The organism is Streptomyces longispororuber (genome assembly GCF_024448165.1).
Classification (GTDB): domain Bacteria; phylum Actinomycetota; class Actinomycetes; order Streptomycetales; family Streptomycetaceae; genus Streptomyces; species Streptomyces longispororuber_A.
The window spans coordinates 1-57,671 of sequence record NZ_JAMOLN010000013.1 but is presented as its reverse complement, the minus strand read 5'-3'; the positions used below and the strand labels follow the sequence as shown (position 1 = coordinate 57,671).

38 protein-coding genes (1 of these 38 running past the window's edge) are annotated in these 57,671 nt (G+C 73.5%); 14 read left to right on the top strand and 24 right to left on the bottom strand.

Annotation, left to right across the window (positions count from 1 at the left end; all coding sequences use genetic code 11):
- The 5 genes from M4J07_RS05995 to M4J07_RS05975 all read right to left on the bottom strand — a co-directional run.
- On the bottom strand, nucleotides 1-217 hold the 5' end (the start) of the coding sequence (locus tag M4J07_RS05995; RefSeq protein ID WP_255968011.1) for a 2OG-Fe dioxygenase family protein. The gene continues 521 nt to the left of window position 1, outside the view; the window shows 217 of its 738 coding nt (coding positions 1-217); it begins with the start codon at nucleotides 215-217; its stop codon lies off the left edge, out of view.
- 116 nt (nucleotides 218-333) lie between these two features.
- Complete coding sequence (locus M4J07_RS05990) at nucleotides 334-3,480, bottom strand: non-ribosomal peptide synthetase (protein ID WP_255968009.1); 3,147 nt, start codon at nucleotides 3,478-3,480, stop codon at nucleotides 334-336.
- Nucleotides 3,477-8,015: a non-ribosomal peptide synthetase gene (locus M4J07_RS05985; protein WP_255968007.1), complete on the bottom strand. Its 4,539-nt coding sequence runs from the start codon at nucleotides 8,013-8,015 to the stop codon at nucleotides 3,477-3,479. The genes M4J07_RS05990 and M4J07_RS05985 overlap by 4 nt, the downstream gene beginning before the upstream one ends.
- On the bottom strand, nucleotides 8,012-11,452 hold the full coding sequence (locus M4J07_RS05980) for a non-ribosomal peptide synthetase (RefSeq protein WP_255968005.1): 3,441 nt from the start codon (nucleotides 11,450-11,452) through the stop codon (nucleotides 8,012-8,014). The genes M4J07_RS05985 and M4J07_RS05980 overlap by 4 nt, the downstream gene beginning before the upstream one ends.
- A gap of 74 nt (nucleotides 11,453-11,526) precedes the next feature.
- Entirely contained in the window at nucleotides 11,527-12,288 is a 762-nt protein-coding gene (locus M4J07_RS05975; protein ID WP_255968003.1) for a thioesterase II family protein, read from the bottom strand.
- Between the two features lie 191 nt (nucleotides 12,289-12,479).
- Here M4J07_RS05975 and M4J07_RS05970 point away from each other — a divergent pair, with 191 nt between their 5' ends.
- Nucleotides 12,480-13,235 (top strand): sulfotransferase-like domain-containing protein, encoded by a 756-nt coding sequence (locus tag M4J07_RS05970; RefSeq protein ID WP_255968001.1) that lies wholly within the window; start codon nucleotides 12,480-12,482, stop codon nucleotides 13,233-13,235.
- On the opposite strand, the gene M4J07_RS05965 is transcribed toward M4J07_RS05970, so the two are convergent.
- Together M4J07_RS05965 and M4J07_RS05960 are read right to left on the bottom strand one after the other, a co-directional pair.
- Nucleotides 13,212-14,660, bottom strand: coding sequence for an AMP-binding protein (locus M4J07_RS05965; protein ID WP_255967999.1), 1,449 nt, complete (start codon nucleotides 14,658-14,660; stop codon nucleotides 13,212-13,214). The two genes, M4J07_RS05970 and M4J07_RS05965, sit on opposite strands and share 24 nt — an antisense overlap.
- Nucleotides 14,657-15,949, bottom strand: coding sequence for an MFS transporter (locus M4J07_RS05960; RefSeq protein ID WP_255967991.1), 1,293 nt, complete (start codon nucleotides 15,947-15,949; stop codon nucleotides 14,657-14,659). The genes M4J07_RS05965 and M4J07_RS05960 overlap by 4 nt, the downstream gene beginning before the upstream one ends.
- Before the next feature lie 252 nt (nucleotides 15,950-16,201).
- On the opposite strand from M4J07_RS05960, the gene M4J07_RS05955 reads away from it, so the two are divergent.
- The 7 genes from M4J07_RS05955 to M4J07_RS05925 all read left to right on the top strand — a co-directional run bounded on the left by M4J07_RS05955 (nucleotide 16,202) and on the right by M4J07_RS05925 (nucleotide 28,244).
- Nucleotides 16,202-19,504, top strand: a complete 3,303-nt coding sequence (locus M4J07_RS05955) for an amino acid adenylation domain-containing protein (protein WP_255967989.1) — start codon at nucleotides 16,202-16,204, stop codon at nucleotides 19,502-19,504.
- Entirely contained in the window at nucleotides 19,504-22,083 is a 2,580-nt protein-coding gene (locus tag M4J07_RS05950; protein WP_255967987.1) for a condensation domain-containing protein, read from the top strand. Before M4J07_RS05955 ends, M4J07_RS05950 begins: the two co-directional genes overlap by 1 nt.
- A gap of 2 nt (nucleotides 22,084-22,085) precedes the next feature.
- The gene (locus tag M4J07_RS05945) at nucleotides 22,086-23,243 is read left to right on the top strand and encodes an acyl-CoA dehydrogenase family protein (RefSeq protein WP_255967985.1); all 1,158 of its coding nucleotides are present in this window, start codon (nucleotides 22,086-22,088) and stop codon (nucleotides 23,241-23,243) included.
- On the top strand, nucleotides 23,240-24,136 hold the full coding sequence (locus M4J07_RS48195) for an acyl-CoA dehydrogenase family protein (protein ID WP_255967983.1): 897 nt from the start codon (nucleotides 23,240-23,242) through the stop codon (nucleotides 24,134-24,136). The genes M4J07_RS05945 and M4J07_RS48195 overlap by 4 nt, the downstream gene beginning before the upstream one ends.
- Nucleotides 24,133-24,918: a thioesterase II family protein gene (locus M4J07_RS05935; protein WP_255967981.1), complete on the top strand. Its 786-nt coding sequence runs from the start codon at nucleotides 24,133-24,135 to the stop codon at nucleotides 24,916-24,918. Before M4J07_RS48195 ends, M4J07_RS05935 begins: the two co-directional genes overlap by 4 nt.
- Before the next feature lie 232 nt (nucleotides 24,919-25,150).
- A complete protein-coding gene (locus M4J07_RS05930; protein WP_308284732.1) occupies nucleotides 25,151-25,414 on the top strand; it encodes an MbtH family NRPS accessory protein in 264 nt (87 codons plus the stop codon).
- Nucleotides 25,404-28,244: an AAA family ATPase gene (locus M4J07_RS05925; protein WP_255967979.1), complete on the top strand. Its 2,841-nt coding sequence runs from the start codon at nucleotides 25,404-25,406 to the stop codon at nucleotides 28,242-28,244. Before M4J07_RS05930 ends, M4J07_RS05925 begins: the two co-directional genes overlap by 11 nt.
- Here M4J07_RS05925 and M4J07_RS48190 read toward each other — a convergent pair.
- From M4J07_RS48190 to M4J07_RS05905, 4 genes are read right to left on the bottom strand one after another with little or no spacing between them, the layout of a single operon-like run.
- Nucleotides 28,227-29,354: an acyl-CoA dehydrogenase family protein gene (locus M4J07_RS48190; protein ID WP_255967978.1), complete on the bottom strand. Its 1,128-nt coding sequence runs from the start codon at nucleotides 29,352-29,354 to the stop codon at nucleotides 28,227-28,229. The two genes, M4J07_RS05925 and M4J07_RS48190, sit on opposite strands and share 18 nt — an antisense overlap.
- The gene (locus M4J07_RS05915) at nucleotides 29,351-30,925 is read right to left on the bottom strand and encodes an amino acid adenylation domain-containing protein (protein WP_255967977.1); all 1,575 of its coding nucleotides are present in this window, start codon (nucleotides 30,923-30,925) and stop codon (nucleotides 29,351-29,353) included. The genes M4J07_RS48190 and M4J07_RS05915 overlap by 4 nt, the downstream gene beginning before the upstream one ends.
- 12 nt (nucleotides 30,926-30,937) lie before the next feature.
- A complete protein-coding gene (locus M4J07_RS05910; protein WP_255967976.1) occupies nucleotides 30,938-31,189 on the bottom strand; it encodes a phosphopantetheine-binding protein in 252 nt (83 codons plus the stop codon).
- A 12-nt stretch (nucleotides 31,190-31,201) separates the two neighbouring features.
- Entirely contained in the window at nucleotides 31,202-32,149 is a 948-nt protein-coding gene (locus M4J07_RS05905; RefSeq protein WP_255967975.1) for a chlorinating enzyme, read from the bottom strand.
- A 152-nt stretch (nucleotides 32,150-32,301) separates the two neighbouring features.
- Between M4J07_RS05905 and M4J07_RS05900 the strand changes: the two genes are divergently transcribed.
- The 4 genes from M4J07_RS05900 to M4J07_RS05885 are packed head-to-tail and all read left to right on the top strand — an operon-like array spanning nucleotide 32,302 to nucleotide 35,790.
- Nucleotides 32,302-32,895: a helix-turn-helix domain-containing protein gene (locus M4J07_RS05900; RefSeq protein ID WP_255967974.1), complete on the top strand. Its 594-nt coding sequence runs from the start codon at nucleotides 32,302-32,304 to the stop codon at nucleotides 32,893-32,895.
- The gene (gene cysC / locus M4J07_RS05895; RefSeq protein ID WP_255967973.1) at nucleotides 32,892-33,524 is read left to right on the top strand and encodes an adenylyl-sulfate kinase; all 633 of its coding nucleotides are present in this window, start codon (nucleotides 32,892-32,894) and stop codon (nucleotides 33,522-33,524) included. The genes M4J07_RS05900 and cysC overlap by 4 nt, the downstream gene beginning before the upstream one ends.
- The gene (gene cysD / locus M4J07_RS05890; protein ID WP_255967972.1) at nucleotides 33,521-34,504 is read left to right on the top strand and encodes a sulfate adenylyltransferase subunit CysD; all 984 of its coding nucleotides are present in this window, start codon (nucleotides 33,521-33,523) and stop codon (nucleotides 34,502-34,504) included. The genes cysC and cysD overlap by 4 nt, the downstream gene beginning before the upstream one ends.
- A 2-nt stretch (nucleotides 34,505-34,506) precedes the next feature.
- The gene (locus M4J07_RS05885; RefSeq protein WP_255967965.1) at nucleotides 34,507-35,790 is read left to right on the top strand and encodes a sulfate adenylyltransferase subunit 1; all 1,284 of its coding nucleotides are present in this window, start codon (nucleotides 34,507-34,509) and stop codon (nucleotides 35,788-35,790) included.
- A gap of 15 nt (nucleotides 35,791-35,805) precedes the next feature.
- Here the strand turns inward: M4J07_RS05885 and M4J07_RS05880 are convergent, their stop codons facing one another.
- From M4J07_RS05880 to pqqA, 9 genes are all read right to left on the bottom strand, one after another.
- On the bottom strand, nucleotides 35,806-37,437 hold the full coding sequence (locus M4J07_RS05880) for an amino acid ABC transporter substrate-binding protein (RefSeq protein ID WP_255967963.1): 1,632 nt from the start codon (nucleotides 37,435-37,437) through the stop codon (nucleotides 35,806-35,808).
- Nucleotides 37,434-39,599 carry a hypothetical protein gene (locus M4J07_RS05875; protein ID WP_255967961.1) on the bottom strand — a complete coding sequence of 722 codons (2,166 nt, stop codon included), beginning with the start codon at nucleotides 39,597-39,599 and terminating at the stop codon, nucleotides 37,434-37,436. Before M4J07_RS05875 ends, M4J07_RS05880 begins: the two co-directional genes overlap by 4 nt.
- Nucleotides 39,600-39,764: 165 nt before the next feature.
- Nucleotides 39,765-41,051: an SGNH/GDSL hydrolase family protein gene (locus M4J07_RS05870; protein WP_255967959.1), complete on the bottom strand. Its 1,287-nt coding sequence runs from the start codon at nucleotides 41,049-41,051 to the stop codon at nucleotides 39,765-39,767.
- 103 nt (nucleotides 41,052-41,154) lie between these two features.
- Complete coding sequence (locus M4J07_RS05865) at nucleotides 41,155-42,222, bottom strand: ParB/RepB/Spo0J family partition protein (RefSeq protein ID WP_255967956.1); 1,068 nt, start codon at nucleotides 42,220-42,222, stop codon at nucleotides 41,155-41,157.
- 186 nt (nucleotides 42,223-42,408) lie between these two features.
- Nucleotides 42,409-43,314 (bottom strand): pyrroloquinoline quinone biosynthesis protein PqqB, encoded by a 906-nt coding sequence (gene pqqB / locus M4J07_RS05860; protein ID WP_255967954.1) that lies wholly within the window; start codon nucleotides 43,312-43,314, stop codon nucleotides 42,409-42,411.
- On the bottom strand, nucleotides 43,311-44,405 hold the full coding sequence (gene pqqE, locus M4J07_RS05855) for a pyrroloquinoline quinone biosynthesis protein PqqE (RefSeq protein WP_255967952.1): 1,095 nt from the start codon (nucleotides 44,403-44,405) through the stop codon (nucleotides 43,311-43,313). The genes pqqB and pqqE overlap by 4 nt, the downstream gene beginning before the upstream one ends.
- Nucleotides 44,398-44,670: a pyrroloquinoline quinone biosynthesis peptide chaperone PqqD gene (pqqD, locus tag M4J07_RS05850; protein ID WP_255967950.1), complete on the bottom strand. Its 273-nt coding sequence runs from the start codon at nucleotides 44,668-44,670 to the stop codon at nucleotides 44,398-44,400. Before pqqD ends, pqqE begins: the two co-directional genes overlap by 8 nt.
- A complete protein-coding gene (gene pqqC, locus M4J07_RS05845) occupies nucleotides 44,667-45,395 on the bottom strand; it encodes a pyrroloquinoline-quinone synthase PqqC (RefSeq protein ID WP_255967948.1) in 729 nt (242 codons plus the stop codon). The genes pqqD and pqqC overlap by 4 nt, the downstream gene beginning before the upstream one ends.
- Before the next feature lie 26 nt (nucleotides 45,396-45,421).
- Nucleotides 45,422-45,532 (bottom strand): pyrroloquinoline quinone precursor peptide PqqA, encoded by a 111-nt coding sequence (gene pqqA / locus M4J07_RS05840; RefSeq protein WP_255967946.1) that lies wholly within the window; start codon nucleotides 45,530-45,532, stop codon nucleotides 45,422-45,424.
- A gap of 359 nt (nucleotides 45,533-45,891) precedes the next feature.
- Here pqqA and abc-f point away from each other — a divergent pair, with 359 nt between their 5' ends.
- Both abc-f and M4J07_RS05830 read left to right on the top strand, forming a co-directional pair.
- Complete coding sequence (gene abc-f / locus M4J07_RS05835; RefSeq protein WP_255967944.1) at nucleotides 45,892-47,529, top strand: ribosomal protection-like ABC-F family protein; 1,638 nt, start codon at nucleotides 45,892-45,894, stop codon at nucleotides 47,527-47,529.
- Nucleotides 47,522-49,273 carry an ABC-F family ATP-binding cassette domain-containing protein gene (locus M4J07_RS05830; RefSeq protein ID WP_255967942.1) on the top strand — a complete coding sequence of 584 codons (1,752 nt, stop codon included), beginning with the start codon at nucleotides 47,522-47,524 and terminating at the stop codon, nucleotides 49,271-49,273. Before abc-f ends, M4J07_RS05830 begins: the two co-directional genes overlap by 8 nt.
- Here M4J07_RS05830 and M4J07_RS05825 read toward each other — a convergent pair.
- The 4 genes from M4J07_RS05825 to M4J07_RS05810 all read right to left on the bottom strand — a co-directional run.
- Nucleotides 49,270-49,824 carry a hydrolase gene (locus M4J07_RS05825; protein ID WP_255967940.1) on the bottom strand — a complete coding sequence of 185 codons (555 nt, stop codon included), beginning with the start codon at nucleotides 49,822-49,824 and terminating at the stop codon, nucleotides 49,270-49,272. The two genes, M4J07_RS05830 and M4J07_RS05825, sit on opposite strands and share 4 nt — an antisense overlap.
- A gap of 73 nt (nucleotides 49,825-49,897) precedes the next feature.
- On the bottom strand, nucleotides 49,898-52,729 hold the full coding sequence (locus M4J07_RS05820) for an alpha/beta fold hydrolase (RefSeq protein WP_255967938.1): 2,832 nt from the start codon (nucleotides 52,727-52,729) through the stop codon (nucleotides 49,898-49,900).
- Between the two features lie 30 nt (nucleotides 52,730-52,759).
- Nucleotides 52,760-55,789 (bottom strand): SDR family NAD(P)-dependent oxidoreductase, encoded by a 3,030-nt coding sequence (locus tag M4J07_RS05815; protein WP_255968067.1) that lies wholly within the window; start codon nucleotides 55,787-55,789, stop codon nucleotides 52,760-52,762.
- Nucleotides 55,790-55,944: 155 nt separating this feature from the next.
- The coding region (locus tag M4J07_RS05810; RefSeq protein WP_255967936.1) for a beta-ketoacyl synthase N-terminal-like domain-containing protein at nucleotides 55,945-57,671 on the bottom strand (1,727 nt) is incomplete at its 5' end.

The window sequence follows — 57,671 nt, the reverse complement described above, 5'->3', positions numbered from 1 at the left end:
GGCGCCCGTACCGCCGCTCGCGGACGACGCCGCCGGTGACCAGTTCGTCGCGGTGCAGGTGGTCCCAGGTGGCGAAGAAGCGGGCGCGGTCCGCCGGTGTGAACCAGCCGGCCAGCTCGCTGCCCGGGAGCGCGACGAAGTCGTCGCCCGCCAGGGCCTCCCCCCATTTCCCGAGTGCTTCCGCCCGACGTGTCAGGGCCAGGGTTGCAACCGACATCCTTCCCACTTTCTCCGTGCGCTGTTGGTCTGTGTGCTGCTGGTCTGGGTGCTGCTGGTCCGTGTCCTGCTGGTACGTGTGCTGATGGTCCGTGGGCCGCTGGTACGAGGCGGCCCTCACTGGAGCTGGCCGATGTCGTGCAGGGCCTCGCCGGAGCCGGTGCCGAGTCCGGCCGCGAGCTGTTCGATGGTGTGGTCGCCGAGCATGGGCTCCAGGGCCGTCACGAGCCCCTCGTCCTGGGTGCGCTGGAAGACCCGGACGGCGCGCAGCGAATTGCCGCCGAGCTCGTAGAAGTTGTCCTGGACGCCGACCTCGGGGAGTTCGAGCACGTCCGCCCAGATCTCCGAGAGCAGCCGCTCGGCCGGTGTGCGCGGCGCGACGGCCGCCACCGTGCGCCGTACGGCGAGGTCCGCCTCGGGCAGCGCGGAGCGGTCGATCTTGCCGTTGACGCTCACCGGCAGCGCGGGCAGCACGACGAACGTGCTCGGCACCAGCGCCGGGGGCAGCGTGCGCAGCAGGAAGCCGCGCAGGTCCTCGCCGGTCGGCTGGTGCTCGGGGCAGCCGACGTAGGCGACCGGCCGGATGTCGGCGCCGGTGCCGCGCACCTCGACGACGACCTGGCGGACGTCCGGGTGGCGGCCGAGCGCCGCCTCGATCTCCCCCAGTTCCACGCGGATGCCCCGCAGCTTCACCTGGTGGTCGTAGCGGCCGAGGAACTCCAGTGCCCCGTCGGGCAGTCGGCGCACCCGGTCGCCGGTGCGGTACAGGCGTGCGCCGGGGGTGAAGGGGTTGGGGACGAACCGTTCCGCGGTGAGCGCGGGCGATCCGAGGTAGCCGCGGCCCACCGACACCCCGCCGACGTGCAGTTCGCCGGGCACGCCCGGGGGTACCGGCTCGCCCCGTCGGTCGAGGACGTGCAGTCGCGTGCCGCGCATCTGGTGGCCGATGGGCACCCGCTGCCGGTCGAGGTCCGCGGCACCGACCGGGTGGACGCTGACGAAGACGGCGGTCTCGGCCGGCCCGTAGAGGTTCCACAGCTCGGTGTCCGGCAGGACCTCGCTGAAGCGCCCGGCGGTGGCGATCGGCAGCGCCTCGCCGCCGACGTGCACGAGCCGCAGCGTCCCGGCGCACCGGGCGGCGGCGGGCTCGGCGAGGAACGCCTGGAGCATCGACGGCACGAAGTGGGCGAACGTCACCGACTGTTCGGCGATGAGGCCCGCGAGGTAGCGGGGGTCGCGGTGGCCGCCGGGTTCGGCGACGACGAGCCGGGCCCCCGCGCTGAGCGGCGCCATCCACTCGACGGTGGAGACGTCGAAGCTCCACGGGGTCTTGACCAGTACGGCGTCGGCGGGCGTGAGCGAGAACTGCCGCTGGGTCCAGCGCATCACGTTGACCACCCCCCGGTGGGTGTTCATGGCGCCCTTGGGGGTGCCGGTGGAGCCGGAGGTGTGGATGACGTAGGCGAGGGACTCCGGGTGCTGGTCCCGGGTGTCGGGGGCCGGGCCATCGTGACGGTCGGCGAGAACGCTGTCGGCGAGCAGGATCCGGACCCCGGCGCCGTCGTCGAAGAGGCCGGCCGTGGCCTCGTCGGCCACGACGACGGGAGTGCCGGCGTTCGCGATCAGCCGTTCCAGGCGCTCCTTGGGGTGGCCGGGGTCCAGGGGCATGTAGCCGGCGCCGCTCTTGAGGATGCCGAGGGCCGCGACGATCTGGGCGCAGGAACGCTGCATGCAGAGGGCGACCAGCCGGTCGGGTCCGACGCCGTACGAGCGCAGCAGCCGCGCCCAGTCGTCCGACCGCTCGTCCAGTTCGCGGTAGGTGATCTCGTCGTCGGGAGCGGTGATCGCGATCCGGTCGGGGTGTTTCCGGGCGGCCTCGGTGATCCACTGGTGCACCAGGCCGTCGCCGTAGGGGGGTTCGGCGTCCTCGGCGCCGTCGCCGCGCACGCCGAGGGAGAGCAGTCCGACCGGCTTGGCCGGGTCGGCCACCGCGTCGGTGAGCAGGGCGAGCCAGCCCTGGGCCAGCCGCTGTACGTCGGCGGGGTCCCACTGCTCGTCGTGCACGATCCGGCCGGCCAGGCCCGCGTCCGCCGTCCCGGACAGGTAGAGGTTGAGGCTGAACTGGGCGGGCAGGTCCGCGAGGTCGACCTGCTCGGCCGTGATGCCGGGCAGGTCCCACTGCGGGGCGGGCGTGTTCTGCAGGGCGAGGATCGCGTTGACCAGCGGGGTCCGGCCCTGGACGCGCTCGGCTCCGGAGACCTCGACGATCCGCTCGAACGGCAGGTCCTGGTGCTCGAAGGCGCCCAGGCAGGTCTCGCGGACCGCGGCGAGCAGCGCGCGGAAGGACGATCCGCCGTCCACGCGGGTGCGCAGGGGCAGCGTGTTGACGAAGAAGCCGATGAGGTGGTGGAGCTCGGGCCGGGGCCGGCCCGCGACCGGGATGCCGATCACGATGTCGTCGCGTTCGGTCCAGCGGGCGAGGACCGCCATGTAGGCGGCGGTCAGCACCATGAAGGGGGTCGCCGACTCCTGCTTCGCCAGCCGGTCGACCGCCTCCACCAGCGCCGCGGGCAGCGCCACCGGCACGTTGGAGGAGACGCCGGGCCCGGTGACGGGCACGGCGGGCTCCAGCGGCGCGGCACCCGCCATGCGCTCGCGCCAGTAGTCGGTGAACTCCGACCCGGCCTCGCCCACGGTGTCGCGCTGCCATGCGGCGAAGTCGCCGTACTGGATGGGCAGTTCGGGCAGGTCTGCCGCCTGCGCCCCGATCTCTTCGCGGTAGAACGCGGCGAGTTCGGTGTGGAAGACGCCGATCGACCAGCCGTCGGACACGATGTGGTGCATCACGACGCCGAACAGCCAGGACGTCTCGCCGAACCGGACGAGCGCGGTGCGCAGCAGCGGTCCTGCGGCGAGGTCGAAGGGGGCGTCGACGTACTCGGCCAGGGTGCGGCGGGCGGCGTCGAGCGTGGGCTCGGGCGCCTCAAGACGGGCCGTGGCGGACCGGACGTCCGGATGGACGAGCTGCACCAACTGGCCGTCGGTGGAGAGCTCCAGGGTGGTGCGCAGGATCTCGTGCCGTTCGACGAGCCGCGTGACGGCGCGGGCCAGGGCGTCCGGGTCGAGCGGGCCGTCCAGCCGGATGGCGCCGCCGAGGTGGTAGGCGCTGCCGGCGGCGAGCCGGTCGAGCAGCCACAGCCGCTCCTGCCCGAACGAGGCGGGCAGCTCGAACGGTTCGTCGTCGGCCAAGGCCTGTTCGCTCATGATCGGGCTCCTTGCTCGGCGGGGGACGCGGTGGCGGCACGGGGCGCGGCGGCTGGGCGCTGGCGGCGGGCGGTGCGCGTGATGGGCGCGATCCGCGGCGTCGGCTCGGCCGCGGCCTGGGTGATCCACTCGCCGACGGCGGCGATCGTCGGGGCGCGCAGCAGTACGCCGAGCGGGAGTTCGCAGCCGAACCGGTCCTGGATGCGGCCGACGATCTGGACGGCGAGCAGGGAGTGCCCGCCCAGCGAGAAGAAGTCGTCGTGGACGCCGATCCGGTCGAGGCCGAGGGCCTCCTGCCAGAGCCGAGTGATGATCCGCTCGGTGTCGTCGCGCGGGGCGACGTAGCCGGTCGCGAGGGCCGGCCTGAGCGAGCTGGGCGAGGGCAGCGCGGCCCGGTCCAGCTTGCCGTTGGGGCCGATCGGCCAGCGGTCGACCACCATCAGGGAGGCGGGGACCATGTAGTCGGGCAGCGCCCGGTGCAGGTGCTCGCGCAGCCCGGCCACGGTCAGCCGGGCGCGGATCGCCCGTCGCGGGTCGTTGGCGAACTCACCGTCGGTGGGCGGCAGTTGCGGTGCGCGGCCGCCTGCCGGGCGGCTTCCTTCGCGGAACTCCGGGTCCAGCAGACCGGCCTCGGCGCCGAGCCGGGGCAGCAGGGTGCGGCCGGCGGGGACGGTCAGGTCCGCGGGTTCACCGGCGGGCTCCGGGTCCGCGGCGGCGAGGGCGCGGCGCAGCGCGCCCACGGTGTCCGCGCCGCTCTCGCGCAGCAGCCGCACCCTGGCCAGGTCCTCGGTCAGCCGGGCGTCGGGCAGGCCCCGCAGCCCGTACGAGCCGTCCCGCTCGGGTGCGCCGGGCGTCCAGGGGTGCCAGGCGTCGGGCGCGGCGGGGGTGGCGGGAGTGTCGGGGCCGCCGGGCGCGGTGATGATCACGTCGTAGCGGAACCGGGTCAGCTCGTTGCGGTGCGGGGAGGACTTGGCGAGCAGGGTGACCCGCTCGGCGGGGGCGACCGTCTCGAACAGGGCCGGGTGGAGGAGCAGTTCCTCCTCCTGGGCGATCTGCTGGTCGACGAGCCTGCGCAGATCGGCGACCGGGGTCGCGTCGGGCAGCCGGGCCGCCTGCACCCAGCAGTGGAACGCCTCGACCAGACGCAGGTCCCGTACGTCGCCCACGAAGAGGTGGCCGCCGGGGGCGAGCAGGGCGAGGGCGCCGCGCAGGACGCGCAGCAGATAGTCGACGTCGGGGAAGTACTGCACGACCGAGTTGAGGATGATCGTGTCGAACTCGCCCTCGGCGAAACCGGAGAAGTCGTCGGCGGGCCGCACCGCGAGCTCCGCGGTCGTGTCCGCGGTCAGCTGAGTGGCGAGCCGGTCGAGGCCCCCGGGCGAGATGTCGGTGCCGACGTAGCGGGCGCAGCGCGGGGCGAGCCGGAGCAGGAACTGTCCGGTGCCGCAGCCGATCTCCAGCACGTTCGACGGGTTGAGCGCGGTGATGCGGTCCACGGTCTCGTCGACCCAGACGCGCATCCCCTCCTCGGAGATGGGCTCGCCGGTGGTGGAGTCGTTCCAGCCGGCCAGGTCCACCACCTCCGCCGAGGGGTTGGACGCCTGGTAGGTGTCGTCGAAGACGGTGCGCCAGCGGTCGACGTGGTCGGCGTTCCCCTCTCCTGCCGGCCCTGCCGGCCCTTCCGGTCCTTCCGGCTCCGCCGCGGTCCCGTCGTCCGGTCCGAGGCCCGCGTAGGCCGCGAGTTGGAGGTCGCCCTCCGCGTCGCGGAACGGCAGGACGACGGCCCGCTCGACGGCCGGGTGGGCGCCGAGGACGGCCTCGATCTCGCCGGGTTCGATCCGCTGGCCGCGGATCTTGAGCTGGTGGTCGGCGCGTCCGAGGTAGTCGAGCGTGCCGTCGGCGGCCCAGCGCGCCCGGTCGCCGGTGCGGTACAGCCGGCCGCCCGGTGTGAACGGGTCGGGCAGGAACCGGTCGGCGGTCAGCCCCGGCCGGCCGCGGTAGCCGCGGGCCAGCGGGACGCCGCCGATGAACAGGTCGCCGATCGCGCCGGGCGGCACCGGTTCGAGGCGGGCGTCCAGGACGTGCAGCCGGGCGCCGGCGATCGGGGCGCCGATGGGCAGGCGTGCCTCGTGCTCCGGCGCGAGCTGCTCGGGCACCTGCCACGCCGTCACGTCGATGGCGGCCTCGGTGGGCCCGTAGAGGTTGTACAGGCGGGTGTCGGGCAGCGCGCTCCTGAACCGGCGGGCGGTCGCGGGCGGCAGTTCCTCCCCGCTGCACACGACCCGGCGCAGCACGTCCGCGCACTCCGCGGCGGGGCCGTCGAGGAAGGCGCGCAGCATGGAGGGGACGAAGTGGCAGGTGGTCACCGCGTGTTCGCGGATCAGCCGGGCGATGACGCGCGGGTCGCGGCGGCCGTCGTCACCGGCGACGACGATGCGCGCGCCGACGGCCAGCGGCCACAGCCACTCCCAGCCGGAGACGTCGAAGCCCAGCGGCGTCTTGTGCAGGACCGCTTCGCCGGGCTCCAGTCCGTACGCGTCCTGCATCCACAGGATCCGGTTGGCGACGGCCGCGTGCTCGTTGGTCACGCCCTTGGGCCGGCCCGTCGATCCGGAGGTGAACAGGACGTACGCGCTCGCGCCCTGCGGCACGTCGAGGTCGGGGCGGGTGGCGGGGGACGCCGGGTCCGCGGCGGTGTCGGTGAGGACGACGCGGGCGCCCGCCTCCTCGGCCAGTTCCGCGAGGCGGCGCGCCGGGTGGGCGGGGTCGAGCGGCAGGTAGGCCGCACCGGCCTTGAGCACCGCGAGCATCGCGACGACGGCGTCGGCCGAGCGCGGCAGCTGGACGCCGACGACGTCGTCGAGGCGCACGCCGCGGGCGATCAGGTGGTGCGCAAGGCGGTTGGCGTGCTCGTCGAGCTCCGCGTAGGTCAGGGTCCGGGCGCCGTCGATCAGGGCGACCGCGTCCGGGGTCCGGTCGGCGGCCCGCTCGAACAGCTGGTGGAGCAGCCCGGTGCCGGCCGGTTCGGCCGCGGCCCCGCTCCACCGCTCGACGACGGTCTCCCGGTCGGCGGCGGACAGCATCCGCAGCTCGTCTACCGGGACGTCCGGCCGTGCGACGCCCTCGTCGAGGAGCGTCACCAGGGCTTCGGTCAGCCGGACCGCGGTGGCCTCGTCGAACAGGTCCGTCACGTACTCCAGCCAGCCGCCGAGCCCGCCGTCCTCGGTGGGGGTCAGCTCGATCTGGATCTCGAACTTGGAGGTGCCGGTGTCCAGCGGGAGGACCTCGATGTCGAGCCCCGGCAGCTTCAGCGCGGAGCGCGGGCTGTTGTGCAGGACGAGCATGTGCCGCACCAGCGGCACCCGCGCGCCCGGTTCCCGGTCCGGCTGGAGGCGTTCGACGATCTGCTCGAAGGGCACGTCCTGGCCCGCGTAGCCGTCCAGGCAGGCGGTGCGAGCCCGGCCCACCAGGGTGCGGAACGAGGGCTGTCCGCCGAGGTCGAGGCGGAGCGGGAGGGTGTTCACGAAGAACCCGATGAGCGGTTCGATCTCGCTGCGGTTGCGGCCCGCGACGGCGCAGCCGAGGACGACGTCCTCGCGGCCGCCGCTCCACCGCCCGAGCAGGGAGGTGAGGGCCGCGACCAGCACCATGTAGGGCGTCGCCCGCTCCTGGTCGGCCAGCTGTTTGATCCGGGCCATCAGGTCGGCGGACACCGTCAGCGGCACCTGGCCGCCCTTGAAGGAGCCCGAGTCGCGGCGCGGCCGGTCCGTCGGCAGGTCGAGGGCGGAGGCGCCCTGGAGGCGGTCGACCCAGCCGCGCAGCGCGTCCTCGTGAGCGGGCTCGCGCATGCGCTCGTTGAGCCAGGCCGCGTAGTCGGCGTACTGCACGGCGGGTTCGGGCAGCGGCGAGGGTTCCCCGGTCGAGAACGCCGGGTAGAGCGCGCCCAGTTCGCGCAGCAGCACGCCGAGCGACCAGCCGTCGGCGGCGATGTGGTGCATCGACAGCTGCAGCAGGTGCCGGTCGGGGGCGAGGCGCAGCAGGCCCGCCCGCAGCATGAGGTCCTGGGACAGGTCGAAGGGGCGCAGCGCCTCGGCGTCGAGCCGCTCGCGCACCGCCTGGTCCCGGGCGGCCGCCGGCAGCGCGGACAGGTCGGTGAGCTCCAGCGGTACGGGGGTGAGCGGCTCGACCCGGGTGAACGGGTCGTCGCCGTCGCCGTGGAAGGTGGTGCGCAGCGTCTCGTGGCGGCGTACGACCTCGGTGAGGCAGCGGGCGAGCACCTCGCGGTCGAAGGTGCCGCGCAGTTCGGCGACCCCGGAGATGGTGTAGAGCGCCGAGCCGGGCTGCAGCCGGTCGAAGAACCAGATGCGGCGCTGGGCGGAGGACGGCTCGGCGTGCGTGCGGTCCACGGCGTTCGGCCGGATCCCGGGGACCGGGGCGGGCGCGGCGCCCTGCTCGGCCAACAGGCGTTCCAGCAGCTTGAGTTGGTCGGGGGTCATGTTGCCGGGCCGCAGCGTCGCGGCGTCGATGGGGCTCATGCGCCGAGCCTCCTTGTCACCTGGGCGGCGTCCATGCCGCTCACCTGCACGATCAGTTCGGCCACCTGGTCCACGTCGGTGCCCGCCTCGGCCGCCGCGGCGCGCAGCCGGCCGGCCAGCGCGACCACGGTGCCCGCGGCGAGGAAGCCGCGGATCGGGAAGTCCACCCGGAACAGGTCGCGGATCCGGGAGACCACCTGCGTGACGAGCAGCGAGTGCCCGCCGAGGTCGAAGAAGTCGTCGGTCGCCCCCACCCGGTCGATCTCCAGCACCTCGGCCCAGATCCCGGCGAGGATCTGCTCCAGGGCATCGCTGGGCTCGGTGTAGGCACCGGACAGTTCGGGGCGGACGGCGGCCGGGTCGGGCAGCGCGGTCCGGTCGAGCTTGCCGCTGGGCTGGAGCGGGAACTCGTCCATGAGGACGAACGCCGAGGGCACCATGTGGTCGGGCACCCGGTCCAGGAGGTACCTGCGCAGGTCGCCGATGCTCGGTGGCAGCGGGCCGCGGGTGGTGAGGTAGGCGACCAGGCGCCGGTCGGCGCCCTCGCCGCGCAGCAGGACGGCGCTGCGCTTGACATCCTCGTGGGAGGTGAGCGCGGCCTCGATCTCCCCGGGCTCGATCCGCAGTCCGCGCAGCTTCACCTGGTGGTCGAGCCGGCCCAGGAACTCCAGTTCGCCGGAGGTGCGCCAGCGGGCGGCGTCACCGGTGCGGTAGAGCCGTCCCGCGGGGGTGCGGCCGAACGGGTCGGGCGTGAACCGCTGCGCCGACAGGCCCGGCCGGTGCCAGTAGCCGCGCCGCACACCGGCGCCGCCGATGAAGAGCTCGCCGCGCACGCCCACGGGGACGGGTTCGCCGTGCGCGTCCAGGACGTACAGCCGCTGGTTGGGCAGGGGGCGGCCCCACGGGATGGTGCCGGGGACCGGTTCGGGCCGGCGCACGAGGTGGTAGGTCGAGCAGTACGAGACCTCCGTCATGCCCGCGAGGTTGAACAGCCGCAGATCCGGCAGGAGTTCGCCGAGCCGGTCGGGGAGCGCCGCCGGCGGCCGGTCGCCGCCGAGGACGGCGAGGCGCAGCGCGGCGCCGTCGAAGCCGGGGCCGCCGTGCGCGTGGTTGACCAGCAGTTCGAGCAGGGCGGGCGCCGAACTCCAGGCGGTGACCTGAGTGTCGATGACCAGCCGGCGCAGCCGGACCGGGTCGGTGACCTCCAGGTCGTCCGGCGGGACGACCACGCAGGCGCCGGCGAGCAGGCTGCCGAGGATCTCGTAGACCGACATGTCGTAGTTGAGGCTGGACACCGCCAGCATCCGGTCCGTCGGGCCGAGGCCGAGGGTCCGGTTCAGTCCGGTGAGGGTGTTGACCACGCCGCCGTGCTCGTTGGCCGAGCCCTTGGGGAGGCCGGTGGAGCCCGAGGTGTAGATGACGTAGGCGAGGGTGCGCGGGTGCACCGGTCCCGGCCGGGCCGCCGGCTGCTCGTCGGCGAGGTCGTCGATGAGGACGAGGCCGGGTCCTGTCGTGTCGTCGTCCCGCGCGTCCAGCCGGCCGGTGGCGGCCACGGTGGACTCGGTGACGACGAGTTCGACGCCCGAGTCGCGGACCATCAGCTCGATGCGGCCCTGCGGATAGCCGGGGTCGAGCGGCACGTATCCGGCGCCCGCCTTGAGCACTCCGAGGACGGCCACCACCATGTCGGCCGAGCGGGGCAGGCAGATCCCGACGACGTGCTCCGGGCCCGCGCCCAGGGCCCGCAGCCGGTGTGCGAGCCGGTCGGCGCGCTCGGTCAGCTCCCGGTAGCTGAGCACGGTGTCGCCGCACTCGACCGCCGGGGCGTCGGGCCGGGCGTCGGCCTGTGCGTCGATGAGGGTGTGCAGGCAGCCGGTGTCGGCGGCGCTCGCGTCGCCGTCCCCCGACAACTCGCCGACCAGGCGGGCCCGTTCGTCGGCGGAGACCAGGGGCAGCCGGTCGACGGGCCGCTCGGGGCCCGCGAGGGCGGTGTCGAGGACCCGGACGAACGCGTCGGCGATCCGGCCGGCGGTGGCCGCCTCGAAGAGGTCGGTGCTGAACTCGACGCGGCAGCGCAGCCCGCCGTCGTGCTCCGGGACCAGGTCGAGGACGAGGTCGAACTTGCTGGCGTCCTGACTCGTCGCCAGGTCCAGCTCCTCCACGTCGAGTCCGGCCAGGGCGGGCTTCTGTCCCGGCACGTCGCGCAGGGCGAGCATCACCTGCACCAGCGGCACGGGGCCGAGGGAGCGGTCGGGCCGCAGTGCCTGGACGAGCTTGCCGAAGGGCACGTCCTGGTGGGCGTACGCCTCGGTGCAGGATTGCCTGACCTCGGCGAGCAGCGTCTCGAACGTCGCCGTGTCCGGCACGTCGACGCGCAGCGGCAGGGTGTTGACGAAGAACCCGGTCAGCGGCTCCAGTTCGGAGTGGGCGCGGCCGGCGAGCGGTGAGCCGATCACCACGTCCCGCTGGCCGCTCCAGCGGGAGAGCACGACCGCGAAGGCCGCGACCAGGACCATGTACGGGGTCGTCCGCTGCTCCTCGGCGAAGGACACCACGCGCTTCCACAGCTGCGGCGGGAAGGAGAACGGCTGCGACGCGCCGTGCCAGCTGCGGGTCGCGCCGGCCGCGAGGTCGGTGGGCAGTTCGAGGACGGGGGCGCCGTCGAGCCGCTCCCGCCAGTAGGCGATCTGCTCGTCCAGCGGGCCGCCGGCGAGCCAGTCCCGCTGCCAGACGGCGTAGTCGGCGTACTGGATCCGCAGCTCGGGCAGCGGCGAGGGCCGGCCGCGCCGGAAGGAGTCGTAGAGGACGCCGAGTTCGTTGAGCAGGACGCCGAGCGACCAGCCGTCGGAGGCGATGTGGTGCAGGCCGAGGACCAGCACGTGGTGGTCGTCGGAGAGCCGCACCAGACGGGCGCGGACCATGAGGTCGGACGCGAGGTCGAAGGGCGTGGTGGCCTCGGCCCGGCAGACGGCCGCCACCGTGTCCTCGCCGTCGTCGGCGTCCAGCACGGGCAGCGGCACGGACCGCGGCGGGCCGACGCGCTGTTCGGGCCGGCCGCCCTGCTCGGGGAAGGTGGTGCGCAGCACCTCGTGGCGGGCCACGATCTCGTCGAGGGCCGCGCCGAGCGCGCGCCGGTCGAGGGCGCCGCGCAGACGCAGCGCGCCGGACATCACGTAGGCGGTCGAGTCCGGGTCCGCCTGGGCGAGGAACCAGAGCCGCTCCTGCGCGTACGACAGCGGGAAGGACGGCTCACCGCCCTCGCGCGGCAGCCGCCGCGGCCTGAGTGCCGCCGCCTTGCGCCGCGCGAGCTCCATCGTGAGCAGCGCCCGGCGCTCCGCCGAGAGCCCTTCCAGCGAGGACTTCCCCACCGGTCCGGCCGTCTGCTTCGGCGCGCCGCCGACCGCGTCCCGTACTCCGGACGAATCCGCCTTGCCCATGCCTGTTCCTCCCTCTCGGTCTCGCCGCCGTGCGTGCGCCGTGTGCACCGGAACGTTGGTCGTCCGGGCCCTGGTCACCGGGGCCGCAGGAGGCGGCCGCCGACCGCCGCGTCCGCGTCCTCGGCCAGTGCCGCCAGGACCTGTTCGGTGGATTCGGATACGAAGAAGTGGCCGCCCGGGAAAGTGCGGGGCGGCTGTTCACGCGTCGTGTGCGCGGCCCAGCCGCGCTGTGCTCCGGGGCCGTCGACCATCGGGTCCCGCGCGCCGAGGTAGACGTGGACCGGGCAGCCGAGCGGCGGCAGGGCGCGTCGCGGCCTGCGTTCGAGGAGGCCCAGGTCGGCGCGGAGCACCGGCAGCAGCTCGGCGAGGTACTCGGGGCAGCCGAGCAGTTCCTCGTGCGTGCCGCCGAGGGCGCGCAGCCACCGCACCAGTTCGTCGTCGGTGGCGTCGGACGTGATCTCCACGGCCCGCCGCTCGGGCGGTTCGCTGGCGGCGGTGACGAGCGCGAGCGGCTCGGCGCCGTGCCGGGCGCGCAGTGCGTGGGCCAGGTCGAGGGCGAGGACCGCCCCCATGCTGTGCCCGTAGAGCATCACCGGCCGTTCCAGCAGCGGGGTGACGGCGTCGGCGTACTCGTCGACGACGGCCTCGCTGCTCGTGGCCCACGGCTCGCCCTTTCGGCCGCCGCGGCCGGGCAGTTCGAGCGCCGCCACACCGATGCTCTCGGGCAGCCGCCCGGCCCACTCCTTGTACAGCCGCGCGTCACCGCCCCCAGGCGGCAGGCAGAGCAGCCACATCCGGACCTCGTCCGCCTTCGACCACACCCGAAGCGCGTTCATGCGACACCACACTGTTCCCGTCGAGTCGGACGATCCCTGCAGAGCTGGTTCGAGATTCGCAGCCGTCCCGGGGGCGTGACAGTCGGGAAGTTCCCCTACCCGGCGAAGGGCCGCAACGCCTCGGACGGGGCTCCGTTCCGTGCCAGACTGCGGAGCTCAACGGCCGTGCCGGCGAAGGGACGACAGTGACGGTGACCAGCGAGAACGACACGGACGACCGGCCGCGCATCATCGCGCTGTGGGGCATGCCGCGCAGCCGCTCCACGGCGTTCTTCCGGATGATGGCCGAGCGCGGCGACCACCACGTGCTGCACGAACCCTTCTCGAACCTCGCGGAGTTCGGCAGCGTCCAGGTCGGCGACCTGACGGTCGGCACGGAGGCGGAGCTGCTCGCGGCGATCCGGGAGCTGGCCCGCGCCAAGCCGGTCTTCTTCAAGGACACGACCGACGAGCGCTATCCGGCGCTCCTGGCCGACGAGGCCTTCCTCGGCCGCGACGCCACGCACACCTTCATCATCCGCCACCCCGCGGAGACCATCGCCTCCTACCACGCGCTCAACCCCGAGGTGCGGCTCCACCAGATCGGCGGGGAGGCGCAGTTCGAGATCTACCGGGCGGTCGCCGCGCGCAGTGCCAGGCCGCCGGCCGTCATCGACTCGGCGGACCTGGTCACGGACGCCCCCGGCCTGATCGCCGCGTACTGCGCGGCCGTCGGCATCCCCTTCCTGCCCGACGCCCTGAACTGGCAGCCGGGCGAGCGCAGCGAGTGGCAGCGCACCTCCCGCTGGCACGAGGAGGCCAGCTCGTCCGCCGGTTTCCGCACGACGCGGCGGGACCACGCGGCGGACCTGGCGGCCGACCCCGCGCTGTCCTCGTACCTCCGGCACCACCTGCCGTTCTACGAGACGCTGCGCGAGCGGCGGCTACAGCCGGCCGGGCGCGAGTAGCCGCTCGGCGGCCAGCCGGTCGGCCTTTCCGGTGGTAGTGAGCGGCAGCGCGTCCACGACGACGAACCGCCGCGGCACCATCGACGCGGGCAGCCGGGCGTGCAGGAACGCCTGCAGCTCGGCCTGTCCCGCGCTGCCCACGACGATCGCGGCGAGGGAGCGGGCGAGGGACTCCCGGCCGGTGACGAGGCACACCGCCTCCCGCACGCCGGGGTGTTCGAGCAGCACGCTCTCGACGCCCTCGGGCTCCACCCGGTGTCCGTCGATCTTGACCTGGTGGTCCTTGCGCCCGGCGAACGAGAACAGTCCGGCGCGTTCGCTCGCGTGGTCGCCGGTGCGGTAGTGACCCCCGGCGAGGGCCCGCGCGTTGGCCTCGGCCGCGCCCTCGCCCACGTAGCCGCGCAGCACGATCCCGCCGACGCACAGCTCGCCCTGCTCCCCCGGCGCGACCTCGGCCCCTTCGGCGTCCCGCAGCGTCACCCGCACGCCGGGGACGGCGGTGCCGAGCGGCGGGAGCGCGGGCCACAGGGCCGGGTCGCCGGGGAGCGCGTACCGGGTGACGACATGGGTCTCCGACGGGCCGTACTGGTTGGTCAGCCGGGCGCCCGGCAGGCGCAGGAACATGCGCACGATGTCCGGGGTGCACTTGAGCACCTCGCCGGCCGTGATCACCTCGGTGAGCCGCAGCCGTGCGGTGAGCGGGCTCGTGGCGGCCTGCACCGCGAGCATCTGCAGGGCGACGTACGGCAGGTGGAGCACCTCGATGCGGGTCTCCACCAGCCAGGCGAGGAACGCGTCGGGACGCGCGCGGATCTCCTCGGGCACCACGGCGAGCGTCCCGCCGGCGGCGAGCGTGCAGACGATCTCCTGGAGCGACACGTCGAAGGCGACCGGGGCGAACCAGGCGACCCTGCGGTGCGGGCGTTCGCCGAGGTCGGACAGTTGCCAGTCCACCAGGTTGTCGAGGGCGGCGCGGGGCATGGCGATGCCCTTCGGCCGGCCGGTGGACCCCGAGGTGAACACGTAGTAGCCGTCCGTGGCGCAGCGGTCGAGGCCCAGGGGCGCGGTGTCGTCGGGGCCGGGGCCGCCGTGCCGCTCGACGGTTCCGTCCCCGCCGATCGTGGCGGCCGGGGCGGCGGCGCGCAGCACCTGCTCGCGGCGCAGCGGGGTGGCGGCGGGGTCGAGGGGGACGACCGCGGCGCCCGACCGCCAGCTGCCGAGTGCCGCGACGACGTGTGCCGCGCCGCGGCCCGCGGCGACGGCGACCCGGCTGCCGGGGCCGACTCCGGCCGCGGTGAGACGGGCCGCGGTCCGGCCGGCCCGCTCCCACAACTCGGCGTACGTGACGGCTGTGTCGCCGTCGAGGACCGCCACCGCGTGGGGGTCCGCCGCGGCCTGTGCCGCGATCCGGTCGATGAACGTCACCGCTTCACCTCCAGTACCTTTCGCTCCGTGTGTTCGGGGGTCCTGCCGAGCGAGCGCACGGACCGGTGGGCGAGCGGCAGTACGGCCGCGGTGAACAGGAACGGCACGATCCACAGCGTCGCCGCCGCGCCGATCCGCTCCACGAGCAGCCCGCCGAGCAGCGCACCGAGCGGGATCGTGCCGAAGGTGACCATGCGGTAGCTGGCGTTCATCCGGGCGTGCAGGGAGGCGGGCGTGAGGAGTTGACGGACCGTCACGCTCACCACGCCGCCGACGCCCGTGCCCGCCGAGGCGATGCCGAGGGCCAGCGCGAACGACGCCACCACGACCGGGCGCGAGCCGTCCACGAGGGGCATGATCCAGAACGCGTTGACGGTGACCGCGAGGGTGCCGAGCATGGCCCGGCCGTACCCGAAGGCCCGGATGAGCCGGGGCGCGGCGAGGGTGCCGAGGACGGCGCCGACACCGCCGCAGACCAGTACCAGGCCGTAGGCGGCGCTGCCGTCGTCGCGGTCGCGGACGAGGTGGATGACGAGTACGACGTTCAGGAGCTGGACGCCCGCGTTGTTGAGCGCCGCGTGCAGGGCGATGCTGCGCACCGGGGGTGTCGCGAAGACGGTGCGCAGTCCCTCGCGCACCTCCGCGGGCAGGTTCCGGGCGGGACGGCCGGGCGGGGGCGGCGGCTCGCGGTGGGTCATGCGGCCGGTCATCAGCGCGCACCACAGGTAGGACAGGGCGTCGAGGACGAGCGCGTTCGACACGCCCACCAGCGCGGTCAGCCAGCCGGCGAGGCCGGGTCCCGCGGTGCCGCCGACGGCGAGGCCGACGTTCAACCGGCTGTTGGCCGAGGCCAGTTGATCGGCGCCGACGAGCTGCGGCACCAGCGAGACCTTGGCGATGTCCGAGACGACGGCTCCCGCGCCGCCCAGCAGCGCGATGACGTAGAGGTGCGCGAGCCCGAGCGAGCCGAAGGCGTCGGCGACCGGGACCGAGAGGACGAGGGCGGCGCCGAGCAGGCACATCAGGATGAGCACGGGCCGCCGGGCCCGGTTCTCCAGCCACACTCCGGCGGGCAGCGGGACCAGCAGGAACGGCAGGGTGTAGAGCGCCTGGAGCAGGCCGACCTGATCGGCCGACGCGTCCAGTGATGCCACCGCCATGTAGGGCAGCGCGAAGATGGTGATCTGCGAACCCAGCTGCGACACCGCGTCCCCGGCCCACAGTCGCCGGAAGTCGCCGTCCTGCCGTGCCGGGCGCTGATCCGCCCGCGGTTGCCGTCGGATCTGCACCGGTGCCCCACCTCACTTCGCGCCTGGGTCCTGTCCGGAGTTCCCCGTCGTCCGCCCGGAGGGCGGGCGCGGTGCCGGGCGTCGGGGCGCAGACAGGGAACCCAGGACAGGACCCAGCACTCCGGGAAACTCCCCAGTCACGCTGGGACATCGCGGCCCTGCCCGGCCAGTCGGGAGAAGTCCCGATAGCCGCCCCTTACCGCGTGGGCCACAGTTGCCAGGCACCAGGAGTCTGTGCAGAGGAGATGCCGCATGCCGAGGTTCGAAGCCGGCGGGCCGATCCCGGCTCGTGCCCGCACCGCTCGCAAGGCCACCGGTGAGGTCACCGAGGCCAAGCGGCTGCTGAAGGAGTTGGGCGCTCGCCGAAACGCTCCGGCGAGTCTGTCCCCGGTGCCGCGCGACCGTCCGTTGCCCCTGTCGTTCGCCGGGCAGCGGCTCTGGTTCCTCGACAAGTGGACGCCGGGCCAGCCCGTCTACAACTCCCCGCTGGCGCTGCGCCTGCACGGGGAGCTGGACCACGAGAAGCTGGTCGCGGCGCTCACCCTCGTCGTCGGACGCCACGAGAGCCTGCGCACCCGCTACAGCGAAGAGCACGGGGTGCCGCACCAGATCATCGATCCGGCCCCGGACCGGGTGGACATCCCGCTGACCGATCTGACGGATCAGCTGGACCCCGACAAGGCCGACGAGACGGCCCGCGCCCTCGCGGACGAGGTCGCCACCGGCGCCTTCGACCTGGCGGCCGGTCCGCTGCTGCGCGCCCGGCTGATCCGGCTCGCGCCCACGGAACACCTGCTGGTCCTGTGCATCCACCACATCGCGACCGACGGCTGGTCCACCGCCATCCTGGTCGGCGAACTGACGGCCGGTTACGCCGCCGCGGTCGCCGGCACCACCACCGAGCTGCCCGAACTACCCGTCCAGTACGCGGACTTCGCGTCCTGGGAGCGGGAGAAGGCGTCGGCCGAGGCCACCGAGCGGCTGCTCGCCTACTGGCGCGAGCGCCTCGCGGACCTGCCGACGCTCGACCTCCCCACCGACCGGCCGCGACCGGCCGAGCAGAGCTTCCGCGGCGCCACCACCGTCCTGCGCCTTCCCGACGGGCTGCGCACCCGGCTCGGCGAACTGGCCCGCGCCGAGCAGGCGACGCTGCTCAGCGTGCTGCTGGCCGCCTTCAACGCCCTGCTGACCTGCTACACCGGCGCCAAGGACGTGGCCGTCGGCTCGGTGTTCGCCGGGCGCGACCACCCCGACATCGAGCGGCTCATCGGCTTCTTCGCCAACACGCTGGTGCTGCGCACCAGCACCGCCGGCGACCCGGCCTTCAGCGAGCTGATCGCCCGGACCCGGGAGACCGTCCTCGGCGCCCACCTCCACCAGGGACTCGGCTTCGACCGGCTCGTCCGGGAGCTGCGCCCCGAGCGGGACACCAGCCGCAATCCGCTCTTCCAGGTCTCCTTCACCCTGCAGAACGCGACGGCGGGCAGCGGTGAGGCGGGCGGCCTGCGGGTCGTCGCCGAGCCGGTCGGGCAGGGCACCGCCCGGTTCGACCTCGCCGTGCAGGTCACCGAGGTCCCCGGCGAGGGGCTCGACCTGTGGGCCGAGTACGCCACCGACCTCTTCGACGCGGACCGGATCGAGCGGCTGCTCGCGCAGTACGCCGCCGTGCTCGACCAGGTGTGCGCCGACCCCACCGTCCCGCTGTCCGGCCTCGATCTGCTCGGCTCCGAGCGGCGGGCCCTCGCGCTGCGCCACAGCACCGGTCCCGACGCGCCCGGTGCGCGCGGCCGGCTGCTCCACCAGCTCTTCGAGGCGCGTGCCGCCGCCGACCCCGACGCCCCCGCGTGCCTGTTCGAGGGCACCACCGTCTCGTACGGCGAACTGAACGCCCGCGCCGACCGGCTGGCCCGGCGGCTGCGGCGGCGCACCGAGGCGGGCGAGATCGTCGGCGTGCTGCTGCCGCGCGGCCCCGAGCTGCCCGCGGCGCTGCTCGCGGTGCTCAAGGCGGGCGCGGCGTACCTGCCGATGGATCCCGGCTATCCGGCGGACCGGATCGCGTGGATGCTCGACGACGCGGACTGCCGGACCGTGGTGACCGTGGGCGACGTCGCCGGGCTGCTGCCCGAGGGGGTGTCGCCGGTCCTGCTGGACGCGCCCGACACCGAGGAGAGCGACGACGCCGACGACGGTTCCGCGCGGGTCGTCGACCCCGCCTCCGCGGCCTACGTCATCTACACGTCGGGTTCCACCGGCCGCCCCAAGGGCGTGGTGGTGGAGCACCGTCAGGTCGTCGAGTTCGTGCTCACCATCGTCGGGACCTTCCGGCTCGGGCCCGGGGACCGCGTGCTCCAGTTCGCCAACCCGGCCTTCGACGTCAGCGTCTTCGACTTCTTCTCGGCGCTGACCAGCGGCGCGGCACTCGTGCAGGCGCCGGTCGAGGTGCTGCACGACTTCGACGGGCTCGCCGAGCTGATGCGCTCCACGGCGGTCACGGTGACCGACCTGCCCCCGGCGATCCTCGGCGAGCTCGACGCGGACGCCTTCCCCGATCTGCGGGCCCTGTTCGTGGGTCTGGAGCCCTACCCGGGTGACCTGGTCAACCGGTGGAACGTGCCGGGCCGCGAGTTCCACAACGCGTACGGGCCCACCGAGGCGACCGTCGCCTGCATCGACCACCTCGTCCCCGGCCCGCTGGACGGTCCGCCGCCCATCGGTCTGCCGCTGGCCGGCTACCGGGCGTACGTCGTGGACGAGCGCGGCGACCTCGCGCCCGAGGGAGTCCCCGGCGAGCTGTACATCGGCGGGACCGGTGTGGCCCGCGGCTATCTCGGCCGTCCGGGGCTGACCGCGGAGAAGTTCCTGCCCGACCCCTTCGGTCCGCCGGGCAGCCGGGTCTACCGCACCGGTGACCTGGCGGTCCGCCGCCCCGACGGCGTCCTCACCTTCCACGGCCGGGTGGACCGCCAGCTGAAGGTGCGCGGACTGCGCGTCGAACCGGGCGAGATCGAGGCGGTGCTCACCGACCGGCCGGGGATCCGGCAGGCCCTGGTGACGCTGCGGGACGGCGCCCTCGTCGCCCACCTCGTGACGGACGACGGCGCCGTGCCCGACACCGCGGCCCTGCGCACGGAGCTCTCCGCGCTGCTGCCCGCCGGTCTGGTCCCCGCCGCGTTCGTCGCCGTCGACTCCTTCCCGCTGAACGCCAACGGCAAGATCGACCACGCCAGGCTGCCCGATCCGGACCGCCCGGCCGCGTCCGAGAGGACCGGGCCGCGCACGCCGACGGAGCGCAGGCTCGCCGAGATCTGGGGCGAGGTCCTGGGCACCACGGACCTCGGCGTGCACGACGACTTCTTCTCGCTCGGCGGCAACTCGCTGCGGATCACCCAGATCACGTCGCGGGTGCGCGACGCCTTCGGCGTCAGCCTGGAGCTGCGCGCCTTCTTCCGCGCCTCGACCATCGCCGGTCTCGCCGAGCTCATCGAGGGCGAGGAACTGGCCGCGGCCGACGACGACCTGCTGGCCGAGCTGCTCGACGACCTGGAGGACGCCTGATGGACACCGCTCTGCGCGAGCGCCTGGCCGGGCTGTCCCCCGAGCGGCGCGCCGAGTTGCTCGCCCGCCTCCGCGCCAAGGAGGCGGTGCGCGGGCGCGGCGAGCTGCCCGGCCCGATCGCACCGCTGCCGCCGGGCACCGCCGCCCCCCTGTCGTACGCGCAGCAACGCATGTGGTTCCTCGACCAGTTGATGGACCATCAGGCGATCTACCACACGCCCGTGGTGCTGCGGCTGCGCGGCCCGCTGGACGTGGCCGCCCTCGGCCGGGCCGTCACCCGGCTCGCGGCCCGGCACGCGGTGCTGCGCACCCGGTTCGCCCGGGACCGGCAGATCGTCGAGGAGCCGCCCGAGTCCGTGCCGCTCCCGCTGGAGGACCTGCCGGGGCTCGACGCGGACGGGCGGGAGCGGGCGCTGCGCGAGCACGTGGCGCGGGCGGCCCGGGAGCCGTTCGACCTCGCCGCGGCCGCCCCGCTGCGGGCGCGGCTGTGGCGGTTCGCCCCCGACGACCACGTGTTCGCCCTGATCCTGCACCACGCCGTCGTGGACGACTGGTCGATCCCGCTGCTCGTCGGCGAGCTCAGCCGGGACTATCTGGCCGGGCCGGACGGGACGGAACTGCCCTCGTCGGCCCCGGGCGTGCAGTACACGGACTACGCCGCCTGGCAGCGCGACCGGATCGCCGGTCCGGTGGGCGAGCGGCAGGCCGAGTACTGGGCGCGGCAGCTGGCGGGAGCCGTCCCGACGGCGCTGCCCGCCGACCGGCCGCGGCCGCGCAAACCCACCTGGGCCGGCGAGACGATCACCGGGGTGGCGCTGCCGCCCCGGCTGGCCCAGGCCCTGACGGCGGCGCACGAGGGCCCGCTGCTCACCGTGCTCGCGACCGCGCTGAACGCGGTGCTGAGCCGCTGGGCCGAGAGCACCGACATCACCGTCGGCACCGTCTTCGCCGGCCGGGTCAGGCCCGAACTGGAGCCGCTGATCGGCTTCTTCCCCAACACGCTCGTGCTGCGCACCAGCACCGCGGGCGACCCGTCGCTGAGCACGCTGCTCGAGCGCACCGCCGATGTCGTGACGGACGCCCACCGCCACCAGGAGCTGCCGTTCGACCAGGTGGTGGCCCGGCAGCGGCCCACACGCTCCGGCGCCCGCAACCCGCTGTTCCAGGTCGCCCTGGTGACCAGCGAGTCCCGCGTCGAGGGGTTCACGCTCGGCGACCTGCGCGTGGAGTCGTGCGACGTGCCGCTCGGCACGTCGCGCTTCGACCTCACGCTGAGCGCCGCCCGCACCTCCACGCACGCGCTGGAGCTGACCGCCGAGTACTCGACCGAGCTGTTCGACCGGGCGCGCGTCGAGTGTCTGCTGGCCGATCTGCGGACCGTGCTGGAGACCATGGTCACGGCGCCCGGCACCCCGCTGAGCGCCCTCACGCTGAGTGGGCCCCTCCCCGGTGTCCCGTCCACCGCGGCGCCGGACGACACGGAGCGGCCCCCCGCTCCGGCGCCCGGGTCCTGGTCCGCGCTCGGGCAGTTGATCACCGGGCTGTGGCGCGCGGCGCTCGACGTGCCGGAGGCCAGGGCGGACGACGACTTCTTCACCCTCGGCGGCGGTTCGCTCCAGGCGGCGGCGCTCGTCGTGGAGATCCGGGAGCGGACCGGAATCGCCCTGGATCTGGGCGAGTTCCTCCACCGTCCCACCCTGACCGCACTGGTGACCGCGGCCGACGACGCGCTGGCCGCGACACGCCCCGCCCGGCCGGCGGCCGACGCAGAGCCCGCGGACGTCGTGGTGCCGCTGCTGCCCGGTGACCCCGGACGGGCCCCGGTCTTCCTCTTCCACGCGAGCAGCGGCTCGTCGCTGGCGTACGCCGCGCTCTGCCGTGAACTGCCGGCCGGCGTCCCGTACTACGGGATCTCCGTGCCGGGCCTGGACGAGGGCGAACTCCCCGCGTCCATCGGGGAGATGGCCGAGGCGTATGCCGACGCCGTGCTCCGGGTGGCGCCCGAGGGGCCGTACCGGCTCGTCGGCTGGTCGGTCGGCGGCGGCCTCGCGCACGCGACCGCGGTGCGGCTGCGCCGGCGCGGCGCCCGGGTCACGCTGCTCGCGATGCTGGACACGCAGCGGCCACCCATGCTGGACGAGGCACCGGACGCGGCGCTGCTGCGCGCCATGTTCGCCGAGAACCTCGCGCTGACGGCCGGGGTCGACCCGCCCGCCGGGTCCGTGGAGGAACTGGCCGCCCTTGACGAGTCGGAACAGGCCGACCGGGTCATCGACGCGCTCGTCGAGTCGGGTCTGGTGCCGCCCGGGTCCGCCGACCTGATGCGCCGCCGCATGGAGGTCTTCCGCGTGATCATCTCGACGGCCGCGGTGTGGCGTCCCGAGCAGTACGACGGACGGATCGACCTGCTGCTCACCGAGGACTCCCCCGCGTCCACCGCCGACGACTGGGCGGCCTGGACCAGCGGGCCGGTGATCATGCGCCGCGTGCCCGGCGACCACTACGGAATGATGCGCCCTCCGCAGGTCGCGGAGTTGGGCGGGACGCTCGGCGCGCTGCTCGACCAGGAGTCGATGTGACCATGACGAACCTGCCCGTGGCCGACGTGCCCGACACCCGGCCGACACCCGCGCAACGCGCCTTCCGCGAGGAGGTGCGCGCGCTGCTGCGCTCCGACCGCGTCCAGGAGGAGGTCGGCCGGATCCGGCGGCTGCCGCCCGGCGAGGAGCCGGGGCTGCTGGAGACCTACCGGCTGCTCGGCGAGCGCGGCTGGCTCGCGCCGAGCTGGCCCGAGCGGTACGGCGGCGCCGGGCTCGGCCACTACGAGTCCGCCGTGGTCACCGAGGAGATGATCCTCGCCGGGGTGCCGGACGACGCGCACGTGCTGAGCGTCGACATCGTGGGACGCTTCGTCCTCGACAGCGGCACCGACGCCCAACGGGCCCGGCTGCTCCCGGCGTTGGCGCGCGGCGAGCAGATCGCCACCGTACTGTTCACCGAGCCGCAGGCCGGGTCCGACCTCGGCCGGATGACCACGCGGGCCGAGCCCGACGGCGACGGCGCCTGGCGGCTGTACGGCACCAAGGTGTTCAACCAGAAGTCCGGGTTCGCCGACACGGCGCTGTGCGCGGCGATCACCGTGCCCGGCACCATGCCCGGCATCGGGCTGTTCCTGCTCCCGCTGCGCTCCCCCGGCGTGACGATCCGTACGCTGCCGAACCTCACCGACGACGCCTTCTGCGAGATCTCCGTCGACGGGGTCCGGCTGACCCGCGACGACGTGCTCGGCGAGGTGGACGACGGCTGGCGGATGATCAGCGAACTGCTGGTGCTGGAGCGGACCGGCATCGACTTCCACGCCAAGATCCGGCACTGGCTCGACTCGGTGGCCGACGCGGTCCCCGACGCCCTGCGGGACCGGTACACCGAGCTCGACGCGCGGCTGACGGCCGGGCACGCCCTCGCCTGGCGGATGGTGGCCGGGCTCGACGCGGGCCGGGCCGATCCGGTGCTGGCCGCCATGTCCAAGTGGTACGTCACCGAGCAGGCGCGCGAAGTGGCCCGGTTCTGCCTCGAACTACGTGGCAGGGACGGCCTGTTGACCAATCAGGACCCCGACGCGCCGGACCTCGGACGCGTCGCGCGGGCGCTGCGCTACGCCCCGACGCTCACCCTCGCCTCGGGCACGTCCGAGGTGATGCTGCGCACCATCGCGACCTCGCACCTGGAGTTGCTGTGACGACCACCCCGGCCACGCTGACCGCCGCCGACCCGCTGAGCGACGTCTTCGCGCCCGAGCTGCGCCCCGTGCTGCGCCGGCTCGGCGAACGCCCGCTGTCCGCCGAGGCGGCGTCCGCCCAGGGCGCCGTGTGGGCCGCGCTGGCCCAGGCGGGCGCGCTGCACGACCCGCAGGCCGCCCTGCCCGTCGCCGAACTGCTGGGCGAGACCCTCTACCGCGGGCCCTACCTCGACACGGTGGCGGCCGTCGAGGCGCTCGCCGCGCTCCCCGCGTCGCCACGCACGGCGGAGCTGCTCGACGCGCTGCGAGCGGGCGAGCTCGCGGCGGCGCTGGCCGGGCCCGACCGGCGCTTCGTGCGCTGCGCGGACCAGGCCGACCTGCTGCTCACCGTGGACGGCGCCGAGTTCGGCGTCGTCGAGCTCGACCGGCCGGGCGTCCGGCTGACCGAGCACGCCGATCTCGGCGGCGGCGGGCTCTTCACCGTCGAGGTGGCCGCCGACGTGCCGCTCGTGCTGTCCGGCCGGCTCGCCGACCCCCGCGCCCTGACCGACCGGATCCGCTCCGGTCAGGCCGCCTACCTGGCCGGTCTGAGCCGGGGCGCCCTGGACCTCGCCACCGCGCACGCCCGCCGCAGGACCGTCTTCGGCAAGCCGCTCGGCGCGCACCAGTCCCCCGCCTTCCGGCTCGCGGCGCTGGCCGCCCGCCTCGAAGCCGTCCGCAGCCTGATCCACTGTGCGGACGAGCCCGCGCACGCGCTGCGCCTCGCCCGTGAACTCGCCGTGGACACCGCGACGGAGACCCTCCAGCTGCACGGCGCGTCGGGACTGCTCGACGAGGACGACGCACAGCTCTTCTACCGCCGTGCGCTCACCGAGTCCGCCCTGCGCCGATGACCGCGCCCACCCTGCCCACCGCGCCCCGGTCCGAACGCGACCTGTGGATCAGGCAGTTCAGGCCCGCGCTGCCCGGGGCGCCACGACTGCTGTACGTGCCGCACGCGGGCGGTTCGGCCGGCGACTACCTCCCCTTCTCCCAAGCCCTGGCACCGGAGGTGAACGTCCTGGCCGTGCAGTACCCCGGCCGCCAGGACCGGCGGAGGGAGCCGGCGGCCCGGTCCATCGCGCCGCTGGCCGACGCGCTCTTCCGCCTGCTGGACCCCGAGGACACCACGCCCCTCGCCCTGTTCGGCCACAGCATGGGCGCCGTCGTCGCCTTCGAGCTGGCCCGCCGGCTGGAGGCCGACGGCCGCCCCGCGTCCCTGCTCGTGGCCTCCGCCCGGCGCGGCCCGTTCCTGCCGCCAGGACCGGCCTTCCACCACCTCGGCGACGACGCGATCCTCGCCGAAGTGGCGCACCTGAACGGGGCGGACGGCCCTCCGCCGGAGCATCCGGGCCTCCTCAGGCTGGCGCTGCCCGCCCTGCGCGCCGACTTCGAGGCGGTGGAGACCTATCGCGCCGCCCCCGGTCCGCCGCTCACCTGCCCGGTGATCGCCATGACCGGTGCCGAGGACCCGCGCGTGCCCCCGTCCGAGGCCGGGGCGTGGTCCGCGGTCACCACCGCGCCCGCCGCCCTGTCCGTGCATCCGGGCGGCCACTTCTACCTCCTCGCCCGGGTCCCCGAGATCGCCGGCGAGCTCCGGCAGGCCCTCGCGGGGCGGGCCGAAGAGTACGCGTGATCTTGGGCGTGGAACGGCCTTCCCACTAATTGACCTGCGCCCAAACGCGACGTGACGGAATTTCGGGCCGTGTTCCCCGGCTCTTCTGCCGGGCCGGCCCGCGTCGCCTATGGCAACTTCCAAGCCCTTCTTGAGCGGCTGCGAATAGGATTTCGCACAATCGGCTCGACGGGCAGATCGACAGCCCATACCTGCAGTTGCCACCACACAAAGGTCATGTAGGGAGATGAGTGTGTCTACCGACAGTTCCGAGCGCCATGTCGTTGTGATCAACGAAGAGGAGCAGTACTCGATCTGGCCCGACGGAAAAGAGATTCCGGCCGGCTGGCGTGCCGTGCTGGAGCCGACCGCCAAGGAGCAGTGCCTGGAATACATCGAGGCGCACTGGACCGATATGCGGCCGCTGAGTCTGCGCCGCGCGATGGCGGGCGAGAGCCGGCCGTCGGGGGCGAGCGCGCCCCCTGCTCAGGAAGAGATCGCCGTTCATGGAAGGTGACGGGGCAATTCCACGGCCGGTCCCGACCGGCCGGTCCACGAAAGCGGATACGGGTCGCCTATTCGACCCGCAGCGTACGACTCCCGCCGTCGTGGAGATTCTGGGACAGCCCTGGACAGGAAAGACCCGGTTGCTGCACCGGATACTCGATGACGCCAGAAAGCAGGGCTGGTCCGTCGCGCACGCCGCGGCGGGCCCCGCCGCGGGCGCCGCGCCTTATCAGTTGTTCTCCGACGCGTTCGACGAGATTTTCGCCGACCGGGCCGGCACGGTTCTGCGGAACCTGCCGAGCACCTGCCGGCAGGTGCTCGGCGGGGTGTTCCCCGCACTGGACCTGACGGCCGGGCCCGCCCCCGCGCCCGGCCCGGTCGCACCGGGCCCGATGGGATCGGCGCTGCGTCAGGCGGTGCGCGGGCTCACGGAGTCGAGCGGTCTCGTGCTCGCCCTGGACGACGTCCACTGGGCGGACCCGGCCTCGCTCGACCTGCTGGAGAGCCTCGTGCGCAGGCCGCCCGACGCCCGCCTCGTCATCGTGGTCGCCCATCGCGACCGCCAGTCCCCGCTGCGCCTGCGCGGACTCCTGGCGTCCGTCCCGGGAACGCACCGGATCGAACTCGGCCCCCTGCCCGAGCCGGAGCTCGACGCGCTCCTGCCCGAGGGGACGGCCCGGCCGCTGCGCAGGGCCCTGACCGGCCGGGCGGGCGGCAACCCGGGGCTGCTGCTTGCCCTGGCGGCGGCGCCCCGCGCCTACGGCGGGACCGCGCCCGACGCCCCCGGACTCACCCCCTTCACCCGCTTCCTCGAGGAGTTCCGCGCCGTGACGGGCGACGGCTGGCTCGTCGCGCAGTCCGCGGCGGTCCTCGGGGACGCGTTCACCCTCCACGAGCTGCGGTCCCTCACCGAACTGCCCGCCGAGCGCCTCGCCGACGCCGTCGCCGAGCTGCTGCGCGAGGACATCGTCAGGCCCGGCGAACTCGCCGACCAGTACCGGTTCCGGAACTCCCTGCTGCGGGCCACCGCCTACCACTCCACGAGTGAGCGGTGGCGGCTCGCCGCGCACACCGCGGCGACCGGGCTCGTCCCGCTGCCCGCCCCGTGCGCCCACGGCCAGGCAGGACCCGTACCGCACCGGACACCGGTCGCCGACCGGGTCCGCTCGGGCCTGCTGCCGCGACCGGCCGACCACACCTGCGCCCCCGGGGACGGCACCCTCCTCTACGCGCAGCGGGTGCGCACCGGCAAGGCCCTGGTCGTCGCCGGACGGCCCAGCGAGGCCCTCGACGTCCTCGACCGGACCGCGTCGCCCGGCACCGAAGTCCCGCTCGTGCTGCGGGCGGAGGCCGCCGAGTGGCGGGCCCGCGCGCAGCGCCTGCTGGGCCGGTACGCCCTGGCCGAGTCCCTGCTGGACGCGGTGCGGCCGGACGTGGCCGGCGAACCCGAGGCACTCGCCCTGATCGACCTGGCGCGGCTCGCGGCGGCGCTGGAGCGCGGCACCCCGCTGCCCGGCGGCGCCCCGCCCGCGGCACGCTGGGCCACCGACCGGTCCGACCCGCTGGCCCGCGCGTACGCCGGGGCGCTGCTCGGCGCCCAGGACGCGGACGCGGGCCGCACCGCGCAGGCGACCGCCCGGCTCGACGGCGTGGCGGCCCTGCTCGACGGGCTCGACGACACCGCTCTCGTCGGCCGGCTCGACCCGCTGTACTGGCTGGCCAGGTCCCTGGCCCGGCTGGAGCAGGACGCGGCGGCCGCACGGCACTTCGAGCGGGGTCTCGGCATCGCCGCGGCCCACGAACTCGACCACCTCGTACCGCAGTTCGCGACCGGGCTCGCCGAGGTCAGGCTACGGCTCGGGCGCGTCGACCTGGCGATCGAGTCGGGTCACCGGGCGATGCGCGCGGCGGACCGGATCGGCAGCGACTGTCTGCTGGCCGAGGCGGGGGCCGGGCTCGCCCGGGCCGCGTGGATCGGCGGCGACCGGGCGGCGGCCCTGCGCGAGGCGCGGGAGGCGGCCCGGCGGGCGGAGGCGTGGCGCGAGCCGTGGGCGGACCGCGTGCGGCTGTCGCTGCTGGAGACGACCTTCGACACGGGCGACCAGGAACTGTGCAGGGAACTCCTGTCGACCGGGACCGTGCGGCGTGCCGCCTCGTTCCCCGTCGTCTCGATGGTGCCCGCCGTCGCCGAGGTCCTCGCCCGTCTCGAAGGGGAGCGGCGCGGTTCGGCGACCGAGGCGGGGCGGTGGGCGACGGTGGCCGAAGAGGCCGCGGGCCGGCTGCGGTTGCCGGGTGCGACAGGTCTGGCGCTGCTGGCGCGGGCCCATCACCACCGGGTCACCGATCCGCTCAGGGCCGCCGTCTTCGCGTCCAGCGCGGTCGTCACGCTGACCCGGGCCGGCCGGCCGCTCGACGTGGTCCGGGCCCATCTGGCCGTCGCGGCGGCCTGGGCGGGCATCGACTCCGCGGTGGCCCGCCGCCAGCTCGACGAGGCGCAGGTCCTGCTGCGCGACCGTGGGGCCCACGGATATCTGGACCACACCGACGACCTGGCCACGAGCGCGCCTGCCCAGTCGGCCGACGCCCGTCTTGCCCGGCTGAGCAGCCGGGAGCGGGAGATCTCGGTGCTGGTCAGCGACGGTTGCACCAATCAGCAGATCGCCCGCGCGCTGCGGCTCAGCCACAAGACCGTGGAGACCCACCTCGGCCGGATCTTCAAGAAGCTCGACGTCGGTTCGCGGGCCCAGGTCGCCACCTCGATCGGCCGGGCGGCCCGGTTCACCGACGCCCGGTTCGCCGACCGGCCGACGCCGGTCGGCGCCTCAGATCAGCTCGCGTAGCAGCTCACTGGCACCGGCCGCGATCGTGCCCGCCGAGGCGTCGCGGTAGAGCCGGGCCGCCGTGGACTCGTCCAGGCACCCTTGCGCCCCGTGGAATTGGAGACAGACGTGAGCAGCCCGCACCGCGAGTTCGGTCGCCTTGAGCTTGAGCACGGTCGCCGTGCGGCTGTCCAGTTCACCGCGGCTGTGCAGCAGGGCCGCGTGCCGGCCGTACTGGGTGACCAGTTCGTGGTCGGCCGTGAGCTCGGCGAACGCGTGGCGCACGACCTGATGCCCGTACAGCGGGGTGTCCTTGACCCGGCGGCGGCGGATGTGCCCGTTCAGCAGGTCCAGACAGTGGGCGACGCCGCCGACCGCGAGGAGCCCGGCGACCAGCCGCTCGAAGTCCAGGCCGCGGATCACGTGCATCAGCGCGTGGTCCTTGCGGCCGAGCACCCGGTCGTCGGGGACGACGACGTCGTCGAGGACGACCGTGCAGATGTCGGCGGAGCGCCAGCCCAGCATCCGCTGTGCCGTGCGCCGCACCCCCGGGGTGTCGGCGTCGATCAGCAGCAGGCTCGCGCCGGTCAGGCCCCGGCGGGGCGTCGCGGCCTCGTCCCGGGTCCGCACGAGCGCGACGAAGAACGACGCCTGGGAGCCGTTGGCGACATAGAGCTTCTCGCCGTCGACCAGCAGACCGCCGCCGTCGCGGGGGCGGGCCCGGGTGCTGAGCCGGCTGAGGTCCGAGCCGGCGTCCGCCTCGGTGATGGCGAGCGCGGCGACGCGTTCGCCCCGGCGGGCCGGTTCCAGGTACGCCTCCTTCTGCTCGGGCGTGCCGAACAGGTCGAGGTACGAGGTGGCCATGTAGGCGTGCACGCCGATGCCGGCGCGGATGCCCGCGTAGCCGGTGCGGCCCAGCTCCTCCAGGAGGATCGCGCTGTCGAGGAACGCCTCGCCGTGGTGACCGAGGGCGAGCAGCCCCTCGGCGGCGAGGGCCTTCCACACGGCAGGGTCCGGCCGGCCCTGTTCCTCCCACCGGTCGGCGTACGGGAGGACCGTCTCCGCCAGCACGTCGCGCACCCGCGTACGGAACTCCGTGTGCCGCGGGGTCTCCCAGGACGCGCCGTTCACTGCGCACCCCCTACGGCGTACTCCGTCACCAGAGCCTGCCGGTCCACCTTGCCGGTTCCGGACAGAGGGAGGGAGTCCCGCAGATGGATCGCCGTCGGCACCATGTAACCCGGCAGGTGCACGCCCAGGAACTCCGTGATCTCCTGCGCCGTGCACCGGTCGTCGCGCGGAACCGCGAACGCGATCAGTGTCTTCTCCCCCGCGCCGTTCTCACCGACCGCCACGTGGCTGAACCGCACTCCGGGGTGCCGGTCAAGGTGGTGGGCGACCTCGCTGAGCTCGATCCGGAACCCGTTGATCTTCACCTGGTCGTCAAGGCGGCCCTCGAAGACGACCTCGCCGTCCGCGCGCAGCCGCCCGCGGTCACCGGTCCGGTACAGCCGTTCGCGGACCCCGTCGATCTCGCGCTCCACGAAGTGCCCGCGGGCCGCGTCGCGCGCGTCGAGGTAGCCGGGCGACAGGCCGGGACCCGCCAGGCAGATCTCGCCGACCCGGCCGGGCGGGCACAGGGTGTCGCCGTCGACCACGTACAGCCGGGTGTTCTGCAGGGGGAGCCCGATCGGAAGGTCGGCGACGGACTCCGGCAGCCCGTCCAGGTCGAGCGGGGAGTAGGTGGCGAACGTCGTGCACTCGGTCGGGCCGTACACGTTGACGACCTTGCCGGGGCCGTAGCGGGCCACCGCCTTGCGCAGGTGCCGCATGGAGTGCAACTCGCCGCCGGTCAGGACGGTTTCGACCTGGTCGAGAGCGGCGGGCCCCTCGTCCACCACGGTGTTGAACAGTGCCGTGGTCAGGAAGACCACGGTGACACCGTGCGCGGCGACGGTCCGCTTGAGCTCGGACAGCCGGATCCACGGCGACGGGTAGAGCACGCACGTCCCGCCGTGCAGCAGCGCGCCCCAGATCTCGAACGTCGCCGCGTCGAAGTACACGGGCGCGAGCTGGAGGATCCTGGTGCGCTCGCCGAGCCGGGCGTACCGGGCGTCGAAGACCAGGCGGGCGATGCTGCGGTGCCGGATCGGCACGCCTTTGGGCCGGCCGGTGGAGCCGGAGGTGAAGTTGACGTAGGCGAGGTCGTCAGGACCCGTCCGCAGCGCCGGGTCCGCCTCGACGGGCGGCACGTCCGGCGACAGGACGTCGAGTCCGGGGAACCGGCCGGCGACCGCGTCCGGTGTGTCGGTGACGAGGTGCGCGGCACCGGTCTGCGCCAGGACCGACCGGATGCGCTCCGCCGGCCAGCCGAGGTCCACCGGGACGTAGTGGCCGCCGCACTTGAGCACGCCGAGGATCGCGGCGATCAGCTCGGGCGAGCGGCCCACCCCGATCACGACGGCGGCGCCCGGGGTGACGCCGCGGCGCCGCAGCTCCGCGGCGACCCCGTTCGCCGCCCGGTTCAGGTCGCGGTAGGTGATCACGCGGTCCCGGTGGACGAGCGCGGTCGCTTCGGGCAGACGGGCGGCGACCGCCTCGAACAGCTCCTTGACGCCCCGGTCGTCGGGGTAGGGCACGGCGGTGCGGTTGATCCGCCGGTGCACGGCGAGTGCCACGTCGCCGCCGGTCAGCCTGTCCATGCCGAACTCCTGTCAGTCCAGGACCCGGGACCGGTCCCGGCTCGCCTGGATCGTCGCGGCGATCTCCTGCACCGTGCTGCGCTCGAAGAGGTCGTCGGGCATCAGGCTGTCCTCGCCGAACCGCTCCTCGGCCTTCGCGATGAGGCGGACCGCGGTCAGCGAGTTGCCGCCGCCGGCGAAGAAGTCGTCGCCAGGTTGCTCCACCAGCAGCCCCAGTTCGCGGCAGGTGTCCACGACCCAGGACTCGATCTCTGTGCTGGCCATCGAGTTGGCCTCCTATCGCGTGACGAAGGGACGACCGGTGACGGTCCGGTCGACGAAGCGGTTGTGTCCGTAGCCGTCCTTGCCGGCGACCAGGACGTTGCCGAACTTGTCGAGGCTGGCCTCGCCGCCGAACTCCACGAGCGCGTCGGAGTACGGGTAGACGCGGACGGACGTCGGCAGGTAGCGGGCCGCGAAACCAAGGCGCATCTGGTCGGTCAGGCCGTTGTGCGGGTGCGAGGCGTGCATGAGCGTCGACCAGAAGACGATGCACTGGCCCTTGCGCATCTCCATCGAGACGGCCTTGGACTCGTCCGGGCTCCAATTCGGGTCCTTCTGGAGCTGCCGGTAGTCATAGCCGAAGAAGCCGCGCCTGACGCCGTCCTTCTCCTTCTTGTTGATGGAATCCGCGTCGTATTCCATCACCTTGGACTCGTCGTAGTTCATCGTCTTGTGCGAGCCCGGGATGAACTGCAGGCAGCCGTTCTCGACGGTGGCGTCGGTGAACGCGGTCCACACGGTGATGGTGCCGCCGAACTCCGCGTCCTCGGGCCACACGATCTGCGGGTACTTCGAGCCGGCCACGTTGGAGAAGTTGTCGGCCTGGTGCCAGTCGGTGCCCTCGTCGCCGGGGTACTTGGGGAAGAACTCGGTGCGCCAGCAGAGCGCGTCGGGGCCGACCAGGCTGGTCACCGGCCCCACGATGCTGGGCTGGGTGATGTGGTCGGCCAGGAAGTCGACGTCGAGGTGACGGTCGTAGTTGGCCAGGTTGGTGGTGCCGGAGACGGCACCGCTCTGCTGGTAGATCGACGTCTTCGTGTTGATCAGCTTGGGCCGCAGCGCCTTCAGGCTGCGGTCCATCTCCTCCGGCTCGTACACGTCGAACGGACCGATGAATCCATTCTCGTTGAACTGCTCGATCTGAGCGTCGGAAAGCGCGAAATCCGATATCTGCTGAGCCATGACCCACCTTTTAGTAGGAGGTTTCATCTCGCCTCAAACAGGTGAACACGCCGCTGAGTTCACTGTCAAGGAAGGCCTCTCGTTCCGAATTCGGAACGCCTGGCGCAAGACATTGAGGTTCCTTTTTCGGAACGGAAAGGAATGTGGAGAAGATGACCAAACCATTCGCCGTGGAGGTCGGGCGGCGTGTCAGAACGCTGCGACGGCTGTACGGTCTGTCGCTGTCGGAACTGGCCCAGCGGGCGTCGATCGGCAAGGCGACGCTGTCCGGTCTGGAAACCGGCACCCGCAATCCGACCCTCGAGACCCTCTACGCGATATCCACCCAGCTCCGCATCCCGCTGGCCGTCCTGCTCGCCGATCCCGATCCGGCGGGGCGGCCGGAGGAGGTGCACGGCACCGCGGTCTCCGCCACGCTCCTGGAGACGTTCACCGACCACGAGGCCACGTCGGAGCTGTACCGGATCCGCATCCGCCCCGGCATCACCCAGGTCTCCCCGCCCCACCAGCACGGCGTCACCGAGCACTTGACCGTCTTCTCGGGCAGCGCCCGGGTCGGACCGGCCCGCCGGCCGGTCGTGGTCCCGGCCGGCGGGCACGCCCACTGGCCCGCCGACGTCCCGCACATCTACACCACCGCCAACGGCGACGAGGTACACGCCTCGCTCACCATCCGCCACCGTCTCTGCGAGGCAGCCGTGACCTTTCCCCGGGCCACCGGCCTCAGCATTCAGGAGGTGTCATGACGACGCAGCTTCCGGAATCAGCGCGGACCCCGCACGGGCCACCGCACGAGACCCCGCACGGGAACAGGACGCAGAGGGAGCCGATCTGCACCTGCCGGCCGGGCGCGACGGTGTGGCTGACCGGCCTGCCGAGCGCCGGGAAGACCACCCTCGCCCGCGCCCTGGCCGACCGGCTGCGGGCCGACGGGCGCCGGGTCGAGGTGCTGGACGGCGACGAACTCCGCTCGTCGCTCTGCGCGGACCTGGGCTTCAGCCGCGCCGACCGCCAGGCCAACGTCCAGCGCCTCGGCCTGCTCGCCGAGGTGCTGGCCCGCAACGGCGTCACCGCCCTGGTCCCGGTGATCGCGCCCTACGCGGCCGACCGGGAGGCCGTCCGCAGACGCCACGAGAGCAGCGACACCCCCTACTTGGAGGTGCACGTCGCCACCCCGGTCGAGGTGTGTGCCGAACGCGACGTGAAGGGCCTGTACGCGCAGCAGGCGGCCGGCCGGCTCACTGGCCTGACCGGGGTGGACGACCCCTACGAGCGGCCGGACTTCCCCGATCTGCGGATCGAGACGCACACCCGGGGCGTGGCCGAGTGCGCGGCGGCCCTGCACGCGCTGCTGACCGAGAGGGGGCTGGCATGACGACGGTCACCGCACCCGGGTCCGCCCCGGAACGCACGGGTCCGCCGCGCCGCGAAGGCACCCGGCGGCCGGTCCGCGACACTCCGCACGCCCTGAGCCACCTCGACGTGCTGGAGTCGGAGGCGGTGCACATCTTCCGCGAGGTGGCGGGCGAGTTCGAGCGGCCGGTGATCCTGTTCTCCGGCGGCAAGGACTCCATCGTCATGCTGCACCTGGCGCTGAAGGCGTTCACTCCGGCCCCGTTGCCCTTCGCCCTGCTGCACGTGGACACGGGACACAACTTCCCCGAGGTCCTGGCCCATCGCGACCGCGTCGTCGCCGAGCACGGGCTGCGGCTGCACGTCGCGTCCGTGCAGGACCACATCGACCGGGGCGTGCTGCGCGAACGTCCGGACGGGACCCGCAATCCGCTGCAGACCGTGCCGTTGACGGAGGCCATCCGGAGCGAGAAGTTCGACGCCGTCTTCGGCGGCGGTCGCCGCGACGAGGAGAAGGCCCGCGCCAAGGAACGCGTCTTCTCCCTGCGCGACGAGTTCTCCCAGTGGGACCCGCGCCGCCAGCGCCCCGAGCTGTGGCAGCTCTACAACGGCCGCCACGCGCCCGGTGAGCACGTCCGCGTCTTCCCGCTGTCCAACTGGACCGAGCTGGACGTCTGGCAGTACATCGCTCGGGAGAACATCGAGCTGCCCTCGATCTACTACGCGCACGAGCGGCCGGTGTTCGACCGCGACGGCATGTGGCTGACGGCCGGCGACTGGGGCGGCCCGAAGGAGGGCGAGACGGTCGAGACCCGTCTGGTGCGCTACCGCACCGTCGGCGACATGTCCTGCACCGGCGCCGTCGACTCCGACGCCGACACCGTGGAGAAGGTGATCACCGAGATCGCCGCGTCCCGGCTGACCGAGCGCGGCGCCACCCGCGCCGACGACAAGATGTCCGAGGCCGCGATGGAAGACCGCAAGCGCGAAGGGTACTTCTAGACATGTCTGTTGCCACTGATGCCATTGAAGTCGACACGCTGCGCTTCGCGACCGCCGGGTCCGTGGACGACGGCAAGTCCACGCTGGTCGGACGGCTGCTGCACGACTCCAAGTCGGTCCTCGCCGACCAGTTGGAGGCCGTCGAGCACGTCTCGCGCGGCCGCGGCCAGGACGCCCCCGACCTCGCGCTGCTCACCGACGGGCTGCGGGCCGAACGCGAGCAGGGCATCACCATCGACGTCGCCTACCGCTACTTCGCCACGCCCCGCCGCCGGTTCGTCCTCGCGGACACCCCCGGCCACGTCCAGTACACCCGCAACATGGTGACGGGCGCCTCCACCGCCGAGCTGACGGTGATCCTGGTCGACGCCCGCCACGGCATCGTGGAACAGACCCGCCGGCACGCCGCGATCGCCGCTCTGCTGCGCGTCCCGCACCTCGTGCTCGCCGTCAACAAGATGGACCTGGTCGACTTCGCGCGGCCCGTCTTCGACGCCATCGCGGAGGAATTCGCCGCGTACGCACGCGAGTTGGGACCGGGCGTCGGGGAGATCACCGCCATCCCGGTCTCCGCGCTCGCCGGCGACAACGTGGTGGAGCCCTCCCGGACCATGGACTGGTACGCGGGGCCCACCCTCCTGGAGCACCTGGAGACCGTCTCCGTCGGCGACCGCCCGGACGACGGGCCCGCCCGGATCCCGGTGCAGTACGTCATCCGCCCGCAGGTCGCCGAGCACCGTGACTACCGCGGCTACGCCGGGCAGATCACCTCCGGCGTCGTGCGCGTCGGCGACCCGGTGACCGTGCTGCCCACGGGCCGCGCGAGCACCGTCGAGGCGATCGACCTGCTCGGCGAGGCCGTCGGGACCGCGTGGGCGCCGCAGTCGGTGACGGTGCGGCTCCGGGACGACATCGACATCTCGCGCGGCGATCTGATCGCCCCGCCCGACGCGGCGCCCACGGTCACCCGGAAGGTGAGCGCCGTGGTCTGCCACGTCGCGGACCGTCCGCTCGCCGTCGGTCAGCGGGTGCTGCTCAAGCACACCACCCGCACGGTCCAGGCGGTCGTCGACGCGATCCCCTCCCGGCTCGCCCTCGACGACCTCTCCCAGTGCCCGGACCCCGGGCAGCTGGCGGCGAACGACATCGGCCGGGTGCTGGTCCGCACGGCCGAGCCGCTCGCGCTCGACCTGTACGCGGACTCCCGGCGTACGGGGTCGTTCCTGCTGATCGACCCCGCCGACGGCACCACGCTCACGGCCTGCATGGCCGACGGCACCGGCTGATCCGCGGGCCCTGCCTCAGTCCGTCCCGCTCGGCACCACGCAGTTGTCCGGCTGCGGCCGGCCCTCCGGCCAGCCGAGCCGAACGAACGCCAACTTCCGGGTGCGCGGATCGAGTTCGACGATGGCGACCGGCTTGTCGTAGGGGTTGCCGCCGTTGGTGAGGCAGATCCAGCCGCTGGTGCCGGCCACCCGGTAGGCGGACTCCAGGCGGGTCCACTGGGCGGCGACCCGCTCCCGCGCCGGGATCCTGTCGCCGGTCTGGGTGTTGGCGAGGAACACGGCCTGGGCCGCGGTGTACACGCCGTCGTGGACGAGCATGGTGCGCGAGTCGTCCAGCTCCACCGGACCGATGTCACCGGCCCGCCCGGAGGTGACGAGGTCGGTCAGCTTCCGCAACTGGTCGCGGGGTTCGGTCAGATATGCGGGGAGCTGCGCGTCTGTGGGCGCCTTGCCGGCCGCCTTCTTGCGGGCGTCGCGCCACCGGGCGATCTCCCGCTCCCACGCCTCGGGGTGTCCGGGCGCCGCGTACTGCACGGTGACGGCGGGTTCCTTCCCGCCGCCGCGGAGCACCTGCCAGTCCTCCTCGCTCATGTAGCGCTCCAGGGTCGCCGAGCCGGAGCCGCTGATGATCGTGTACTTCTTGTCGCGGCAGCCCGCCTCGGCCAGCTTCAGGGCGAACAGGCGCAGGTGGACGGGGCGCCCGGCGAAGTAGACGGTCCGGGCGCTCGACTGGCAGATGTTGTTGCCGATGAAGGCGAAGTCGTTGCCCGTGTTGCCCAGTCGGTTGATGCCGGGCGACTCGAACTCCTGGTCCTTGGGGCCTGGTTCGCCCTTCTCGCGGCAGCTGAACGCCTTGGCGAGCGACGAGACGTAGATGTCGGGCCGGGTGTCCTTGACCAGGACGGTGTCCTTGTCGGGTGTCCCGGCGCGGCAGGCGAGCGCGTCGGCCTGGGCCTGGTTGGTGGGGATGATGCGGGCGAGTCCCTTGTAGCGGGCCTCGCCCTTCTCCGGGTTGGCGATGTCGTCGGCGCTGGCCCGGCTGATGACGACCGGGATGTGCAGGTCGTTGGTGAGGCGGCCGATGGCCGCCTTGGACTCCTTGAGGCTGAGGTTGAATCCGGTGACGGCGCGGAGGTTGTCGTCGCGCGAGGCGGCCATCGTGCCCAGCGTGTCGACGACGGTGTCGTACTTCTTGTAGTCCTTGCCCGGGTTGGCGAGGACGAGCCGGACCAGCGGGGTCCGCTGCAGGCGGTTGACGCGGTACTGCGCGAGGTAGGCGCCCTGCAACTCGCTGCGCAGTTCGCCGCGTTCGGCGGCCAGTTCGGGTTCAAGGGGCAGCACCATGGCCAGGGTGACGTGCGGCTTGCTCTCGATCCGGCGGTTCTCCCGGGCGATGGCCGCGGTGACCTTGCTGATCTCCGGGGTGCCGAAGTCGTAGGCGGAGGCGCTGACGCCGATGCACTCGCCGTCGATCCGGTCGACGCCGGTCGCGCAGTGGTCGGGTTCGTCGGGCCGGGTCACGCGGTACCCGACCACCGACACGACGCCCACGACGACGACCACGGCGACCAGGGCCGTCAGGGCCTTCTTCAGGCGGGTGGCCCACAGCTTCCGGTACAGCCAGTCCGGCACGTTCCGCACGTTCATGTCCGCTGTGCCTTCCTGCCGATGTGCCGGGTGCATGCGCACGGCTTGAGCGGCTGCCGGTTCTCGATCAATTCGCCCCATCTCCGTGCGGTGTCGGTGAGCACGGCGGCCGCGCGCGGCGCCTCGGTGCACAGGTCGTCGAGGACGTCCTTGAGGGCGTCCGCGACGGCTTCGTCGATCGGCCGGGTCCGGTCCTCGCACAGCCACAGGGCGTGCAGCAGGCGGTCGACCCGCCAGTGCAGCAGGCCGCCCTCCGTCTGCACCTCGCCGAGCGCCCTGGCCCGCCGGTCGTCGTCCCGGCCGAGCAGCGGGGCCTGGGCGATGGAGAGGACGTCGGCGCACCACAGCCTCGGGTCGGTGGTGGCGAAGGTGCTGGTCAGCCGGGCGACGACGGGCTCCGCGCCCTGGTGGGCGAGTTGGTGGTTGAGGCGGTGGGCGCCCGCGGAACCGAACACCGGGTCGGGGTGCTGGTCGCGGAGCAGCAGGTGGTAGTGGTGCCGGAGCTGTTCGTGGTTGCGGGCCCAGGCCGCGCCGTCGGGCCGCATCCGGTAGAGGCGCTGGCGGAGCAGGGTGCGCAGGCCGAGGTCGCCGATGAAGTGCCGGGGGCAGTGGGGCCAGCCGCTGTCCTGGAGCAGTTCGGCGATCCGGTACGCGCTCAGCTGGGCGGCCCGGCCCGCCTGGACGCGCAGCATCAGGGCCTGGGCGCAGTCGACGTCGTGGGCGACGGACAGGTGGCTGAGGAGGTCGAGCCACTGGTCGTGGTGGAGCGCCGGCAGTTCCTCGGGCAGCTGGCGCAGCACCAGTTCGTCGAGGAGGACGTCGCCGACGGGCTGCGGCGGCTCGTCGTCGCCGGTCCGTACGGTGCCGTCGAGGAGGGCGGGGGTGCCGCGCCCGGCCGGCGGCCGGTAGCTTGCGGTGGCCTCGCCGAGCCGGGTCACGAACAGCGGGCGGCCGCCGCTGAGCCGGTGGATGCCGAAGTCGACGAGCTGCCAGGACGTCGTCGGGTCGCCGGAACCGGCGCCGGCCGTGGTGCCGGAGGGCTGGACGCGCAGTCGGGTCGTCGCCTCCTGCTGCTGTTCGCGGGTGAGGACGGGCATCCGGACGAGCACGACGCCGCGGGCCGGGGGCGCCAGGTCGGGGTCGGGCGCGGGCGGGCGCCGCCAGTCCGGCGGGGGCCCGTCGGAGGGCGCCCAGGCGGTGGGCCGGTCCTCACCGACGGCGCGTTCCCGGCCGAGGAGCCGGCCGCCGCCCTCGTGCCGGGCGGTGGCGACGACGACGAGCCGGTCGTGGTGGCCGTGCTCGCGGTCCGTGAGCACCGGTCTGACCAGGTTGCGCCCGAGGGCGGTGTCGGCCCGGTCGAGGAGCAGCGCGGGCCGCCCCGCGTGGGCGAGGCCGCCGAATCCGCCGTACGCGGCCTCGACGTCCTCGCGCAGCGCCCGGAAGAGGAAGCCTTCCGCCGTGCGGCGGGCGGCGCCGCCCTGCTGGAAGTCGTTGGCCAGAGTGTGCAGTCCGAGCCGTGGCATGCCCGCGGCTCCTGGGTAGGCGCCGTAGCAGCCGCGCAGCGCCGCGGTGCCCTCGTGGGAGAGCCGGGCGAGGAGTTCGTCGACGACGGCGACGACGACCGGTGCGGTGAGGGGGTTGGCGACGAGCCCCAGCAGCGCGTTGAGATAGCCCGCGCGGGCCCGGTGGAACACGCCGCGCCAGAACGATCCCTTCGGTACGAGGGCGTCGTGGCGCCGCACCTCGCTCACAAGGTCGCCGGTGGAGTCCTGCCCGTCGCTGGCGGCGATCGCGGCGAGCCCCGCGTACAGGCGCGGGGTCTTGATTCCGCCGCCGTCGCCGTCCCACTTCTGGAATTGCAGCCCGATTTCGCGCAGCGCCTCGGTGCATTCGGAGCGGGTGCCGGGGTGTTCCTCGGCCCGCCGCCGGAATACGGCCGCCCCGCAGTCGATCCAGGCCACCGGTACGTACGCCCCGAAAATGCTCCGGATACAGCCGAGCAGTCGCCCCTTGCCCATTCCCGGCCCGCCGGTGAGGACGACGACGGGCAGGTCGGGCCCGTAGAGCAGCGGACGATTGCGCCCTTTGCGGGACTTTCCCAGCAGACCGGCGACCAGGCCGTCCTCCTGGAGGAGCTTCTCGAATCCGAGGTCGTCAGGCACGGTCCCCCCGAGGCTGCGCCGTTCGTTTTCCGGTAGGTGACCGGTGCGTGATGGCACGTCAGGTTAGTTGAGGGGCCGGGAACTTGGGGAGGGAAAAGACAGAGCGGATACCGAACTGACTCGATGTGGCGGCGAGTTGTGACGTCGCGCCGTGTGGAATTCCGCTCAGCGCAGGAGTTGCAGGGGGAACGCCCGGGCCATCGCGGCCATCCCCGCGTCATTGGGGTGCAGACCGTCTCCGCCGTTGTACGCGGGGAGCAGCCGGCCGGGCCGGTCGGGGTCGCGGACGGCCGTGTCGAAGTCGACGACTCCGTCGAACGCGCCGCTCGTGCGGATCCAGTCGTTGACGGCCTGCCGGACCGCCTCCCGCTGCGGGGTGTAGTAGCCGAGGACGTCGCCCTCGAAGGGCAGCATCGTCGCGCCGAGCATCCGCAGGCCGTGCTGGTGGGCCCGCTGGATCAACTGCCGGTATCCCTCGATGACTTCGGCCGCGGTCACCTCCTCGGTCGTGGGGGCGACGAGGCCCGGTGAGCCGAGGTCGTTGACGCCGAGGAGCACGGTGACGCTGCGGGCGCCCGGCTGCTTCAGCACGTCCCGGTCGAACCGCTTGAGCCCGCTCTCGCCGAAGTACGCGGCGAAGGACTCGGCCGGCGTGCCCGGGACCGGGTTCGGGTCGCGCAGCAGCCGGTTGCCGCCGATGCCCGCGTTGACGACGCCGGTGCCGGCCAACTGCCGGTCCCCGCGCAGCCGTTCGGCGAGCAGGTCGGGCCAGCGGTGGTTGGCGTCGACCGTGGTGTGCTCGCCGTCGGTGATGGAGTCGCCGAGGGTGACGAGCGCCGCGTCCGCCGTCCCGGCGGCTCCGTCGACGGCGACGCCGGACAGGAAGTGCCAGGACGTGACGGTCGAGGTCGGCGTCAGGTCGGGCTTGCCGGTGACGTCGCCGGCCGCGACGTAGTTGCTCTGGTACGCCGCCGAGTGCACGGTGCCGCCGGGGGTGCGCTCGGGCAGGTAGAGGCTGATGACGAGGTCGCCGCCGGCCGTCGTGGGCAGCGGGACCGGGTCGCTCCAGCGCTGAGTGCCGGGTTCGAGGGTCGTCGACGTGCTGCCGTCGAAGCGCAGTGCGCGGTCGGTGCCGGTGTCGACGGCGGTCGCGGGGCCGCCCGCCGCCGGGAGCGCGGCGTGCGCCTCGCCGATCGTCAGCGGCGTCGTACCGAACTCGTTGGTGAACCGCACCCGGACGCTGTGTCCGGCGACGGACAGGTGGACCTTCTGCCGCAGCGTCTGGTCCTCGTAGACCGTGGTGTCTGTGGCGGGCACGGTGGTGGGCGGGGCCGCCCAGGTGCCGATGAACGTGTCGGTGGCGGTGGCGCCGTTGGCGACGGGCGCCGGGGCGAGGGCCGGGGCGAGCACGGCGAGGGACACGGTCAGCAGCGCGGATATGCCTCTGCGCATGGGGCGTTCGTACCTTTCCTTGGGGGGTGTGCGGCCGCGGGCGGCCGTGGTGCGGCGGTGTTCAACTGCGCGGCCACGGCAGTTGAACACCCGCCGGGCGGGGTCAGCCGGAGTCGCCGACCTCGCGCGCGAACTGCGCCCACATGCCCGCGTACTTCCTCGCCAGGTCGGCCACGAGGTCCGTGCAGTGCGCGGGCACGACCTCGGCCATCAGCAGCAGTTCCCGCGGCTCCAGGGCGTTGCGCTGCAACAGGCGGAGCAGCTGACGGCCGCTCTCCTTGTGCCGCAGGGACGGGTCGCGCAGGAGCTTGTCCATGGGCGAGACATCGGCCGAACGGACCGGCTGGACCGGCTGAGCCGGGTGGACCGGCTGGATCGGGTGGACGACGGCCGGGGCTTCCCGAGGGGCGTCGTGGGTGCGGTGAGCGTCGTGGGCGTCGTCGGTGGTGCGCGGTTCCGGTACGGGCGACCGGCCCACGACGAGTCGTTTGCGGACGTCGCTGACCGTCGCCGGTGAGATGCCGGCCTCCCTGGCCACCTCGCGCAGCGAGGCCCGAGGCCGCTCCGCCAGCAGTTCGGCGGCCTTCCAGCGGCCTTCGGAACCGTCCAGCGGCCGGACCCGGCCGTCCCTGCCCCGGCGGGCCCGCGGGTGGGGCGTCGCGCCGTCCGACGCGGACCGCAGGGCGGCCACGGTCTTGGCGCCGATGCCGGCGGTGCGCGCCACGGCCCGGTCCGACAGGTGCGGCCACTGGGCGAGGATGCGCTCCGCCGCGGCCCTGCGGTCCTCCCGGGAGAGGGGCAGGCCGTGCGCCGTGTTGGACCGGACGGCGAGCAGGAACGCCTCTTCGGCCGCGCCGTCGAAGAACCGCGCCTCGATGGTCGTACGGCCCTGCGCGCAGGCGGCCATGACGCGGTGCATGCCGTCGATCACCCGCAGCGTGGACCGCTCCACGAGGATCGGCGGCAGCGGTTCGTCGAGCTCCGCGAGCCGGGCGACGTGCGCGGCGTCCTCCCCCTGGAGGCGGGGCGAGTAGCCGGGCACGAGCGACGCGATCGGGACGGATTCGACGTCCTCGCCGAGAGTTCCGGCCATGGCCGCCGCCGTCGTCGTGGCAGGCGCGTCGGAATCCTCGCGCGCCGCCTCGAAAAGAAGTGCATGGGAATCGGGCATGGAACTCACTCATCTCCCCCGCATTTCGGCTCACTGGCCGCCTGGCCGGGTTCTGAACGGTACACAGCTTCGCCCGCCACGGGTAACACAGGCCATCGACATACGAGTCAGAATTGCTGGAGGAACACGGAAGGAATGCTTGATGAACGCTTGAGGAGTGCTCGGAGAAACCAAGAAGTCCCCGGCTCAGACAATGAGTTCGGCGCCGTCCGGCAGCACTTCCGCACCGGCCCCGCGCATCGTTTCCGTGGCGGCGGACTCGGGGTCGAGCAGCGGATTGGTGTTGTTGAGGTGGGTGTAGATCCGGCGCGGTCCGCAAGGGCGGGCGAGGCGCGCGAGGCGGGTGAGGCTGCCGCCGGGGCCGTCCACGGGCAGGTGCCCCATCAGCGGCTGCCCGGCGTCCGCGGCGCGCACCGCGCTGCCCAGCTCGTCGGCGCTGAAGAAGGTGCCGTCCAGCAGGGCGCAGGACGCCGAGGCCAGCAGGTCCTCGAAGCCGTCGGGCCAGACGGCCAGGCACGGCGCGTACAGGAGCACGCCGCCGGTCGCCGGGTCCTCGATGCGGTAGGCCACCACCCAGGGGACGCCGGGGTCCGGATCGCCCACGTACTTGGGGGCCTTGGCGCTGACCGGGTGCGCGGTGACGGTGAGGCCGCCGGACAGGGCGAAGCCGCCGGCGACGGTGCTGTCCCGCCACTCCCAGGGCGTGTAGCGGTCCAGCAGACCGCGCAGCGGCAGGCCGGTGGTGAGCGCGTCGCGGACCGGCGGCGCGGCGTGCACCGTGAGGTCCGCGCCGCCGCGCAGCACGGCCAGCCCCAGCGCGTGGTCGACCTCGGCGTCGGTGAGCAGGACGCCGCGCACGGGAGTGTCGCGCGGGCCGGGTCCCGGCGTCAGGGCGGGCGCGGCGATGAGCTGGGTGCGGATGTCGGGCGAGGCGTTGAGCAGCCACCAGTCCCGTCCGTCGCCGCTGACGGCGACGGACTCCTGGGAGCGTGCGGGCAGTTCGCCGCGGTGGGCGCGGACGCACAGCGCGCAGGCGCAGTTCCACTGCGGGAAGCCGCCGCCGGCCGCGGTGCCGAGCAGAACCACCTTCACGGCGCCACCGGAACGCGCGGCACGAACGCCGGTGCGGGCCCGTCGGTGACCTCCGCGAGCGCCGCGTCGACCAGGTTCCGGTGCGGGGAAAGACCGCAGGCCGGGTCGGTGGCCGCGGCGTCGCCGGTGAGCTGGAAGGCCTGGCAGCGGCAGCCGCCGTGGTCGGTGTGCCGCTCCGGGCAGGTGCGGCACGGGTCGCGCATCCAGCCGGTGCCGCGGTAGGCGTTGAACGCCCGCGAGGCGTACCAGATCTCCGCGAGCGGGCTGCGCAGCACGTTCTCCGTCGGCAGGGTGGTGATGGCGTACGCGGCGGGGCACGGCAGCACGTCGCCGGTGGGGGTGACGGTCAACTGGGTGCTGCCCCAGCCGTCCATGCACGGCTTGGGCCGGTCGTCGTAGTAGTCGGCCGCCACGTAGACCAGATCGGGGCCGCCCGCGTGCCGCTCGCGGACGCGCCGCACCGCGTCGCGCGCCGCGGCGAGCTGGCCGGCGGTGGGCATCAGCGCGGCGCGGTTGCGCAGCCCCCAGCCGTAGTACTGGGTGTTGGCGAGCTCGATCCGGTCGGCGCCCAGGGAGACGGCGAGGTCCACGATCCGCTCGACCCGGTCGATGTTCCCGCGGTGCAGCACGACGTTGACGGTGAGCGGGAGGCCGGCGGCGGTGACGGCCTCGGCGGCCTTCAGCTTGGCGGCGTGCACCCGGGCCCCGGCGATCCGGTCGCCGGACTCCGGGTCGGCGTCCTGGAGGGAGAGCTGGACGTGGTCGACGCCGCGCTCCGCGAGGTCCCGCGCCCGCTCGGCGGTCAGGCCGACGCCGCTGGTGACCAGGTTGACGTAGGCGCCGAGCTGCCGGGCGTGGCCGACCAGGTCGGGCAGGTCGGGGCGGGCCAGGGGTTCGCCGCCGGAGAAGTGCATCTGCACGACGCCGAGTTCACGGGCCTGGGTGAGGATGTCCAGCCACTGCTCGCGGCTCAGCTCGGCGGAGCGGGCGGCGAGTTCCAGGGGGTTGGAGCAGTACGGGCAGTGCAGGGGGCAGCGGTGGGTCAGCTCGATCAGCATGCCCAGCGGCGCGGCGACGGCCGGCTCAGCCATCCAGGTCCACCACCCGGCGCTCCGCGAGGCGCAGCAGCAGCTCGCAGACGTCCTCGGTGCGCACGCCGTCGTAGTCCTGGCCGAGGCGCTCGACGATGCGGGTGACGGAGGCGGTGCCGTCGCAGTGGGCGAGCACCGCGGCCGCGGTGTCGTTGAGGACCACGACGCGTTCGGGCAGCAGGGCCAGCTCGCCGCGGGCGGGGTCGCTGGTGAGCCGGACTCCGGGCCGCAGGCGCGGCACGGTGGGCTCGGGCAGGCCGGTCATGTCCGCGGTGCTCCGTTTCCCGTGTGGTAGTCGAGCGAGTCCAGGACGGCGGTCAGGACCTGGCACTTGAAGGCCAGGGCACGAACGCAGGCCTCCTGCTGTGCCCTGGTGACGGCGTGCCGGACCACCAGGTCGAGCAGGGAGCGGCCCTCGGGTCCGACCACCTCGATGCGGGCGGTGAAGTACTCGAAGCCCTCCTCCGCGATCCACGGGTAGTGCTCCCGCAGCCGGCCGAGGCGGTGGGCGAGCAGGCCGGGGGAGAACAGTTCGGTGAGCCCGGACGCGGCGGCCTCCAGCCAGGGGCGGCGGCGCGCGAAGTCCACGTAGGCGTCCACGGCGAAGCGGGTGCCCGGAAGGACGAGGTGCTCGTCGAGCACGTCGTCCTTCCGGAGCCCGACCGCTTCGCCCAGTCGCAGCCACTTCTCCGCGCCGCCCGACGCGGCGTCCGTCCCGTCGTGGTAGACGATCCTGGACAGCCACTGCCGCCGCACCTCGGGCAGCGGGCAGTTGGCCACGATCGCGGCGTCCTTCTGGGGCAGGCAGCGCTGGTAGTACCAGCGGTTGGCCGCCCACAGCCGCAGCTCGTCCTGGCCCAGCAGACCGTCGTGCATCCGACGGTGGAAGGGGTGCCGGTCCCAGTACGAGGACTCCAGCGCCTGCAGCTCCTGCCGGAATTCGGCCTCGCTCCAGGGCGCGTCCACCTCGTGCGTCACGGACATCGCCATGCCTGCGTCCTTTCTGCGGCGGAGGGTCAGTCGCGGCTGAAGTAGGCGGTGACTTCCATGCCGGTGTCGAAGGAAACGAAATCGGGACGGTGCCATGCCGTCTTCTCGGTGCGGAGTTCCTTGTCGGCGATTCGCATGCGACGCTCCTTTTCACAGAACGGTGTTTTTTCGAATGAAGCGAGGGCGACACTAACGATGCACGTGAAGAGTCTGCAATGTTCAGGGCTTGTGTTGCGCTCAAGAATGTGTCTTGCGGCGCACGCGTATGAACATGCTTTCTCTCCAGGGCAGTTGGCCGATGACCCGATTCCACCGGCGGCGCCTTCTCCTTCTGCTACGGTGATCAGCAGATGGTGTGAGAGCGAGGGAGAGGTAGCCGTGGTGATCGCGGGTGACGACGACATCTCCGTGTGAGACCGGGATGTCGCACGTGCTCTGACCACACACCCCATGGGTGCGCTTCGGTGCGCCCGCATCATCTGCGAGGCATGCGTCTATGTCCGATGCCGGAATCGTCTGCTCGAACCTTTCCTTCTCCTGGCCCGACGGCACTCCCGTGTTCCACGACCTGTCCTGGACCGTGGGCGAGGGCCACACCGGCCTGGTCGCACCGAACGGTGCGGGCAAGTCCACCCTGCTGCGCCTGATCACGGGCGAACTGAGCCCGAACCGCGGCTCCGTGACCGTCAAGGGCCTGCTCGGCCACCTCCCCCAGAACCTGCCGCTGACCGGTGACCTGACCGTGGCCGAGGTGCTCGGCATCGCGCCGGTCATCGAGGCCCTGAACGCCATCGAGTCCGGCGACGTGGCCGAGGAACACTTCGCCACGGTCGGCGACGACTGGGACATCGAGGAGCGCAGCCGGGCCCAGCTCGACCGCCTCGGCCTCGACGGCGTCCCGCTGACCCAGCGGCTGCACGCCCTCAGCGGCGGCCAGGTCGTCTCGCTCGGCCTGGCGAACCAGCTGATCAGACAGCCCGACGTGCTGCTGCTCGACGAACCGACCAACAACCTCGACCTGGACGCCCGCCGCCGGCTCTACCAGGTGCTGGAGAGCTGGACCGGCTGTCTGCTGGTGGTCAGTCACGACCGGGCGCTGCTCGACCGGATGGACGGCATCGCCGAACTCGACGCGGGCGACATGCGGTGGTACGGCGGCAACTACAGCGACTACGAGGAGGCCGTGCGCGGCGAGCAGGAGACCGCCGAGAAGAACATCCGCACCGCCGAGCAGCAGGTCAAGCGGGAGAAGCGGGAGATGCAGCAGGCCCGTGAGCGGGCCGCGCGCCGGGCCGGGGTCGGCGCCCGCGCCGCCGCGAAGGGCAGCATCTCCAAGATGGCCGCCGGCACCCTCAAGCGACGCGCCCAGGAGTCGGCGGCCAAGTCCAACGACACGCACGGCCAGCGTCTCGCCGACGCCAGGACGCGGCTGGACGAGGCGAGCCGGATGCTGCGGGACGACCGCAGGATCTCGCTGGAGCTGCCCGACACCAACGTCCCGGCGGGCCGGACCGTCTTCCTCGGCGAGAACATCAACGTCCGCTACGGCGAGCGGGACCTGTTCGCGGGCGACGGGGTGGCCCTGACCATCCGAGGTCCGGAGCGGATCGCGCTGACCGGCCCCAACGGCGCGGGCAAGTCCACGCTGCTGCGGGTGATCAGCGGTGAACTGGCGGCGCGCAGCGGCGAGTTCAAGCGGGCGGACGGCCGCATCGCCTATCTGTCCCAGCGTCTCGACACCCTGCCGCTGGACCGCACCGTCGCGCAGTGCATGGCCGACTACGCGCCGCACAAGCCGGAGGCGGAGCGGATGACCCTGCTGGCCCGCTTCCTCTTCCGCGGGGCCGCGGCGCACCTGCCGGTGGGGTCCCTGTCCGGCGGCGAGCGGCTGCGCGCCACCCTGGCCTGCGTCCTGGGCGCCGAGCCCGCGCCGCAGCTGCTGCTGCTCGACGAGCCGACCAACAACCTCGACCTGGACAGCGTCGAGCAGTTGGAAGGGGCCCTCAACTCGTACGAGGGCGCGTTCGTCGTGGTCAGTCACGACGAGCGGTTCATCAAGGAGATCGGGGTGAACCGCTGGCTGCGGATGTCCGACGGCCGGCTGCAGGAAGCGGGGGCTCCCGACGATGAGTGACGCCTCCTCCGACCTGCCCGGCGGGCAGGACGTCCTGTCCGCCGACCACCGCTCGGCGCATCTGCTCGCCGAGAACCTGCACGTCGTCCTGGGCGACCGCGTGGTGCTGCACGACGTGTCGCTCAAGGTCTCGCACGGCGAGCGGGTGGGCCTCATCGGCGAGAACGGGCGCGGCAAGTCCACGCTGCTGCGGGCCATCGCCGGCGACCTCGCCCCGCAGCGCGGCGAGGTGGTGCGGGCGGTGACGGGACACGTGGGATTCCTGCCCCAACAGCCGGACTTCCCGGCCGACTTCACCATCGACGACGTGCTGGCCCGGGCGACCGCGCAGTTCGCCGAGATGTCCGCGCGGATGCGGGCCGCCGAGGAGCGGATGGCGTCCGACGAGGGCGATCTCGCCGCGGTCCTCGACGAGTACGGGCGGCTCCAGGAGGAGTTCGACCGGCGCGGCGGCTGGGAGCTCGGCGCCCGGATCGGCGAGGTCCTCGACGTGTTCGGGCTCGCCGGGATCGACCGGGGACGCGGCGTGCGGACCCTGTCGGGCGGCGAACGGTCCCGTCTCGCGCTGGCCGCGCTGGTGCTCGACGAACCGGCCGGGCTGCTGCTCGACGAGCCGACGAACCACCTCGACGACCGGGCGGTGGACTGGCTCGTCCAGTGGCTCGGCGCCTACCGGGGCCCGTGTCTGATCGCCTCGCACGACCGGGCGCTGCTGGACACGGCGGTCACCGCCATCGTCGACCTGGACGGCCCCCGCGGCTCCACCGTCCGCTACGGCGGCGGCTACCGCGACTACCTCGCCGAGCGCGCCGCCGCCCGGGAGCGCTGGTGGCAGCGGTACCGCGAGTGGAGCAAGGAGCTGGCGGAGGCGCGGCGGCGGGTGCAGCGGGCCGCCACCAGCGGGCGGGTCTACAGCGGCCGGGCCGACAACGACAAGCTGTCCTACGACGCGGCGGGCAGCGGCGCCGAACGGGCCGTCGCCCGCACGGGGCGCGCCGCCCAACTGCATCTGCAGCGGCTGCTCGGCGAGGCCGTGCCGCGGCCGCCGGAGCCCCTCGACTTCGCTCCCCCGCAGGACGCGGAGGCCGCGGAGGCCGGGAAGACGGCGGACGGGGTCCAGGAGCCGGCCGACGGCGTACTCCTGCGGGCCACCGGAGTGAGCGTCGGCGAGGTGCTGCGGGCGGCGGACCTGGAACTGGCGGCGGGCAGCCGGTTCGTCATCAGCGGTCCGAACGGGGCGGGCAAGTCGACGCTGCTCTCGGTCCTGGTGGGCGAGCGGGCGCCGGACGCCGGCCAGGTGTGGCGGGCGCCGGGGCTGCGTATCGGATACCTGCCGCAGGACAGCGACTTCGGGGCGGAGCGGCGCGGTCTCCTCGACGCGTTCGCCGCGCGCCGCGCGGCCCATGTCGAGGACGCCGCCGCCGAGTTGACCCGGTTCGGGCTGTTCGGCGCCGACGACTTCGACACGCCCGCGAACCGGCTGTCCATCGGCCAGTGGCGGCGCCTCGACCTCGCCCTGCTCTTCGCCGCGCGGCCGCACCTGCTGCTGCTCGACGAACCCACCAACCACCTGAGCCTGGTGCTGGTCGAGCAGTTGCTGGACGCGGTGGACCGCTTCACGGGGCCGGTCGTGACCGTCACCCACGACCGGGCCCTGCGCGAACGCCACCGTGACCGGCTCCTGGAACTGTCCGAGGGAAGACTGACCGGACCAGGGCGAGGGCCCGGGGCCGAGCGGTCCTAGCGGATGTAGCGGCCGTCCAGGTACTTCTTCGCCAGGTCGAGGTAGCGCGCGTCCTCGGAGTTGCGGATCAGTTCGAAGAAGAACATCTCCCGCGTGATCAGGTGGACCCCGTGCCGGCGCAGCCGGTCGAGGCCCAGCTCGTGGTCCGCCTGGTTGCGGGCGGAGACGGTGTCCGCCAGCACGAACACCGTCTTGCCCTGCTCCAGCAGGCTCAGCGCCGACTGGAGGACGACGACGTGGGTCTCCGCACCGGCCAGCACGTACTGGTCCCGGTCGGAGGCCGCCACGTACTGCGCGATGGGCTCCTCGCGCAGCAGGTCGAAGTGCTCCTTCTCCAGCCGGGTCGCGCCCTCGGCCGCCTCGTGCAGCGACAGGGAGAGCCCGCCCAGCTTCTTGTGCTCGGTGAGCAGCACCGGGAGGTCGAACTCCCGCGCCACCTCCGCCATCCAGCAGGTGTTGTGCAGCAACTGGGTGCCGTCGATCAGCAGCGGAACGAGCTCCAGCTGCATGTCGAAGAGGACGACCGACGCCTTGTCCGCGTGTACGAGCATGTCCCGCAACCGATCCTTTTCGTAAGTGGTGAGAGGGGTGAGAGGGGTGAGTGGTGTCGTGCGGCGGTGCGGGTCAGTCCCGCTCCGCCCAGAACTCCGTCAGCGTCCTGTTGAAGTCCCGGGCCGCGGTGAGCGGCACGTAGTGCCCGTGGTCCGCGAACTCGCGCAGCCGCACGCCGGGCACCCGGGCGTACTGGGCGACCGCCGCCTCGTCGAGGACGCAGTCGCCGAGCCCGCGGACCACCAGGCAGTCGGTGCCGAGGCCGGGCAGCCGGTCGACGACGTCGAAGGCGGTCAGGGACGTGTAGTAGGAGCGCAGGATGTCCATGGAGGCGTTCGTGCTGAACTTCTCGGCGAGGTTGTCGCCCGCGCCGAACACCGCCTCCAACAGGCCGCCGTGCAGACGCAGTTCCTCGCGCAGGTCCAGGGTGCGCTCGAAGGCGTCCTCGCCGTAGCGGGGCGCGCAGCTGACGAGGGTCAGGGAGGCGACCCGCTCCGGGTGGTTCAGGGCGGTCAGCGTGGAGATGCAGCCGCCCAGGGACCAGCCGACCAGGTCGGCCGGGCCGCCGACGGTGTCCAGGAGGAACTCGGCGACCTCGTCGGCGAGCGCCTCGAAGGAGAACCGCTCCTCGTCGAAGGACGTGCCCTTGTGTCCCGGGTACTCGGGGACGTAGATCTTGCGTCCCGCGCGCAGCAGCGCCGGGATCTGCTGGGTCCACGCCCGCTCGTCGCAGTTGAGCGGCGGGAGCAGCAGTGTGGGTCGCCCGGTGTCGCCGTACTGGGACCACTGGATCAGCGGGGTCGCCTGGCGGGCCCGGTCGGCCGGGTGGGCCAGGTGGGCCGGGGCCCGGTCCGGCGTCGGGCCGGCCGGGCGGCCGCCGATGGCGGCGGCGAGGTCGGCCACCGTCTCGTGGCGGAAGAGGTCGTGCGCCTTGATGGCGCTGCCGGCCTTCTGGTACGGGCTCAGGAGCTGGATCGCCGAGAGCGAGTCCAGGCCGAGCGTGACGATCCTGGTGCCGGGCACGACCTCGTCCGACCCGTCCTCGAAGCCCAGCAGGGCCGAGAGCCGGTCGCACAGCTCGCGCACGAGGCCGTCGAGCTCGTCGGGTCCGTCGGGTCCGTCGAGTTCGTCGAGTGCGTCGTTCACGGGGTCCGGGCCCCTTTCGGGTGCTGGTTCGGGGACGAGGGGTGCCACGGGTTCTTCCAGGACCCAGTGGCGCTTCTTCTCGAAGGGGTAGGCGGGCAGCGCGAGCGGGGCCAGGTCGGCCGGTGCGTCGAGGCGGCGGCCGAGGGCCGCGGTCGTGTCGTGCGTGCGCCACAGGACGACCAGGTCGCGCAAGGTGTCGTCGAGCCGGTCGATGTCCGCGGACCGGGGGGTCCTGCCGTGCTCCGCGGGCCGGTCCTGCGCGGCCAGGGCGGCGCGCAGTTCGTCGCGGGAACAGGCCACGACCACCAGCTCGTGCGGCAGGCGCGGGCGGCGCAGCAGCAGTTGGGACAGGTCCCGGAGCAGGTGCTCGGGCAGCTCGGCGACCAGGTCCGCGGTGGCTGCCGCCAGGGCGGCGAGGCTGTCGCGCGACGCGGCCGACAGGCAGAAGGGCAGCGACCGCCCCTGGCGGCGGTGCACGGCGTCCGCGTCGGCGGGGGCGGCGGGCAGCTTGCGCAGGACCACGTGCCCGTTGGAGCCGGTGAAGCCGAACGCGCTGATGGCGCAGAGCGGTTTGTCCTGCGGCCACGGCAGCGGTTCCCGGTTGATCTGGAACGGTGCCACGTCGAGGTAGGAGACGGTCTCGTCGTCGGCGGCGGCCACCGGCGGGATCGTGTCGTGGTGGAAGGCGAGCAGCGCCTTGATGACACTGGCCAGCCCCGAGGCCACCAGCGTGTGCCCGATGAGCGGCTTCACGGCGCCGAGGTGACAGCCGTCGCCGCCCGCCGCACGGAACGCGGAGCGCAGTCCCTCCAGCTCGATGGGGTCGCCCAGCGGTGTGCCGGTGCCGTGCGTCTCCAGGTAGGCGATCTGTGACACGTCGATGCCCGCGCGCTCGTAGAGCCCGGAGATCAGCCGGGCCTGCGGCTGCGAACTCGGCGCCATCAGGCCGTTGGTGGTGCCGTTGTGGTTGGTGCCGGTCGCCTGGACCGCGCCGTAGATCCGCAGTCCCCTGGCCCGCGCCTCGTCGTGCCGCATGACCACGAGCGCCGCGGCGCCCTCGGCCGGGACGAAGCCGTCGGCGGCGTCGGTGAAGGGCAGCGACGTGCCCTCGGGGGAGCTCATCCGGGAGCGCTGGGCGAACCGCAGCACCTCCGGGGTGCTGAAGACCGACACGGCGCCGACGACCGCGGCGCGGCACTGCCCGGCCCGGACGTTGAGCACCGCCTCGTGCAGCGCCGCCAGCGACGACGAGCACGCGCTGTCCAGCGTGATCGAGGGGCCGGTGATGTCGTAGAAGTAGGAGATGCGGCCCGACAGCGTCGAGGGCGCGTTGCCCAGGAAGCTGTGGGTGCCGTAGACGACGTCGCTGCGCTGCGCCACCAGTGAGCGGTAGTCGCCGGGCAGTCCGGCGACGAACACGCCGCAGTCCAGGTCGCGCAGGTCCGCGGGCGTCAGATAGCTGTCGTCGACGGCGTGCTGCACCGACTGCAGCAGGATCCGCTGCTGCGGGTCCATGCACTGTGCCTCGTTCGGCGAGACGCGGAAGAACCGCGCGTCGAAGTCCTGGTGCCCGTCGAGGAATCCACCGACGAAGCCCGCGCCGTGGTCGGGTTCCTGCCCCGCCCAGCGCCGGGTGGTGCCCACGGCGCTGCGGCCGTCCCGCAGCCGCTCCCAGTACTCCGTCAGGCCGTCGCTGCCGGCGAACCGGCAGGCCATGCCGACGACGACCGGGGTGTCGTCCTCAAGCAGCTCGTCCATGCCCACTCCCGATTCCGTTGCTGGTGCCGGTCACTCGAACCAGAACCGGTTCTGCTCGAACGCGTAGCCCGGCAGGTGCAGCCGGCCGAACCGGCCGTCGTCGAACATCGATTGCCATGCGAACTCCTCGCCCGCCGCATAGCGGTCCCGCAGGTCCTCCAGTGCCGCGCGGTGACCGGGGTCCGCCGCGTCGGGCAGCGTCACCCGGTGGGTGGTCAGGCGCTGGGGACGGCACTTGGCCACGTCCGCCGGGCGCGCCTGCGCCAGCCGCTGCCGCAGCTCGGCGGTGTCGGCCACGACCCAGGCCGTCCGGTACTCGAAGTGGTCGCGGCCCGCCGCCAGGGTGTGGGCGATGTCCGCGAGGTCCGCTCCCCTGCCCTCCGGACCGTCCAGCCACGCCAGGAGGCCGTCCCGCATCCGGGCGAGCGAGGCGGCGGAGCGGGCGCTGAGCGGGACGATCCAGTGCGGCCGGGACACCGTGCGGGCCGGCGGCGCGGCGGGTGCCTCGGAGAGGACCACGTGCGCGTTGGACCCGCCGAACCCGAAGGAGCTGACGCCCGCGACCAGCGGGGTGCCGCGCTCCCACGCCTCGTTCTCCAGCAGCAGCCGGAACGGCGAACCGGCCAGCTCCACCAGCGGGTTGCGCTCCTTGAAGTTGACGTTCGCCGGCAGCCGCCGGTGGCGCAGGCACAGCAGCAGCTTGAGCAGCCCGGCCATGCCGGCGGCGGGCTCCAGGTGGCCCACGTTCGTCTTCACCGCGCCGAGCGTGATGCTGCCCTGCTCGCGGTGCGGCGCGAGTCCCTCGAACGCGGTCCGCAGCGCGCCGATCTCGATCGGGTCGCCGAGGTGGGTGCCGGTGCCGTGCGCCTCGATGTGGGAGACGCGGTCGGCCAGTTCGGGCGTGTAGACCCGCTTCAGGAGGGCGACCTGCGCCTCGGGGTTGGGGGCGGTCAGCGAGTTGGAGCGGCCGTCGTGGTTCTCGGCCGCCGCCTCGACGACCGCGAGCACGGCGTCGCCGTCCCGCCGGGCGTCGTCGAGCCGTTTGACCACCACGCAGCCCACGCCCTCGGCCCGGACGTATCCATTGGCGTCCTTGTCGAAGGTGGCGCAGCGGAAGTCCGGGGAGAGGACGCCGAGTCGGCTCGCCGCGTCGGTGGCGGCCGGGTCGACGAGCACGCTGACGGCACCCACCAGGGCCACGTCGCACTCCCCCGCGGCGAGCGAGAGCACGCCCCGGTTCAGCGCCACCAGGCCGCTGGAGCAGGCCGTGTCGACGGTCTGGCTGGGGCCGGTGAAGTCGAGCAGGTGGGAGACGCGGTTGGCGAGCATGGCGTGCGCGTTGCCCGTGACCGTGTACGGGTGGGCCCAGTCGTCGCTGTGCTGCAGCGCCGTCTGGTACTCGCTGAACTGCACGCCGGCGAAGACGCCGACCTCGCGCAGGGAGCCGGGTGCGTAGCCGGCGTCGAGCAGGGCGTTGTAGGCGCTCTGCAGGAAGATCCGGTGCTGCGGGTCCATGAGCATCGCCTCGCGGGCGGACACCCCGAAGAAGGAGTGGTCGAACGCGTCGTAGGCGTCGATGGTGCCCGCGAAGTACGGCTGGTCGCGGTCCTTCCACCGGTCGACCGGGCGGATCGCGCTGCCGTTCTCGACCAGCAGCCGCCAGAAGTCCGCGAGGTCCTCGCCGCCGGGCATGATGCCGCTCATCCCGATGACGGCGTACTTGCCGCTCCCGGTGTCCTGCGGCTCCGGCGGCCGCTCCCGGGCCTGGGTCCGGGTCTGGGGCTCGGCCTGTTCCGGGGCCTGTTCCGCGGCCGGGTTCGGGGCCTGTTCCTGGGCCGGTGCGCCCTGGTCCCTCAGGTAGGCAGCCAGCGTGCTGATGGTGCTGTACTTGAAGAGCGCGTTGGGCGGGGTCTCCACGCCGAACTGCGGGCCCAGGTCCCGGGCCAGGCTCTGGAGCATCACCGAGTCGTAGCCGAGATCGCCCCAGGTGCGGTCGACGGGGATGTCCTCCGGCCGCAGTCCGGTCCGGGCGCGCACCAGCTCCGTGAGCCGCGCGCCGATGTCCTCCAGCGTCGCGCGGGAGCCGTCGGCCGGGGGGCGCGCGGCGGCCGGGGCTGCCGGGGCGATCGGGGCGGCCGGTGCCGTGGCGGGCAGCAGCCGCTGCCGCAGCAGCTCCGCGTCGCCGACGCACGGCACGACCTGGTGGCAGTCGTCCGGGACGCCGTCGACCAGGTCCGCGAAGAGCTCGGCGCCGCGCCGCGAGGAGAGCGGCTCCATGCCGAACTGGCCGCGCAGGAACGCGGCGAGCGACTGGTACTGCTCGCGCCGCTCGTCCTCGGCGTCCAGCCACAGCGGCCAGTTGACCGACAGGCTCAGACCGCTGCGCTCGCCGTCGGCCACGCGCCGGGCGCGCTCGGCGGCGAACTCGTCGAGGTAGCGGTTGGCGGCGATGTAGTCGCTCTGCCCGGTGTTCCCCATGACACTGGAGATCGAGGAGAAGACGCAGAAGAAGTCCAGGCGCAGTCCGGCGGTGCACCGGTCCAGGTTCAGCGTGCCGCGTGTCTTCGGGGCGAGCACCGCCTCCGCGTCCTGTGCCGACTTGTTCTGTACGAGGGAGTCCCTGACGACGCCCGCGGAGTGGATGACGCCGTGGAGGCCGCCGAAGCGCTCGCGGATCGTCTCGACGAGTTCCCGGGTCGCGGCCATCGAGACGATGTCCGCCTGCTCGTAGTGGAGTCCGGGCCTGGCGGCGATCCACTGCCGCTGCGCGTCGTCGGGTGCGGACCGGCCGACGGCGATGACCGTGGCGTCGTACCGCTCGGTGAGGAGTTCGGCGACGGCCCGGCCGACCTTGCCCAGGCCGCCGGTCAGCAGGTACGTCCCCCGGGTGCGCAGCCGGGTGCCGGTGGCACGGCCGAGTTCCGTCAGTTCGCGGGTCTGCCGTATCCCGCCGGACCGGCGGACCTCGGTGAGCGGCCGGCGGGCGGCGCGCAGTTCGTCGAGGAGCGGCCGCCAGCCGTCGGCGAGCGCGTCGCCGGGGCCGGTGCGGCGCAGCTGCACGGTGCGGATGTGCGGGTTCTCCTCCGCGAGTCCGTGCAGGAACCCGGCCCGCGCCCGCACCTCGGCCGGGTCGTCCTCGTGGGTCACGCCGAGGATCGTCGACGGGGTCCTGCAGCCCTGGAGGGCCTTGGCGAAGGCCAGTTCGGCGGCCACCGTCACCTCGCGCCGCAGGTCAAGCCAGTACAGGTGGTCCTGGCCCGGCTCGCCGGTGAGGTGCCGGAGCTCGTCCCCGGGCGGCACCTGGACCAGCCGGGTGCCCGGGGGTGGGTCGGGCAGCCGGTGCTCGCGGCCGGGGTCGGTGAGGACGAGGACGCACGGCACCGGCGAGTCGGCGAGGCCGTCGGCCGGCTGCGGCCGCCACGGCCCCACCGGTCACCCGCGCCGTCGGCCGGGCCCCGGCCGCCGTCGCGCAGCCGGTCGGCCAGCTCCCGGGTGCTCGACGCCCAGTAGCCGCGCCTGACCCGGTGGTGCTGGCGGGCGCAGCACAGGGTGTAGCTCAGCCCGTACAGGTACGACGCGGTGTCGGGGGCGTCGTCGAGCGCCGCGACGAGGTCGTCGGCACGGCGCCGCACGGCGGCCTCGTCCCGTCCGGAGAGCGGGACGAAGTAGCGCGGGAACGCGGGGGTGTCCGGGCGCGGTGCGACGTACTCCTGGATGATCGCGTGGCCGTTGGAGCCGCCGGCGCCGAACGCGCTCAGTCCGGCGAAGCGGGTGGGTGCGCTGCCCCTGGCCCAGGGCAGCGGCTCCTTGACGAGGGCGAAGCGCGAGTCGTCGAGGTGCAGGTCGGGGTTCTCCAGGGCGCAGTGGAGGGTGGGCGCCAGGGTCCGGTGGGCGAGCTGTTTGACGACCTTGACGAGTCCGGCCAGCGCCGCGGCTGACTCCAGGTGACCGATGTTGCTCTTCGCGGAGCCCAGGTGGGCGCGACCCTGCTCGGGTCCGCCGTAGGCCTGCCGCAGCGCGCGCACCTCGATCGGGTCGCCGAGCCGGGTGCCCGTGCCGTGCGCCTCGACGTAGGTCACCGCGGACGGTTCGATCTCCGCGCGGGCCAGCGCCGAGGCGATCACGCGGTGCTGGGCGCGTTCGGACGGCACGGTGAAGCCGGCCGTCCTGCCGCCGGAGTTCACCGCCGTCGCCCGGACGACGGCGTGCACGCGGTCGCCGTCCCGCACGGCGTCGGACAGCCGCTTGAGGACCACGGCGGCGGTGCCCTCGCCGGGGACGTAGCCGTCCGCGTCCACGCCGAAGGCCTGGCAGTGACCGGTGGGGCTGAGGAACTTGCCCTCGGACAGCAGCCGGTACTTGCCCGGGTGCGTCATGAGGTTCACGCCGCCGGCCACGGCCGTCGCGCAGTCCCCGTCGCGGATGCTGCGGACGGCCAGGTGCAGGGCGGTGAGCCCGCCGGAGCACATCGTGTCCAGGGCGATGCTCGGGCCGTGCAGGTCGAAGGCGTACGAGACGCGGTTGGCCAGGGCGGCGAAGGAGCTGCCGATGACCCGGTCGGGGGCGGTGAGGTCCTGGTAGTGGCCGAACATGGCGGCGACGAAGACGCCTACGTCGCCGGTCGGCCGGGCGAAGTGCCCCGAGTCCTCCAGGGCGTGGTAGACGGACTGCAGGAAGCGGCGCTCCTGCGGGTCCATGTACCGCGCCTCCAGGGGTGCGATGTTGAAGAAGACGGGGTCGAAGTCCAGGGCGTGGTCGAGGAATCCGCCGTGCCGGCCGTACGAGGTGCCCGGCTCGTCCGGCGCGAAGGAGTGGGCGTCGCGCCAGTCCCAGCGGTCGCCGGGGATGACCCGGACCGAGTCGTCGCCCCGCAGCAGCGCCTGCCAGTACGCCTCGGTGTCGGCGCCGCCGGGGAACTCGCCGGCCATGCCGATGATGGCGA

Bases quoted from the DNA above. Each gene is read 5' to 3' on its own strand.
- M4J07_RS05990 (WP_255968009.1), bottom strand. From the start codon at position 3,480: ATGAGCGAACAGGCCTTGGCCGACGACGAACCGTTCGAGCTGCCCGCC.
- M4J07_RS05985 (WP_255968007.1), bottom strand. From the start codon at position 8,015: ATGAGCCCCATCGACGCCGCGACGCTGCGGCCCGGCAACATGACCCCC.
- M4J07_RS05980 (WP_255968005.1), bottom strand. From the start codon at position 11,452: ATGGGCAAGGCGGATTCGTCCGGAGTACGGGACGCGGTCGGCGGCGCG.
- M4J07_RS05975 (WP_255968003.1), bottom strand. From the start codon at position 12,288: ATGAACGCGCTTCGGGTGTGGTCGAAGGCGGACGAGGTCCGGATGTGG.
- M4J07_RS05955 (WP_255967989.1), top strand. From the start codon at position 16,202: ATGCCGAGGTTCGAAGCCGGCGGGCCGATCCCGGCTCGTGCCCGCACC.
- M4J07_RS05950 (WP_255967987.1), top strand. From the start codon at position 19,504: ATGGACACCGCTCTGCGCGAGCGCCTGGCCGGGCTGTCCCCCGAGCGG.
- M4J07_RS05945 (WP_255967985.1), top strand. From the start codon at position 22,086: ATGACGAACCTGCCCGTGGCCGACGTGCCCGACACCCGGCCGACACCC.
- M4J07_RS05935 (WP_255967981.1), top strand. From the start codon at position 24,133: ATGACCGCGCCCACCCTGCCCACCGCGCCCCGGTCCGAACGCGACCTG.
- M4J07_RS05925 (WP_255967979.1), top strand. From the start codon at position 25,404: ATGGAAGGTGACGGGGCAATTCCACGGCCGGTCCCGACCGGCCGGTCC.
- M4J07_RS05915 (WP_255967977.1), bottom strand. From the start codon at position 30,925: ATGGACAGGCTGACCGGCGGCGACGTGGCACTCGCCGTGCACCGGCGG.
- M4J07_RS05910 (WP_255967976.1), bottom strand. From the start codon at position 31,189: ATGGCCAGCACAGAGATCGAGTCCTGGGTCGTGGACACCTGCCGCGAA.
- M4J07_RS05905 (WP_255967975.1), bottom strand. From the start codon at position 32,149: ATGGCTCAGCAGATATCGGATTTCGCGCTTTCCGACGCTCAGATCGAG.
- M4J07_RS05900 (WP_255967974.1), top strand. From the start codon at position 32,302: ATGACCAAACCATTCGCCGTGGAGGTCGGGCGGCGTGTCAGAACGCTG.
- cysC (WP_255967973.1), top strand. From the start codon at position 32,892: ATGACGACGCAGCTTCCGGAATCAGCGCGGACCCCGCACGGGCCACCG.
- cysD (WP_255967972.1), top strand. From the start codon at position 33,521: ATGACGACGGTCACCGCACCCGGGTCCGCCCCGGAACGCACGGGTCCG.
- M4J07_RS05885 (WP_255967965.1), top strand. From the start codon at position 34,507: ATGTCTGTTGCCACTGATGCCATTGAAGTCGACACGCTGCGCTTCGCG.
- M4J07_RS05880 (WP_255967963.1), bottom strand. From the start codon at position 37,437: ATGAACGTGCGGAACGTGCCGGACTGGCTGTACCGGAAGCTGTGGGCC.
- M4J07_RS05870 (WP_255967959.1), bottom strand. From the start codon at position 41,051: ATGCGCAGAGGCATATCCGCGCTGCTGACCGTGTCCCTCGCCGTGCTC.
- M4J07_RS05865 (WP_255967956.1), bottom strand. From the start codon at position 42,222: ATGCCCGATTCCCATGCACTTCTTTTCGAGGCGGCGCGCGAGGATTCC.
- pqqE (WP_255967952.1), bottom strand. From the start codon at position 44,405: ATGGCTGAGCCGGCCGTCGCCGCGCCGCTGGGCATGCTGATCGAGCTG.
- pqqD (WP_255967950.1), bottom strand. From the start codon at position 44,670: ATGACCGGCCTGCCCGAGCCCACCGTGCCGCGCCTGCGGCCCGGAGTC.
- pqqC (WP_255967948.1), bottom strand. From the start codon at position 45,395: ATGGCGATGTCCGTGACGCACGAGGTGGACGCGCCCTGGAGCGAGGCC.
- pqqA (WP_255967946.1), bottom strand. From the start codon at position 45,532: ATGCGAATCGCCGACAAGGAACTCCGCACCGAGAAGACGGCATGGCAC.
- abc-f (WP_255967944.1), top strand. From the start codon at position 45,892: ATGTCCGATGCCGGAATCGTCTGCTCGAACCTTTCCTTCTCCTGGCCC.
- M4J07_RS05830 (WP_255967942.1), top strand. From the start codon at position 47,522: ATGAGTGACGCCTCCTCCGACCTGCCCGGCGGGCAGGACGTCCTGTCC.
- M4J07_RS05825 (WP_255967940.1), bottom strand. From the start codon at position 49,824: ATGCTCGTACACGCGGACAAGGCGTCGGTCGTCCTCTTCGACATGCAG.
- M4J07_RS05820 (WP_255967938.1), bottom strand. From the start codon at position 52,729: ATGGACGAGCTGCTTGAGGACGACACCCCGGTCGTCGTCGGCATGGCC.